The following is a 49,288-nucleotide window of genomic DNA, read 5'->3' as shown; positions in this document are numbered from 1 at the left end:
CCCGCGGAGCGGGTCCCACAGCGCTGCGCGCTGTGCCAACGAACCACCTCGCTTCGCTCGGTGGGCTCGGCTTCGCCGAGCCAGGGTCGGCCCTTTCGGGCCGGAGTCCTGCGCTGCGCTTCGGACTGTTCGGGTTCCGCTCCGCTACACCCGAAGGAGGGTCCGCTCCGCAGACCCAGATCTTCCCCTGCGGCGTAGGGAAAGTGACCCCGTTTCACGGGGTCAGGGCCTTCGGTCCGTTGGGGTGTCCGCTTCGCTCCCACCCCGGCCCTTCGGCTTCGCCTCCAGGCCAGCAGCAGCCGGGGCAGGTCACTCGCCAGGGTCCTTGGAACTGTCCATGGGGGTCCACGGTTCGGGCGGGTAGACATCCCGCGGCCTGGGATCCGTAGATGCCACGAGCTCAGCCATCCTGGAGAGCCGGTACCAGTACTCCGGACTGTCACCATCACCGAGCTCGGCAAGGACCTCGCCGAGCTGGGATCCACGCCAGTGCAAGACCCGGTAACGCCACTCATCCAGGGCGCCGGCATTGCTCAGCCAGGTATGCACACACCCCGCGATGTCCGCGTCAACCATGACAAGGTCGAAACCTGCCCGTTCCGCACCTGCCAGACCAGCTGGAAAGGGGGCAGGCCTATGTGCATCCCACAGCGAGCCCACAGCGGCTATGAGATCGGATTCGTGATTCATCCCCCCGATCATGACCGAACTCGCTGAAGAGCACCCGTCATTTATCTGGCCTCCTCTCCCCAGACCTACGACTCCGCCTCCAGGCTGGCCTGCCTGCGGGCGGCACAAGGAATCGCACGATCCCTGTCGGTTGGGTCTGGCTACACGCAGAACTGCTGGCTGCGCCAGCCCGGGACTCCAGCAGAGAGTGCACGGCGGCGGGGGCGGACCGAGAGTCCCGGGCCTGCCTGCTTCATTCTAATAGCCAGCTAGATACTGGATCCGGGCACCACTTCCAAACCCCGCGCGCTGATCGCGGCTCTGATGCTTCGAGCGATGTCGGCGAGGAAGGCGCACCGGGTGTGACAGCCGCTCAGGGCGCTATCGGTAGTGGGCAGTTCCACCGTAGGACTGCCCAGTGCCACGGTGAGCTGTTTGACGTCCGGGGCGCGTCCGGGTTGTCCGTCCTCGCCGGGCGGCCGACTCCGGCCGTCGCCGACCCGGTCGCGAGCGCCAGGGCGTTCCCATCCTGGCCGAACTCGCCTACCAAGGCGCCGGACCGTGGCTGACGACCGGCATCAAACGCAAGCCGCTCCAGGACCTCACTCCCACCGAAAAGACCCTCAACCGGGCACTGGCCGCAGCACGAGCGCCCGTTGAACGCGGTGTCGCGAGCCTGAAGTCCTGGCGGATCTTCCGCAGGTCCCGGTGCAGCCCCAACCGCATGACGCCAATCGTCAAGGCCATCCTCACGCTGGAGCGGCAGCGCTGAAGAAGCTCATTGAGCAGCACCGGGCAGACAGCAGGAAGTACCGGCGTGTCCACAACACCCTGCAGAACTTCATCATGATCGGCTCCGCAGCCACAACGACCGTGGCCGCACTGGACACCGGCGGCGGGCTGACCTGGCAGAACGTGACGATCGTCGCCATCGGCTTTGCCGTCACGCTGTCCGCCGCGTTCACCGGCCACTACAAATACCGCGAGCGCAGCTACTTCCTGTTGCAGACCGCCGACACCATTGAGGAGGAGGTCAACGCCTTCACCCTGGGTATCGGCCCCTACAGCGACTATGACAAGACCAACAGTCGCAGGCCCTAAAGCTGTTCACACAGTTTGTCGAGGACCGCCGCAACGAGCAGCGCCGCCGCCAACAGCAACTGGACCAGGCCGCCGACCCGGCCACACCTTCTGGCCAGCCGCCAGCGCCCCGACCCAGATCAACCACGCCACTGCTACCGACCCCCCTCCTTTGCGCTCGGACCGGGGAGCGCGTTCGCCGGGGGCGCCGTGCTGTTCGGCTTCGGCGCGGCCGGCTGGCCCGTGACCGCTTCGGCGTGCGCTTCCATCTCCAGGTGCAGCGGTGCCAGGGCCCATAGCGGGGGGGCAGGGTGCGGCGGGGTGAGGTTGCCGGTGCGCTCCCAGCGGCTCAGTGCCGGCTCGCCGACCTCGTCGTAGCCGAACCCGACCTGGACGCCCTCTCTTACTACCCGCATCTCCTGGCCTTCGAGCTCACAGTTGCGGCCGGCCAGCGCGCGGACGGTCTGTCGGCGCTCGCGCTCCCCGGGCGTACAGGAACCACGCACTGGCGGGGACGCTCAGCGCTCACGCGGCTCCGTCCTGCTGAACCGATGAACGAACCGGCCATGCACAGCCGCCAGTTCACCCGATGCACTTGGTCTATCACCTGGCGCGGGCCGCAGGAACGACGCGCGTCACTTCTCGTGCGCGGGCACCCCGAGGTGCCTTGGTGACGAGGAAGCGGACTGTTCGAGTCGGGGCTCGGTACGCACCGACATTTAGGACTATGTGGCGATTATTTGAATTCTACGCGCGTAAACTCAATTTAGCATGAAACGAAGATCATTGGCGAGATCGAGTGGGGTAGCATTACCTCTGTCGAGCGCGGCGGGATACTGCTGTCCAGCTTCCGGTTGGGTGTTGCTCCACCCTTCCCTGCCAAACTATGGGTGAGAGGTATTTCACATGCGCAGACGCGCGCTCAGTGCCGAGAGTCGGGCGATCCGCTTCAGCTGCTAAAACTCCGACATTCAATTTTACTCCATCCTCCTGGCCGGTCCATGAGCCGTTGGTCCTTCGGCATGCTCGCGGCTCTTTCCTGCCTGCGGGTCAGCTGATCAGGTACTTTGCGTCAGTCGTGTGGACGTACGCCTTCACTTATTGCTCTTGTTGCCATTTCCCGGTGTGGGTCGATTCTCCCGGCATCCGGATCATGAAAAGAACTTAGAATTCAGTGGACAATCAAGAAATGCGGCGCCTCGGCGCATATTTTGACGACATCGTGTCACAGTTTCCCGTGGAACATCCGACAGCCAGCCTTTTGGTAACACACTTGCTCCCGGAGCGCCCGGCTTTTGTTCAGGCGGTGGCCCGGATGTCGAATCTGCGGGCCGTACTTCCGAAACCGAAATCGATCTCCCCGGACGCCTTGGCGACCGTACAGCGCGCGACACCGTGCGATCCGCTGTCCCGGGAGGTCTTCGGTGATCCGGAGGCGGCCCTGACCTATCTGGAGACGCGGGCGGCGGGGATGCCGGTCGTCCTCCTCGACATCGGCGGATATTTCGCTCCTTCGCTCTCCGAGATCTGCAAGCGGTTTTCCGGACAGATCCTCGGAGTCGTCGAGGACACCGAGAACGGCCATCAGCGCTACGCCGAACTCGACAAGCTTCCTTGCCCGGTCATCACCGTGGCGCGTTCCCCGCTCAAGGATCCTGAGGACTTCCTCGTGGGCCAGTCGGTGGTGTTCTCCACCGAGGCCCTGCTGCGGACCCAGGGCGGCATCCTGGTGGGCCGCAAGGCCGCGGTCATCGGCTTCGGGAAGCTGGGCTCCAGCATCGCCCGCCTAATGCACGCCAAGGGTGTCCAGGTCACCGTCTACGACACCGACCCGGTGCGCAGCACACAGGCCCTGTCGCAGGGCTTCGCGGTGGCGGCGTCACTGGAGGCCGCCCTGAAGTCCGCCGATGTGACGATCTGCGCGACCGGTGCCAAGGCTCTCGGGCACGAGGATTTCGCGCTGCTGAAGGACGGCTCCTTCGTCGCCACCGTCACCAGCGCCGAGGACGAACTCGATCTCGCCCGGCTGCCGCAGACGCACACCCTGACGCCTGTGGGCGAGCACATCACCCGCTGCGCGTCGGATGACCGGCACTTCTACCTGTGCAACGAGGGCAACGCCGTGAACTTCCTGCACGGCGCCTCCGTCGGACCCTTCATCTTCCTTGTCCAGGCCGAGATCCTGGCTGGCCTGAGCGCGCTGTCCCGCGGAGACCTCGCACCCGGCCTGCACGAGGTGGCGGCGCGGGACCGTGCCGCCATCGCCGCGACCTGGCTCACCCACTTCAACAACCGGATGTCATGAGCGTCGATAAGCATCAGATACGGGCCCTGCTGGCCGCCCACCTCGACCGGCACCCCGAGGACCGACTCCCTCTCACCGGCCTGTGTGAGGTGCTCGAGACGCCCGACGCGGTCCCCACGTCGCGCAAGGAGTTCCGCGGCCATGTCACCGCCGGAGCGGTCCTGGCGAACGAGCAGGGCCTCGTCCTGTACATCCACCACCGAGCCCTGGACCGGTGGCTGCTCCCCGGCGGCCACATCGAGGAGAGCGACCCCTTCCTCGCCGACGCCGCGCTGAGGGAGCTGTGCGAGGAGACCGGGATCCCCGCCGCGTCTGTGGCGCTCGTGGACCAGGTGCCCGTGGACATCGACGCGCACACCATCCCGGAGAACCCGAAGAAGGCCGAACCCGAGCACACTCACTTCGACTTCCGCTTCGTCTTCCGCACGCGCGACACCGGACTGGCGCTGCAGACCGAGGAAGTGACCGACGCCCGGTGGCGCCCGGTCCAGGACATCCACGGCGAGCGGCTGCGGTCCCGCGTCCGTGCCTGTCTCGACCGCGCGGGCGCGCGCACCCTGCGATGAACCGGGCGCAGCGATCCATCCTCACGGTCACTATGATCGCCACTTTTCTAGCGGTCATGGACCAGTTCATCATCAACGTCGCACTGACCACCATCCACGACGACCTGCACGCCTCGGTGTCCCAGACGGAACTCGCCGTCAGCGGGTACGCCCTGGTCTACGGTGCTGTGCTGATCACCGGCGGCCGGCTGGGCGACCTGTACGGTTATCGGCGCCTCTTTGCCGTCGGGGTGGCGTTGTTCACTCTTGCCTCGCTGGGCTGCGGACTGGCCCCCTCGGCCGGTGTCCTCGTCGTCTTTCGGGTGGTGCAGGGAATCGGGGCGGCCCTGTTCTACCCGCAGGTCCTCTCCTTCCTGCAGACCGGCTTCGACGGGGCGGCCAAGGGCAGGGCGTTCGCGCTCTTCGGCTCCGCGGTCGGACTGGCCTCGATCAGCGGGCAGGTGCTGGGCGGACTGCTGGTCGGACTGGACCTGTTCGGTCTGTCCTGGCGCCCGATCTTCCTCATCAACGTGCCCCTCGGCCTGCTGGCCTTGGCCGGCGCCGCCGCACTGCCGGGGCATCGAGGGACCGAGCGCCCGCTCCTCGACCTGCCGGGCGTCCTGCAGCTGACGGCCGCACTCGTCCTGCTGACCCTGCCCTTGGTGGCCGGCCCGGGATGGGGCTGGCCCTGGTGGTCGTACGTCCTGCTCCTGCTGGCGGTTCCGACGGGTGTCGTGTTCGTGCTCTGGGAGCGGCGGCTGGCCCGCACAGGAGGGCTGCCGCTACTCGATACCCAGCTGTTCCGGGAGCGCGTCTTCGCCGTCGGTAACGGGCTGGCCCTCGCCTTCTTCGCCGGCAACGCGGGTCTGTTCTTCATCCTGACCCTCCACCTTCAGCAGCACCTCGGTTTCTCACCGCTGCGGAGCGGACTCGTCTTCGCGCCGCTCGCGGTGGCCTTCATCGTTGCTTCCCTTGCCGCACCCCGCATCCGACACCGGGCCGGGCTGCATGTCCTGACCCTCGCCTACGGCGTCAATGTGCTCGGCGTCCTCACCTTCCTCACCGTCCTTATGACGAACGGTCGGGCGGCGTGGGACGGTGTGCCCTGGGCGCCGCTGATAGCTCTGACCGTCATCGGTGTGGGGCAGGGCCTGGGAGTGAGCCCGCTGATGGCCGCCGTGCTGTCCGATGTGCCGCGCCGGCATGCCGGGGCTGCGTCGGGCTTGATGGAGAGCACCGCTCAGGTGGGCGCGGCCCTCGGAACGGTCGTCGTCGGCCTCGTGTTCCAGTCCCCCCTGGGGGAGGGCGCCCCGGCCTCGGCCTTCGCCCAGGCACTGACCGCCGACGCCCTCCTCGCCACGACCGCCCTGCTTCTCATGATCCCGCTTCTGCGGCCCCAGGCCCATACGGAGCGACAGCCGCCCTCGCGGCTGCCGACCGCAACCCCTCTGGTGTCTCGACATGATTGAACCAACAACGCACACCTACGACAAAGCCGTACTGTTCGATCTCGACGGAGTCCTCCTGGACAGCCGAGAGGCCATGCGCAGGGCGATCCTGGGCACCGCGACGGCGGCACTGGGCAGACGAATGGACGAGTCGCTGCTCGGGGCCGAGGCCGATCGCCTGCCGCACCACGAGGTGCTGGCCCGCCTCGGCGTGCACGACCAGGAGACCACCCTCGGAGCGGTCTGGGAAACGGCGTTCGCGGTCGCCGCGCAGGACACCGTGCCGTTCGACGGCGCCCTGGACGTGCTGCGGCACCTCCGGTCGCAGGATGTCGCCATCGGAGTCGTCACCATGCAGCCCCGCACCCGCCTGGCCTGGCTCCTCCCCGCGGAACTGGCGGATTTCTTCCAGGTCGTGATCGGCTGGGGCGACGCCGAACCCAAGCCCTCCGGCGCGGGCATCGCCCTGGCGCTCGAGCGGCTGGGCGTCCATCCGTCACGCGCGTGCTTCATCGGCGACAGCCCCAGCGACATCGCCGCCGCCAGAGCGGCCGGGGTCATCCCCATCGGGGCATCCTGGGGCTACACCGGGCCCGCCCTCGCCGAGCACCGTCCCGCCCGCCTGCTCGATGCGCTCTCCCAGGTACCGAAGGCCGTGGCGGACGTCCTGGCCTAACGCATCACGCGCAGCGGTCACCCCGCGCCGCTGCCTGAGGAAACGCTTCTCCGGCCCCCTGCCGGCCCCCTACCCCCCTCTCCCCCTACCCCCTACCCGAGGAGATGTCTGCCGTGCCCGACTCGATCGGTGAATCGCCACTCGTCCTGGTCAACGGCGAGGGTCAGTACTCGCTGTGGGCGAGCCACCTGGCCGTACCGCCAGGATGGCGCGTCGCGCACTCGGAGTCGAGCCACCAGGACTGCGTGGCCTTCATCGAGCAGACCTGGACCGACATCCGGCCCAGGAGCCTGGTCAGTGCCGCCGGCGGAACGGACCCCGCGGACACCGCGTCGGGTGTGCACACGCTCTTCGCCCAACAGGCGGCAAGGACGCCGGAGGCAGCCGCACTGGTCTGGCGGGACCAGGAGATCAGCTACCGCGAAGTCAACGAGAGGTCCGGCAAGCTGGCCCGTCTCCTGGCCGACCGGGGCATCGGCCACGGCGACTTCGTGGCCCTGTGTGCCGAGCGGTCGCCGCTGGCGATCATCTCACTGCTCGGCATCCTGAAGGCCGGCGCTGCATACGTGCCCCTCGACCCCGAGTACCCGGTGGAGCGGCTGCGGTATGTGCTGGCCGACACTGGTGCCCGCCTCCTGCTGACCCAGCAGACGTTGGGCCACCTCTTCGGCGACCACGAGGGGGAGATCCTCTGGCTGGACCGGGAGGAGACGCACATCGACGGCCTGCCCATCGCGCCGGACGCCGGCGCCACTGCGGGGGGCGCCGCGTACGTCATCCACACTTCCGGATCCACCGGAAAGCCCAAGGGGGTGCTGGTGACGCACCGGTCACTCGCCCACCACGCCTCCTCGGTGAACAGGATCTTCGGGCTCGCCCCGGGCGATCGGGTCCTGCAGTGCCGTTCGCTCAGTTTCGACGCCGCCGCCGAGGAGATCTTCCCGCCGCTCCTGCACGGCGCGACACTCGTCCTCGGCGAGGACCCGCTGCGCCAGACTTTCCGCGCCCTGACCCAGCAGGTCATCGACACCAAAACGACGTTCCTCAGCATCCCGACCGCGTTCTGGCACAGCTGGGTCCTGGAAGAGGACTGCCTGGCCCAGCTGGCTTCGCAATCGTCGCTCCGGGTCGTCATCGTCGCGGGGGAGAAGGCGGAGCGGCGCGCCCTGGACACCTGGAACAGGTGCGTGGGCGCCGGCATCCGCTGGTGCAACGTATACGGCCCTACCGAGGGCACCATCACCTCGACCCTCTTCGAGCCGGGGTCCGACTGGGACGGCGGCGATGCCTCTTCCGTGCCCATCGGACACCCCATCGAGAACGTGCAAGCCCATGTGCTGGACGACACCATGCGACCCGTCGCCGCAGGCACCGTCGGTGAGCTGTACATCGGCGGCGACGGCGTGGCCGTCGGCTATCTGAACAAGCCCGCGATGACTGCGGAGAAGTTCCTCGCTGACCCCTTCTCCGGCATCCCCGGTCAGCGTCTCTACCGCACGGGCGACCTGGTCCGGTCGGCGGCGGACGGCCGCCTCGAGTTCGTCGGCCGCCGCGACCACCAGATCAAACTCCGCGGCTACCGCATCGAACTCGGCGAGGTCGAACTCGCGGTGAGCGACCATCCGGACATCCGAGGCTGCGTCGCCCTCGTCGACGAGACCGACCCCGAGGACAAGAGGCTGGTGTGCCACGTCGTCACGCGTGACGGAGCCAGCGTGCCCGGCGGCGAGCTGATGGCCCACGTCCGGCGCCACCTGCCCTGGTACATGGTCCCCTCGGCCGTCCACGTCATCGACGCCTTCCCGATGACCCCCAACGGCAAGATCGACCGGACCGCCCTGGCCGCTCTTCGGCCGGGCGCAGCCCCGGAGAGCGGCCACATCGCGCCGCGCACATCAGTCGAGGCGGCCCTAGCAGCCGTCTGGGAGGAGGTTCTGGACCAGCGCGACATCAGTGTCGACGCCGACTTCTTCCAGGTCGGCGGGCACTCCCTGCTGGCGGCCACGCTCATCTCCCGGATGCGCTCCAAGCTCGGCGTGTCCGTCCCCGCCAGGGTCCTGTTCGCTTCCCCGACAATCGAAGGGCTGGCGGCTGCGGTCGTACAGCTTAAGTCCGAAGCGGTGACGCATGCCCAGTGACACGGCTGGCCGGCCCCCGCGCACCACGGATCCCCTGAGCCCGCGCCCGCACCCGGACAGCCGGTGGATCCGCAGGCTCCGCTCCGTACCGTCGGCACGCCTGCGGCTGGTGTGCCTGCCGCACGCCGGCGGCTCCGCCGGATTCTTCCGGGACTGGAGCAAGGGCCTGGCACCCGACGTCGACCTGTGGGCGATCCAGTATCCGGGGCGCGAGAACCGGATCAGCGAGCCGTTGATCGGCGAGATGCACGCACTGGCCCGCAGCATCGCGGACGAACTACGCCCGTACGCCGACACGCCGACCGTGCTCTTCGGACACAGCATGGGCGCGGCGCTCGGCTTCGAGGTCGCCCGGCGCCTCACAGCACCCGGGGAACGGCACCTCCTGCGCCACCTTGTGGCCTCGGGGTGCGCCGCCCCGCACCGCCTGCGCCCCTTCGCGGGACACGAGGGGGCCCACCTGCTGGACGATGACCGGCTCGTGGCCATGCTCGGACCTCTGGGTGCCGGTGGCACGCACCTGCTGAACGACCCGGACATGCGTGAGGTCCTGCTGCCGCCGGTCCGCAACGACTACCGGCTCATCCAGTCCTACACCGGACGTCGTGATCCGATTCTGCCGATCGGCATCACCGCCTTCACGGGACGCGATGACGAGGCTGTCGGCGCCGACGACCTGCATGCCTGGGCCGAAGTGACCGACGGCAGCTGGACAGTCCGGTCCTTCCCCGGCGGCCACTTCTACCTTGCGGAACACCGGGACAAGGTCCTCGGCGCGGTCAACGACGTGCTGAACGGCCTGGACTGACGACACCCCCCGCCGCTCCACTCGGAGCACCATGGAACACCGGAGCCCCCACATGTCCATCGATCTGTCCGATCCCCTCCTCTACCGGGACTTCGACCCGGAGCCACTCTGGGCACGGCTGCGCGCCGAGCATCCCGTGTACCGCAACGAGCGGCAGAATGGCGAGTACTTCTGGGCGGTGATGACCCACCGCCTGTGTACCGAGATGCTCACCGACCCCAAGGTGTTCAGCTCGGAGAACGGAATGCGGCTGGACTCCGATCCACGGGTCCTGGCCGCGGCCGCTGGCAAGATGCTGAACGTCACCGATCCACCCCGGCACGACAAGATCCGAAAGGTCGTCAGCTCGGCTTTCACCCCGAGGATGGTCGATCGGCTCGAGAGCAACATGCGCACGACCGCCACCCGCGCGATCGACGAGGCCATCGCCGACGGCGGCTGCGAATTCACACGGGTCGCGCAGAAGCTCCCGGTCTCCGTCATCTGCGACATGCTCGGAGTCCCGCCTGAAGACTGGGACTTCATGGTCGACCGCACCCGCTTCGCCTGGAGCTCCACGGCGCTCGACGAGGCGGACGAGACCAGGAAGGTACAGGCCCACACGGAGATCCTCTGCTACTTCCAGGAGCTGGCCGAGCTGCGGCGCGAGGAACCGCAGGACGATCTCATGAGCGCGCTCGTGCACGGCGAGATCGACGGCGTGCCTCTGACCGACGAGGAGATCTTCTACAACTGTGACGCCCTGGTGTCCGGCGGCAACGAGACGACGCGGCACGCGACCGTGGGCGGACTGCTGGCCCTGATCGAGAACCCGGAACAGTGGCACAGGCTGCGGACAGACCCGACCGTGATGCCGTCGGCGATCCAGGAGATCGTCCGCTACACCTCGCCGGTCATGCACGCCCTCCGCACGGCCCGGGAGGACGTCGAACTCGGCGGGCAGCATATCCGCGCCGGTGACCACGTCGTCGCGTGGCTGCCGTCGGCCAACCGCGACGAAGAGGTATTCACCGAGCCCGAGCGCTTCCTCATCGACCGCTCGCCGAACCGGCACCTGAGCTTCCTCCAGGGGAACCACTACTGCATCGGCTCCGCACTCGCCAAGCTCGAACTCACCGTGATGTTCGAGGAACTCGTGCGGCGGGTCGAGGTCGCAGAGAAGACCGGCCCCGTACGCAGACTGCGCTCGAACCTGCTGTGGGGCTTCGACTCGCTGCCCGTGAAGCTCGTCCCGCGGGCATGAGCATGCCGCAGCCGGCCCCGACACCCTGAAAGAAAGCCAGAGGCATATCCGATGAACACAGCTCGCCTCGTGGAGCGCGCCGAGCTCCTCCCGGACGCCGTACGCACGGTGGAACGCTACGAGGAGCAGTACGGCAGCCGCTTCCATCAGCTGGTCCACTTCGACCGGCAGGTGCTGAAGGACTTGCACGCCCCGGGAGCGTTGCCGGACACCGTGCGCATCGCGTCCGACACCCGCCTCGACGTGGTCGAGCGCATGGCCACGGTCACGTCCGTGGCCAACCTGCCCGAACAACGGCATGCCGACCGTGACCGATACCTTCGGGCACTGCTCGACATCTACGCCATGCTCCCTGTCCAGGCGGCCGACGCCGCGTCCGTCCCCGGGGCGACCGTGCTGGCACCGGAGCGCGAGGGACGCATCCTGGCCGAACTGCTCGGCGTCATGCCGGACGGCCGGTGCTGGGCGCCGCAGGCCAAGCGCATGCCCGTGGACGGCGGCCTCCTCGTCGGCGTGGACGAACAGCTCCCCGCCGCGGCCGACCGTCTGGTGATCGTCGACGGCGTCGTGGCCAGCGGGGTGACGCTCATGGCGATGATGCGGCTCGCAGCGGTTCCCGGAGCGGTGGTCGACGTCTTCACCTGCCACGCGACCGAGGAGGGAGCCCTCGCGCTGGCCCGGTGCGCGCAAGCGCTGGGCCTCTCGCTCACACTCCACGTCGGCCATGTCTCCGGCATGCTCAACGACAAGTACTACTCGGTGGATCCTGGCGCCCCGGCAACCCTGCTCCTCGGCGACATCGGCGACACCATCAGCCCGGTCGCGCAGGACATCCCGACCCAGGGGGCACTGGCATGAGCGGCCCCCTGGAAACCCCGGCGCACGAGGGATCCCGCCGCACAGCAGAGACGGCCGAGCCGGACGCCGAGCGGCCTCCGCTCGCCACCTCCCTGCCTCCGCAGCCCGGCACGACCCCCGACCGGCTGCGCCGGCAGATCGAGTTCGTCATGGAGGCGGACCTACTCAAGGACGTGTTCCGTCGCAGCCCGCTGCTGGCCGCGGACCGCAGGGAGAACGACGCCGAACATTCCTGGCACCTGGCCCTGCTGACCCTCGTCCTCGCCGAGTACGCCGACGAACCCCTCGACGTGGGCCGGGTGCTCGCCCTGGTCGTGGTCCACGACCTCGTGGAGATCTACGCCGGGGACACCTTCGTATACGACACGGAGGCCGTCGTGGACCAAGAGGTGAGGGAGCAGCGCGCCGCCGAAAGGCTATTTTCCCTACTTCCCGCAGACCAGAGCGCCCTCTTCCGGAGCCTCTGGGACGAGTTCGAGGCCCGGGTCACCCCCGAGGCACGGTTCGCCAAGGCCATGGACCGGCTCCAGCCGCTGCTGCTCAACTACGGCAACCGGGGCGGCACATGGCGTACCCCGGGAGTCACGGTGGACGAGGTCCTCGACCGCAAGTCCCTCATCAAGGACGCGTCAGGGGAGCTGTGGCGGTATGCACAATCCCTGATCCACGCGGGAGCCGCCCACGGCTGGGTCCCGCCGTCCGCCTCCGGCACCTGACCCACCTCTGAACAGAACGAGCCATGCGAGCCACCGTCATCCACGCACCCGGCGACATGACACCTACCGCCGGTAGATGAACCGCCAGCTCACCGTGCAGGAGTCGCGCCACAAGTTCGCTCGCGACGTGTGCCACGGCAAGCGCGGCACCATCCACCAGGCATAGGCACCCCGCACGTGAACCAGCACCCCACGCCACAGATCCTGCTCATCGGCGGAGGTGTCTGCGGCCTGGCACCCTTTCCGGTGACTCGGGCCCGGTGGCCAGGCTCCGCACCGTGGCGTTGACGGCCCAGAGGCGCAGCGGCAAAAACTGAGGGCCCCACCAGCTGGTGGGGCCCTCAAAGTCTGATCATCCAGGGGCCGCAGGGCAACCGCTCCTGCGGGGGCTCGGCGGTAGCGCCGCGCCGGTCTCAGCCCCGCGACCAGTGCGGACGGTGAGGACGGTGGGGCCGACGCCGGCCCGGTGAGGGGTCAGGAGCGGCCTCCGGTGTGTACTCGGGTGACAAGAACTGCGGGGTACCGATTCGCATGCCCGAAGGCGTCAGTCGCACGGCTTCATCCAAAACGCGGGCAATACCCCAGTCAGTGATCACGGCCCCGTACTCAGCGAGGAGCACGTTGTCGGGCTTGAGGTCGCGGTGTACCACTCCGAGGGCGTGCGCGTGGGCAAGCGCGCCGGCCAGGTCCGCGCCGACCGCGGCGACTCGAGTCCAGTCCAGGGGCCCGCGTCTGCGGCCACATCACCCAAGGTCGGCCCATGAACGAACTCCATGACGATCCAGGGAGCGTGCCCTTCCTGCACCACGTCGTACACGTCGATGATGTTCGGATGGTTGAGCCGAGCAGCAGCTTGCGCCTCCCGCATAGTGCGCGCGATCAGCCGATCGGTGCCACCCGCTAGAGGGCTCTGCGGTAGCGAGACCTCTTTCAGGGCTACCTCTCGGTCGAGGAGCTCATCGGGACCGCGCCACACACGGCCCATGCCGCCCTGACCAACCAGCTCGATCAGCCGGTATCGTCCGCCCACCTGGTGTCCGGACGCCCCTGTCATGAAAATCATCCTATTGTCACAGCTGGGACCAGGCAGCTTTTGCTGCTCCAGACGTCGGCGAGCATCAGAACCGAGCACCGTTTCGAGTGTGACGACCTCGGCGGCCGACTGGCGGCGGGACAGTCCGGCGGACGGGACAGTAGACGGCGAGACGGCGGCGGGACGGCGACTGCCAGGGACGGCGGGGCCGGTGCGCCTCCAGCTCGTGGGATACGCCGGTCATCCCCGTCGTGCTGGACAAGCGCGCTCCCCCGACCAGGGAGCGCCCCCTGGAGCAAGATGTCGGAGCGGCTTCCCCCTATGGGGCAATGGACCCGTTCTTCTTGTCCGGGTGTGCCGACAGGACATAGCGGGTGGCGGAGAGGTTGGACAGGCCGAAGAGCTTCATCAGCCGGACGGGGTCGGCGCTGTGACGTGCCTCGTCGACGATTCGGTCCACGCGCAGGCGGCCGGCAGGCAGGCCGACTCGCTGGAAGAAGACGCAGGGTGAAGGCGTCGAGGTAGATGACGTGGTCCATGCGTCCGGTCCGGCACAGGCGCAGTTGGCCCTTGCTGCGGTCGAGGTCGGTTCGCCGAAGGTGGGTGAGCTGTCCGGGGAGGAGGGCATAGATGGCGACGAGGGCGACCATGAGGCGGTCGCGCGGGTCGTCGAAGCGGTCCAGGAGACCGGCGATGCGGTCGGAGGGCAGCGCGGTCGGCACGGGTCGGCTGTCGGTTGGGCACGCATCCTCCGTCACCGGTGCTGCGGTTCCCGTACCGCTTTCGGTGGATCCCGGTAGGCACCTCGGGCGCGGGAGTCTGGAGGCCGCGGGCCGGCCGGTGAGCCGACCGGCTGCGTACTCGTCGGGGAGAGGTTGGTCGTCATGGACAGGGCGCTCAAGGCGTTGGGGGCCGCGCATGTGGGGGCGGTGGGGGTGCTGCTGGCTGACGGCAGTGAGCCCGGCCCGGTCTACTTCGATGTGGGCAGCGGTCCGAACATGCCGTCGTCGACCGAGTGGCACGCCTATGACGGCCGGCGTGGGCGCCCCCGGGGCGCGGTCCTGCGGGGCAGCTGCTCTTGTGGCTGGCGAGGTGCGGCTGAGTACCCGCTCGACTGGACCGCTCTCCCCGGCAACGAGCCGCTGTATGAGGCCGATGTCGACCTGTCCGGGCCAATCGCTGACTACGAGGCGCATCTGTCGGTGATCCGGGACGGCACCGTCCCCCTATCCGCGAAACTCACCGAGCTCCTCACCGACCTCGTGTGCCAACTCGACGGCCTGGCGATCAAGGAGCCGCTGGTGGCGTTGAAAGCCCTCGCCGACCTGCGGTACGTCATCGCCCAGACCGGCCAGGAGGCCGCGTACGAGCTCGGTGCCCGCGATGTGCCGCTCAAGGAGGTGGCGACCGCGCTCGGCACGAGCGATGTCGAGAACGCGGAGCAGGCCCAGGCGCTCACGGTTGTGCCACGCGAACTTGGCGACGGCGACCTTCGACGAGCGCTGCAGGGCCCTGCGCACCTTCGGCGGCGAGGTATGGGACGCGGGCAAGAAACGCGCTGGTCAGGACGAGGTCTCGATCTCCCACGCCGTCGGCCTGTTCATCGAGGCCTACGCAGCCGGTCTCCTTGACCTCGACGTCATCACCGCCCAGCTCGACGCGCTCGCGGCCAGCGAGGACCCTGCAGCCGTACCCGACGCGGGAACGCGGGCCGCCCCCTCCTCCGGCGCGACCCCGAGCTGGGAGAACGTGGACGTCCCGAACGCATTCGAGGCCCGCGCGAGGTGGGGGAGCACGGACGACGTCCCGAGGGCACTCGACATTCTGACGCCGAGGACCGGCCCTGACCTGCATGCGCGTACGCCCCGCCCGGGTGTCCGGGCGGGGCGTTGGTCGTTCACGAGCAGGCCCGTTGCAGGGCCGGTGGTACCCGGCAGATAGGGAGGGCCCCGCCCGATCTCATGATCGGGCGGGGCCCTCGCTCGTTCTTTCCTGGTGTCAGGAGGTGAAGTAGCCGTTCAGGTCGGCGATCACGTCGGTGGATCCGGAGTTGTTGTAGAACGTGACCCACCCGTCCACAACGGGGACGACCACCAGGTTGGCGACGGTCTTCCCGGGGGTGTAGTTGAGGTTCGACACGCCCGGACGCGCGACCCCGTGCGGGTGGACGATCAGGTGGCTCGCCTCGGTCGGGTTCGTGACCGTGACGTTGAGGACGATGGCGGTGACTCCTTGTGCGGGGACTCCCGCGGTGCCGGTCACCTGGAGGTGGACGACATCGCCCGGACCCACGGCTCCGGCGCGGGCGCCGGTGCCGTCGCGGGTGTCCAGGAGGCGGACCGGGCCGACCGCGGAGAAGGCGGAGCCGGTGGCCGCGTAGTAGCCGGTGACGTCGGCGATGAGGTCGACGGAGCCGGAGTTGTTGCGCAGGTCGACCTTGCCGTTGACCACCGGCACCGTGACCAGGTTGGGGACGATCTGCCCGGGCGTGAAGTTCAGGTTCGACACGCCAGGCGCCGCCTGCCCGTTCGGGTAGACGGTGACGTGTCCGGCCTCGGTCGGCTGGACCGCGGTCACGTTCATGACGACGGCGGTGACCCCGCTCGCCGGGATCCCCTTGACGCCGGCGACCTGAAGGGTGACGACCCCGCCCGGACCGACCCGCTGCTTCGTCGCACCCGTACCGTCACGGGTGTCGAGGAACCGCGCGGGCGTGATCGGGTTCAGCGCGGAGCCCGCCCCGGCCTGGTTGGTGTAGTAGCCGGTGACGTCGGCGATCAGGTCCACCGAACCGGCGTTGTTGCGCAGGTCGACCTTGCCGCTGACGACGGGCACGGTGACGAGGTTGGGGACGATCTGCCCGGGCGCGAAGTTGAGGTTCGACACCTTGGGCATAGCCTGCCCGTTCGGGTAGACCATCACATGGCCCGCCTCGGTGGGCTGGACGGCGGTCACGTTCATGACGACGGCCGTCACCCCGGTGGCCGGGATGCCCTTCACACCCGCGACCTGCAGGGTGACGACGCCGCCCGGTCCGACGCGCTGCTTCGTCGCGCCGGTGCCGTCACGCGTGTCGAGGAACCGCGACGGGCCGTGCGGCACGAACCGGCTGCCCTTCGGCGGCTGGGCCGTGACGGTGTAGGCCTTGGGCAGGTAGCCCCGGGACGGGACCCCGGGGGTGTACTCGACGCCGTCGAGCAGCAGGTCGTACTGCCCGGGTTCCAGCCCGTTCGTATCGACGGTGACGCGCAGCTGCTTTCCGTCGGCATTCGCCGTGATCGGCTCCAGCACCCGGTCTGGCGAGCCGTTGCGGATCAGCTTGAGCTTGGTGTCGAAGGTGAGCCCAGTACCGCTGACGACGGCTTCGGTACGCGTGCCCGCCGTGCTGGTCGACGGGCTGATGCCGGTCGGATCCGGCGTTGGCGCAACGCAGCCAGAGTCACAGATTCCCCTCAGGTGGAAGTCGACGGGGGTGCGGGCCCGACGGGGGCTCAACAGCAGGACCGCTTGGCCAGGTGCTGCGTCGGCGCTCGCACGGCAGCCGAAGAACAACCGGCTGTCGTCAAAGTTGGTGCACCCGTAACCGCTGGTCATGGAGGTCCATCCCGGGCTGCTCAGCAGGTCCAGGTCCGGCTTGGCGCCCCCCGTGTCGGAGGTGTTGCCGGAGACCGTGAATGACTGGCCAGGCCTCATGTCGATCACGGCGCAGTAGGCGGTGGAGGTTTCGGAAAGGGTCCCGCTCCGTTCGGGGAAATCATTGACCGAAACCTGGTTGGCGGTGCATTCCGGGGCCCAGCCCGAGGCCGTACCCACGCGCCAGGTGTCCAGTTTCACCGCGAGGGGGGCGTGGTCGGCAGCGTCAGATGTGATGACCGCTGTGTACGACGTCGAGCCGCTGGCACGGCATGGGGCGCGAGGCTCCGGGCACACGAAGTGGCCGTCGCTGTCGACAACGGTCAGCTGGGTGACGTCACCCCCCGGATTGCCGGGTGTCCGTGCGGCGATCCAGAGTTTGTCCGTGGTGGCGGCGTTCACGCGCACGCAGCGTGCATCCAGCGCGGACGTCAGGTCGAAGGCGATAGAGGGGCCGCCTGTCTTCGTCGAGGCCGGGGCGGGGCACTGCGCAGTTGCGGACACGTCACGGCGGACGAGCTTGTACGTGTCATATCCGCCCCGGCTGACGAGCAGCGCCGTATAGGGCACCCCGGAGGCGAGAGAGCATGTGGCGGCCGTGTCGGAGTAGCACTTCACGTCGCCCGCTGCGTCGACCAACTTGACCGTCGCGTTCGCGTCGTTCCAGGTGTTGGTGTAGTCGATCAACTCGGCGCTGGAGTGCGCGTCCCCTGGCACGCTCAGGCAGCCCCAGGTGTTGTCCGGGGACACCGACACCTCGGCCCCCCAGGCACCGTTGCCGTACGTGGAATGAGGCCACGGCGTGCAGCCGGCGGTCTCGCCGGTCCTGTGGAACACCAGTCCGTAGCTCGAGTTCGGCTGCCCGCTCAGGTATGCGCGGAAGGGAGCGGTGCCGGTCAGTTTGCAGATGGGCCCGGTGTCACACTGCAGGGTTCCGGACGCGTCGTACACCTTCACCCGGGCATGGTTGCCGCCGGTCGGCGGCCGGTTCAACGCGTAGATGCCCTTGCCGGTGGCGGTCGGCAGGGTCAGGCAGAACTGCTGCCCGGGCGCGCCGAACGCTCCGGTGACCGGACCGGCCACGAGACCGTTGTCGTGGGTCGTCGTGCATCCCCTGGTCTCCTTCGCGGAGACGAATGCGATGCCGAAGGTCGTGAAATTCCGGGCCCGGGGGTCTGCCGACCAGGTGTAGTCACCGGGGTCCAGGTCGCAGGTGCCGTCGTCGCAGCCGGGTATGACGTCGCCGGCCACGGAGACGAGCCTCGAAGGAAGCGGGACGATGCCGGAGGAAACCTCGGCGAAGGAGTGCTCGGCCGCCTGCGTGACCCGAAGGATGCGGCAGTGCTCCGTCGGGCTCAGATCCGGGGCGACTCCGAAGGCCTGGGGGACGACCAGCACGCAGCCCTCCGGCCTAGAGAGCCGGGCCACGGAGTAGTTGTAAGCGACCGCGTCACCCCAGGCCTGCAGCGCCGAGATACGAAACGGTGCGGTGCCCGTGAGCCTGCAGTCCATGGCGTACGCCCCGCGAAGGTAGGACGTGCAGATCTCCTGCCCGGAGGCGTCGTACACGCTGTGCAGGACTTCGGAACTGGAGCTGTAGGCGCGCAGGACATCACCCGCTGCCAGGTCCAGGGTGTAGCAATCGCCCGCCGAGCCGGTCGACAGCGCGCCGGGGAACACGGTCGGTCCGCCGAGCCTGCGGTCTCCGGCGCCGATGGCCTTGCACGCGGAGGACGAGAGCAGCGGAGCGTATGACACGGAGATACCGTTCGCCATGGCGCTCTTGTCCGTGACCTGCAGTGTGTATGTCCCGGCCTGACTGGTGGGGCACCGCCAGGTCCGGGTCGAGCCGTGGGCGAAGTCGCACGCGACGGCGGCGCCGCCGGGCGCGATCAGCTTGGTGATGGACCACTGGGTCGTGATGACCTGGAGCAGGACGAGGTCCTTCTGCTGCGGCAGGGCGAGCGAGAAGGACGCCGTCTTGGACGGGTCCACCGTGCAGGTGACGATCGTGTGCGGAGCGACGGCTGCCGGGCACGGCTCGGAGAGGTCGCTGTTCCGGAGCGTGCGTACGGCCGCCTGGTGGTCGGCCGTGGGATCAGGCGTCGGCGTGGCCTGCGGACCCGCGGTCTTCGGCGGGGCCGTGGCCGGGGCGGCCGTGGTGGTGATGGGTGCCGCGGGGGCCGCGGCGGCCGTGCCACTCTGGCCTGCGACTGAGGCCAGCAGCGCGAGCAGCAGCGTGCCCGATGCGGCGATCGCGCCACCTCGCCCCCGTCTGCTCCGCTTTCTTCTGCCGATCGGCAGCAAACTCATGAACCCCCCAGTTCAGATGGGCCCGACCCCCGTGACCTGCTCGGAAGCTCTGGGCAGCCGGAGTGTAGCGCCCGCCCCGGACAGCCCGAAGGGCGGGATGCGCCGTGCGCGACCGCCCCATGAGCAGATCAAATCTGCCGGAAGGGAACACGGGCATAGGTGTTTCCGGACCGTAGGACATGTCGACGGGTTCGCCTCCCTGGCATTGCGCCGCGATGAGTGCAGTCGGCGGGACCCCGCTCGTGGGCGTCGGCTGCTCGGGCGTGTGCTTCGCGGCCGCGCTCGGCATCGTCATGGGGATCGAGGAGAGGCTCGGACTCCTCTGACGCCCACGCACACCCACGCACCCAGCGGCCCTCGGGGCCCCGTCCGTACGGACGGGGCCCCGAGGGCCGCCGTGGATGTCTTTGGTGTCCGCGCCGGCGGCTGTCGGGTTACGGCTTGTGTGCTGTCCCGTACGTCAACGAGTTGTGCACGGCCGTCGAACTGTAGGACGTCCGGTCGCTGGCGGCCTGCTCTCTACGAGCCTGCTCGATCAGCGGACCCTCCGCGGTCTCCGGACGCCGCTTCCCCCGGCGCAGCAAAGTCCACACCATCCACAGCGCCGCCAGCCCCAGCACACCGAAGAACACACCTAGCTCGATCACGCCGCCCCGCCCTCGCCACAAGAAACCCGGGGGCGAGCCTAACCAAACGATCACCGCACAACGAAGCAATTACGCAGCGGCTGCGGCCACTTCTCAAGGTCGTTCGAAGGCCTGGAGTACGCCGCCGAGCGAGAAGCACAGCGCGCCTGTCAGCGTCCCCCAGTTGGCGATGTCGGTGTTGACCAGGCTTCCGGTGCCGGGCCGGGTGAACGCGGCCAGTGCCGAGATCATGAAGAGCACCGACCCGAGCTGGTTCACGGCGACGACCCACCAGCCGAGGCTGCGCGAGCGGACGCAGGGCCGGGAACGGTGGCAGATCTCGACGAACGCGAGATGCCCCGAAACGAGGAACAGTACGCATCCGACCACGTCGGGAGTCCAGATCAGCCGGTTGGTCTGCTGGACGGTGAGCCCCTGCAGGAAGGAGTCGAGGAGATTGACGCCGAACACGAGCGTCCCCGCGAACAGCGCGAACGCGCTCAGCCAGTCCAGGTGCATCGGCTCGTAACCCCACCACCTCCAGGCGGCCGTGACCAGTGGACCGCCCCCTGGAGAGTGGCGAGGCGCGTTCAGCACCTGCAAGAGCGAGGTGTAGCCCCCGGTGTTGAAGAACAGGCCGCCCGCGAAGTAGATCGAGGCACTCTCGAACGCGTCGCCCGAGCCGAACTGAGCTACGGCGGCGCCGAGTGCGAAGAGTGCTCCGCCGATGACGAACGCGCCCGAAGCGAGGGCGTTGAGCCTTCGAAGGCGGCCGAGGGCCTCGGCGTCGGAAGTCGGGGACATGGTGAGCGTGTCTCGCGGACCGCGAACGGACAGCGCCCCGCGCCTGCGCGCGAGCCGCGACTCCCACACCACCGTTTCCCCGTCGGGGCGGTGCCAGGTGAGCCGGGTGGTGAACGGACCCGCGCCTTCGGCGCGCTGCTCAGGCTCTCCCACGGCCCGAGCCTAGCCCCGTGTGCAGTGCCCGACGGACAGTGAAACGTACCTTTCCTCCCCCCGCACGGTCCTGCCGCCGACCTGCCGAGCGTGTCGAAAGGTGCTTCAACCTGGGGCGTGAATAGACTCAGAGAGGGACAGGCCACGAGTCGGCAGGCCTGACCGGGCGTCATCGCTGGCGTCGGCGTGCGCATCGCAGCCGTTCAGGTGTCGTCACCGTCAGTGTGCGGCGGGGTGGACCGGCCCAGGGTGTCGGGATGTCCGAGGGAGATGCACCACGGACATTCGTGGAGGTCGCTCGCTGCGCTCGCTTGATGCGGCACGGGCAAGGGGAAGCCTGCCCTGTATTCGTCCTGGAGTACCTGTATCGAATCTAATTTCGTTCGGGATGGGGTGACCGCGTCGGCCAGGCCTGCTTCGGCGACGCGGCGTGTCATCCGTATCAGCCCTGCCCGCGCGGTGCTCACCGCGCGTGCCACCGCCAGCCAGACACGCCGCCGGGCAGTCGGCCGTGGGCCGCGATCGGGTAGTTCACCGCAGGGGGCCATGTTCACGCATCCCTTCTGGACGAGGCGGAAGACCGGGGGCCTCAAAGGAAGAGGTGGATGATAATTTTTTTATTTTGGACACTTCTCATAATTTCCTCCACGCTTAGCACGGAGGTGCGTCGAACGGGAATTAGGCGGGCTGCCGCCGGTTTAACACGGTCCGCTATGGCAGCGAGATCCGGCAATGTACAGATTGCCGGGGTTTTTACCGACCGGCAATGAATGGATTGCCGGGGTTTTTAAGGGATTCAGTGATATCGGCCGCACTTCTGGTCGGGCGCAATTGATCATGAATGCCGACCCGGCGAGCGATCTAATCGTATGTGGAATTGCCGGATATTCCGGCCGCGTGCATCGCACGCCTTGCCGCGGAGCCCGGGGACGAGGCGTCAGAGCCGCACGGTCGTTCAGGGAGTGGAGTCGGCCGGCGGTGTGAAGGGGTAGAGGTCTCGCGTGAAGGGTGGCCAACACGGCTCATGGACGACCCGGAGTGGGTCCGCACCCGGGCAGGCCGAGACGTCGGCGGGTTTCTCCACCCGTGCCGCGGCTTGCTGGCGAGACAGCCTGAGGGCGTCGACATGGCAGGACAGGACGTGCTTGAAGCGTTGCTGGCGCCTCAGTTCGAGGGCGTCCACGTGCCACAGACGACCGGTCCCTGATGACGTCAACGCAGTGCAACCTGTGCCCAGTGCGGCGGAGATCAGCACGATCCACAGGAGGAGGTCTCCCACAGCTGGTCCTTTCGAAGGCCGATGTTCGAGGGGGCGCGCACGACCGAAGCCCCGGCGATTCACCGGCATAACGCAGAGGCATATGCAGAGTTGCGCCCTCTCTTCTGATTGCAGCCATGCGCAGCAATCCACCGGTCTTGGCATCTCAGTCTTTTAACGGATGATCAGTCGACGCGTCGGGGACCGAGCCGGCGATCGGCGTGCTCATGTGGGGTGGTGTGGCGACATGCGCAGACGCGTCCCGCCGTGCATGTGGACGCCGTCAGACGGGGCGCGCGGGGCGCGCGGCAGAGCCATTGCGTCGAAGTGTGCGCAGGGCCGTACGGGTATCAGGGGTAAAGAGTTGGTCGCGCAGAACCCACAAGGGACAGGGTCAACACTTATCCATCCGCCACCATCACCCGGATGGCGCATACCCTGACCAACATCGACAGCGTTTATGGAATATGACAACAGCAAAGCCCCCCTCCTTCTTCCGCAGGACTCCAGAAGAAGACGGGCGGGGAGGTGGTTTTCACACCGGGGCTACTCGGATCGGAAAGTGGACTTTCACTCCACGCTCAACCAGCTGTAGCGAGATCAGGAACGCAACGCTGGAACACGAGAGCCTGGAAATCGATCTGAGTTACTCGTCCTCGGTGTTTGAGGACTTCCTCCACACGATGAGCATGATCCAGGTCGAGTTCGACCGGAGGTCGGGGAGCACCGCACGGTCCGCGACGACACCTGTCGACGAGCGCGCGGGCGGCAGCTCCCGTGTATGAGGCGTACGGATACCCAGACATCCACGGCCCCCAGCCGGACACCACCATGTTCTGGCGCCGGCCGGACCACGTACCCGGGGAAACGCTCGGCGTGCCCGATGATGTGCATCAGCCGTGGGATCCGGCGGAGGAACTCGCGAGCCTTCTCCAGGAGAGCCCCGCACCCGGGCAGCCGGAGCCGTTCGCCCGCGTCGGCTACGACGACGCCGGTGACGGTGTCAGCGCCATCGGCCTCGTCGCAGGGCTGAAGCACACCACCGCCGAGCGGCCGCGCAAGCAGAACTCCAGCGGGCATCGGCGGAACGGGTCGAGGCCGGTGGCGACGCTGCTGCAGACGGGCAGTCTGTTCACCGCCATGCTGGTGGCCATCATCGCCGCCGTGGTGAGCATCCTCAGCGGGCTGGCCATCTGCGACGCCCTGCGCCACAGCGCCGGAGTCCACACGGCCCGCGAAGTGGTGGACTGGTGGCCCCTGCTGATCTACGGCCCTTGGATGGTCGCCTCCCTGTCCATCCTCAGATCCGCGCTGCACCAGCGCCGCGCGCTTCATTCCTGGTCGATCGTGCTGCTGTTCTCCAGCCTGGCGACGCTCCTGTGCGTAGCCCAGGCGCCCAGAACGCTCGCCGCCGGGACGTCGTCCGCGCTTCCCGCCGTCGCGGCGCTGGCCTGCTTCCAGCAGCTGGTCCGCCAGATCACGCTCACGCGGCCGCCCCGCCAAGCCGCTCCACGACACCGGAACCCGCAGCCCTCTCCGCTCGGATCCGGTCAGACGGCCGCGGCCCGGCGCAGTCCGGACGGTGTCCGTCCCGGCTACTCCGTGGCAGACAAGGGGATCGTCCGCCCGCCGTCGAACGGTCGCCGATTCGGGTACGGCGCATGACGGTCGTGCGCGGCATTCTTCAGTTGTCCGCTCTGCAGGAGCCGGTGAGCTCCCGCGGGAGGGCCGGGCGCTCAAGTCCGTACCGTCAGTGGAGTCCGACGGGCGGGCGGGTCATGCGGGCGATGCAGTGGGATTCCTGAGCGATCGCCCAGGCGGGTACGGCGCTGCGGGACCACGGTGTAGGAGGGCCGAGCGTCCCGTGAGCGGCGACCGCGAAGGGCGAGTGCGGTGACAGCCGCTAACTTCCTGGACAACCCGGTCCTTCCCACGCGTCAAAAGGGTGCTCGCCTGCACCTTTGAAACGAAGATCGAAACCGATAGTCACGGGCCGTGGGCATACTCCACCCGACGGTCTACGCCCTTGTCCCGTCGCACCCCCAGAGCTGGACCCGCGCGCTGGGCCGCAGCTCAGGCCGTACTTCGCCGCGTCGGCATGCGGCTCCGCGGCACATCCGAGTGACGCACCACGTTCGGCATGCCCATGCCCAGCAGGCGAACGTGCCGGGCGAAGTGATCAACGCTGCGGCGCCATACCGAACGAACCACGACGGGCCTCAACCCCCACGCCTACCCGAAAGGTCAAGAAGCATGGTGTACGAAATGACCCACGCCGAGCGAGTCCAGTACAAGCGGCACCAGGATGCCGCCTATCAGGCGGGCGAAGACGCCGTCACCAACCTTAAGACGGCGCTCGCGCTCGCCGGCATGACCCTTCCCTCGCTGTGCAACGACGGTCCGGTGGCCGGCCACGGTTTCGTCCGGCTCGGAGGATGCAACGCGTCCTTCGCCAACCGGCTCGCCGAGGTCATCGCCGCGGGGGCTGACGCTCTGCAGTTTCAACGGTGAACAGGGGGAGGGGAGTTGTCGTCGGAGGGTCTCCCCGTGTCGTACCGGGGAGTTGCATGCGCGCCTGCACCGCCTACCGGGACCCGGTCGGGCCGCACTCGGTGCTGAGCAGGTCATCGCTGGTGAGCAGGTGCTTGCCGTCGCGGGACCCCCCTGTGTACGTCCATGAGCCGTAGGTCTCGCCCGCGTTGCCCCTGGCCGTAGCGGACGGTCCGGGGAACTCGGGGGCCCTGGCCGGAGCGGCGGCGGCGCGCCTGGCGGTGACGACCGTTCCTGCGGTGGTCGCCGCCGTGAGCAGCAGCACCGCGGCGAGGGCGAGGAGGGTGGCGTTGTCCGGGTGGATCAGGGACTGGCCGCGCAGCGCCTGCCAGGTCACCACCGCAACCAGCCCGGTGTAGCCGAGGGCGGCGCTGCCGACCAGTCGGGCGCGCACCTTCTCGTCGCGCAGCCAGACGTGCTCGGCGGCCAGGGCGGCCAGTACCGCAGTGATCAGGAGGAGTACCTGGATGCCGTGCAGGGCGAAGAAGTGGGGTACGCGGAAGTCGCCGCCGGTCACGCTCCAGTTGGTGAGGGGCATGCCGTGGCCGTCGGGGTCGCCGATGCCGTGGCCCTGGTACATCTGCACGGCGTGGCCGTTGGCGTCGGTCACCGTACGGGAGTGGATCTCGGTGACCATCCAGTAGACCGGCACGACCATGCCGAAGGTGGCCAGCGCGAGTCCGGCGCGGATGGCCCGGTTCAGTGCCGCCCCGCCGGTGCGCTGGATCAGCACGACGACCGCCAGGATCAGCTGCGCGATGACGATGACCATGACGCCGAAGGTGAGGAGGGGGACCAGGGCCAGGGTGACGGGGTCGGCCTGGTCGGCGTTGAAGTGACTGAAGGTGCCGCGTGCCGCCTGGGCGGTGATGGCGCCCACCTCGACGGTTGCGGCCACCGCGAAGACGGTGCCCAGCCACCGTCCCAGCCGCCTGCCCTTGGTGAGCTTGGTCAGCAGCCACGCGAGCGTGCCGGCGTAGAGGGCGAAGGCGAAGCCGAACTTGAGCGGCTTCACCCACACCGACTCGTCCAGCAGCGTCCGGCTGTCCACCACGAGCCCCACGCCGGAGACGAGCACCAGGCCGAGCATGAGGACCGAGCAGACGACGAGCGGCCGGTGCCAGGTGCGCAACGGGGTGAGGAAGGACGTCATGGAGGGCTCCGATCACGGCGACGAGCGGCCCTCGTCCGGGCCGGCCCAGTTCGCATCGCTCGTTCGCGAATGACTGAAAGCTAAATTGCTTTCAGTCATTCGTCAATTGGAAAAGTGGAGTGGATTGCGAAATTGCAGGCCAGTGAGGTGGCGAGTTGCAATGAGAATGGAGGTGAATGCAAAATCGACCTCAGGTTGTTTGCAATGGGCTGGCCTTGAACGCAATACTGGGCACAGGTGAAGACACGACACGGAGGTAAGGCCGATGCCCGGAGGCAGACTGACCCACCAGGAGCGCCGGGAGATCGCCGAGGGGTTGGGGGACGGACTCACCTTCACCGAGATCGCCGGCCGTCTGGACCGGCCCGTCTCCACCGTCACCCGGGAAGTGGCCCGCAACGGCGGCGCCGGTGCCTACCGGGCCGACGCGGCGCAGCGGTCGACCGCCGGGCGGGCACGGCGCCGCAAGCAGGCCCCGGGTCCGGCTGATTCGGCTGCTTCGGCCGATCGGGCCGTGGGCGGCGCACACGGGCGCGACCCCGAGGCCGTCCACGAACTGGAGGAACAGTTCACCGCGTTGATGGTCGGCACGGGCCTGCCGCGGATGACGGCCCGGGTACTGACCTGCTTGTACGTCACCGACGACGGCAGCCTGACCGCCACCGAGCTCGCCCAGCGGCTGAAGGTCAGCCCCGCCTCCGTCTCCAAGGCCGTCGGGGAACTCGAACAGCAGGAGCTCATCAGGCGCGAGCGCGAGCCCGGCCGGCGGCGCGACCGGTACGTCATCGACGCCGACGCCTGGTTCCGCGGCTGGATGGCCAGTGCCCGCCAGAACACCGTGCTGGCCGACTTCGCCCGACAGAGCGCCCGGACCCTCGGTGCGGCCACACCTGCCGGTACCCGCATGGAGGACATCGGCGACTTCTTCGAGCACGTCGGGCAGACCATGGTGCGGGCGGCCGAGGAATGGCGGCTGGCCCGGCTCCGGTGAGCGGCGCGGGCGCGTACGGCGAAGCTCCTGGCAGGCGGGGGCGCGTTGCCAGGAGCTCCGGTCGTCGTGGGGTCACCCGGTCAGGAGGCGGCTTCGGCGGGGCCGGGGAGGCCGTCGAGGCCTGACGGGGCGTGGGCGAGGCCGGTGGGTGTCAGCCAGTCGAAGGCGCGGTAGACCGCCGGGCCCAGGCCCATGCCCTCGGCCACCTGTTCGCGCAGCCGGTTGGTGGCGAACGCGCCGATCACGTTCATCTGGGCGTCCCTGTAGTGGCGCTCCACTTCGTGGCCCTGGGTCACGCCGGCCGCGCCGTGGATCTGCACGGCGCGCGCGGTGACCTCGACGGCCATCTCGGTGGCGTAGATCTTGAGCATGCCGATCAGGTCCTTGGCCGACCGGCCCGCGGCGCGTTCGCGTGCCGCCCGGTGGGCGAGCAGCCTGGCCGCGTCGATCTGGGCGCGGGACTCGGCGAGCTGGGCCTGTACGCCTTCCATGTGCGCGAGGGGCCGCCCGAAGGAGACCCTTTCCCGGGCGTGGCGCACCGAGGCGGACAGCGCGGACTCGGCGGTGGCGATGGCCGCGATCGACACCAGCAGCCACCCCCACGTCATGCCCTCGGCCAGCTCCGTGAAGGGCACGGGCACCACGTCGTCCTCGGCGACGTGGGCGTCGGTGAAGACGATGCCGCCCCAGGGCATGCCGCGCAGCCCCATGTGCGGGGTCTCGTACCGGCGTACGCCCGGCCCGTGCAGGTCCACGAAGGCCAGGCACCAGTCGGGGCCGTCGTCGCCGGCGGGCTTCTCCCGCCGGGCGAGGGTCACGGCCAGGTCGGCGTTGGGCGCGTTGGTGATGCGGGCCTTCTCGCCGTTGATGACGAAGCCGCCGCCGGGCGGCCCGGCCGGGCGCACCGTGGTGCGGTAGGTGCCGGCGTCGCTGCCCGCGGCGGGCTCGACGATGGCGAAGGCTGCCAGCCGTTCCCCGGTGAGCAGGGGGTCGAGCAGGCGCCGGTGTCCGTCCGGATCGCCGTAGGTGGAGATCAGCTTGCCGCACAGCAGCGCGGACACGGTCGCCGACCAGTAGGTGCCCGAGCAGGCCCGGGCCAGGGCCTCCATGGCCTCGGTCTGGGCGGGACCGTCGGCGCCGGTGCCGCCGAACTCAGGCGGATGGAACAGCCGCAGGTAGCCGCTGTCGACGATGTCCTTCCAGTTCTGGGGCGGTATGTCGCCCGTGGCGTCGGTCTCGGTGGCCCGGGCGGCGATGCCCGGGAAGCTCGGCGCGGTGTCGGTGCCGCGTTGGTCGCCGTTCATGTGTGAAGTCCTTAACTCAGCCGAGTCCTAGCAGGGACGCCGCGATGACCGGCCGCAGCACCTCGGTGCCGCCGCCGGTCCCGGCGAAGAACAGCGCGTCGCGGTGGGCCCGTTCGACCAGGTGGTCGCCGGCGGGGGCGAGCGGCCCGGACAGGCTCGCCGCCCCCTCGGTGACCGCCCGCAGGGCGCGGGCCACGAAGAGCCGGGCGGCGGCCGCGTCCTGGTGCGAGGGCCGGCCGCCGGCGTCGAACTGCCCGGCGGCCCGCAGCAGCAGCCCGGAGGCCAGCTCGTAGCGCGTGCCCAGGTCCGCGAGGGTGAACCGGGCGGACTGGCCGTGGGCCAGGGGCCGGCCGAAGAGGCGGCGCTCGCGGGCGTCGTCGACGGCGTCCCGGGTCAGTGCGCGGATGACACCGAGCCAGGGCGCGCTGGAGAACACCCAGTCCAGCGCCGCGAGCAGCGGCTCCACCTCGGTCGCGGCGCCGCCGACCGTGCCCAGTACGGCGTGGTCCGCGGCCGGGCAGGCGTCCAGGACCAGCCGGCCCCACGGGCAGGTGCCCATGGCCGCCGGGCCGCCCTCGGTGATCAGCAGTCCGGGGGTGTCGCGGTCCAGGACGAACGCCGTCCGGCCGCCGTCGTCGTGCGCGGCGATGACGAGGAAGTGGTGGGCCACGGGGCCGCACGCGACCAGGTCCAGTTCGCCGCGGAGCTCCCAGCCGCCCGCCGCGACCGGGGCCGGCCGGGCCGTGAGGGCGGGGGCGTGGGCGGCGCCCTGCGTCTGGCGCAGCGACACGGCGCCCATCCAGTCGCCCGCGGCCATGCGCGGCAGGTAGCGCTCGCGCTGCCAGCGGCTGCCGAACGCCCGCAGCGGCACGGTGGCGAGGACCGCGTGCACGGCGACGGCGAGGGCGAGGCCCGGGTCGCGGGCGCCCTCGCCGAGCCCTTCGAGGAGGGCGCAGGTCTGTGTGGCGGACAGGCCGCCGCCGCCCAGGGCGCGCGGGACGAGCGGCCCGGCGAGGCCGGGCCCGGTGCGGGCGTCGGCGAGTTCGGCGAAGAGCGCGGGATCCCACCGCCGGTCGCGGTCGCGGTCGGCGGCGGTCGGCCGCGCCACTCGGGCGGCGAGCTCCCGGGCCCGCTCAGCGAGCATCGGCTCGGCACCGCCGGCGCCGGCGCCGACGGGGGAATGCACAAGCGCCATCGGATTCCCTTTCTCTCTCCTTGGAACGGGGTCCGGTCTCAGACCGCCGACAAGTGGTGGTTCGGGGACGTCTCATCGGCGTCGGAGCGCTCGAAGAGATTTCGAAACTTCGGAACAATTTCTCCACCCCCGCTGTCGAAAATGGACCCGAACAACATATCCGGCATTCTGTTCCATTCGGCTGGTCCGGGCGAAGATTTGGCATCCGGCCTGCACGGACTTCGCACAGCTGACCTGCCACGACGTTCCATCACAGTCCTTGACAAAGCTCTGACATGGGAGCCGTTGTGCCTGCACGGCCGGATCGGCCAACCTGTTCATCGGCGCGCTCCACATCGCCCTGTTCTTGGCCTTATCCGTTCGCCCGCACCACGCCGCGAGAATTCACTGCAGAGCCGGTCACACATCAGGAATCCGGTTCTGGAAAAGGAGGGAACGCAATGGCAACAGCAGAGAACGAGGGAAGTCTTCCGAAGGGACTGCCCCGTCTTTCCGACGCGACCCTGCGGGACTCCGCGCACATGGCGGGCGTCGAGTTCGGCCCCAAGGACGCCGCGGTCATCGCGGGCCTGCTGGTGAAGACCGGCATCGACCTGGTCGAGGTGGGCATGGTCTCCGGCCCGGACTCGAAGGACGCCGACCTCGTCCTCGCCACGCACGAGGCCATCGGTCCCGAGCGCAGCATGACGCTCGTGGTGGTGCAGGACCGCCAGCAGGTCGCGAAGGCCCTCGACGAGGCCGAGCGGCTGGGCGTGCGCCACATCATGTACTCCATACCGACCTCCGAGCAGCACGCCAGGCTGAAGCTCGGCTCGGCCAGCGCGAAGTTCCTTCACGTCCTGGCCCGGTCGGCGATCTCACAGGCCAAGGAGCGCGGCTTCCACGTCACCTTCAGCGGCGAGGACGGCGCCCGTACCCCCAGGGAGCGGCTCGTCCCCTACGTCACGGCGGGCTTCGAGGCCGGGGCCGACCGGTTCCGCCTCGCGGAGACCGTCGCCTTCCTGTCGCCGTGGCAGATGGAGGAGGTGATCGCCGACCTCGCCGCGATCGACGGCTCCGAGATCGAGATCCACTCGCACAACATGCTGGGCATGGCCGTCGCCAACTCCCTCGCCGCGATCCGCGCGGGCGCGCAGTGGATCTCGGCGACCGTCGGCGGGATCGGTGAGCGCGGCGGCAACGCCCCGCTGGCCGAGCTCCTCACCTCCCTGCGCGTCATCCACGGTGACACGCGCTTCGACCTGAGCCACCTCACGGAGCTGTCCCGGGTCGCGCTCAGGGGCGCCGGCCTCGGCACCGCCTTCCAGTCGGGGCCGACGACACCGCACGCCTTCGCCTACGAGCTGCCGGGTCAGCTGAGCAACCCGGAGGCGTACGAGACGCTGCCCGCCGAGCTGGTCGGCAACAGCCGCGAGCTGTGTGTGCGCACGCGCCTCACCCCTGCCCTCGTCACGTGGGCGCTCGCCGAGTCGGGCGTCTTCGTCGACGTCGAGGCCTTCACCCCGTGGCTCGTCGAACGGCAGGAGCGGGGCGGCCGTCCGCTGCTCGACCGGGACGCGATCCGCAAGGCCGCGATCGACTTCCAGGCCGCCTGAACCACGCCCCCGCCCACCGGGGCCCGCCCGGTCCCTCTTCACGTCCACACCACCTACGGCAAACGGAGTTGCTCCATGTCCACCGCCACCCTCACCGGCGTCTGCCCCGAGTGCGAGACCGACCTGACCGTGCCGCCGATCGTCCAGGGCGAGACCTTCGCCTGCCCCGAGTGCATGCTCACCCTGCGCGTCGAGGACATCGAGGACGGTGTGCTGAGCCTGCAGATGGTCGAAGTACAGCTCCGCGACTGGGGCCAGTGAGATGGGCAGCAGAGTCGCCATCGTCGCCGACCGGGTCGGCTGGGAAGAACGCCAGCTCATGCGGTCGGCACCGGACTTCGGCCTGCACATCGACTGGATCAACGACGAGTCGCTGTGCCTGGGGGACCCGAAAGCCCCGTCGCTGGAGGGCTACGACGCCCTGCTGGTCCGCAGCCGCAGCTACACACGCGGCGGGCTGCTCGCCACGCTGGCCGAGTCGACCGGCGTGACCGCCCTCAACTCGGCCGCCGCCATCCACGCCTGCGAGAACAAGCTGGTGCTGCGCGCCGTGCTGTCCGCCGCCGGCGTGCCCGTGCCGGACTACCGGCTCGCCCTCTCCCGCAAGGACTTCGAGAAGGCGCTCGACGAGCTGGGCCTGCCGGTGGTGCTCAAGCCGATCTACGGCGGCATGGGCAAGCGCGTCACGCTGATCCGCGACCCCGACCTGGCGCACTGCGTGTACGACTACGTCGAGGACCTCGGCCACGCCTTCGAGCAGGCCTGCCTGGTGGAGCCGTACCTCGGCGGTGGCTCGATCCGCTGCCTGGTCGTCGGCCGGGAGATCGTCGCCGCCGCCGAGTTCGAGAGCGCGGGGGCCGACTGGCGCAGCAATGCCGCGCTCGGCAACCAGAGCCGGGCCCTGGCCCACGACCCAGAGGTGCAGAAGGTCGTGGACGGCGTCGTGGACCGGCTCGGCGCCGGCATCTACGGGGTCGATCTCTTCAAGACGCCTTCGGGCTACCTCGTCAACGAGGTCAACCACGCCCCCGCCTGGCGGGGGGTGGCGTCGACCACGGGAGTGGACATCCCGTCGGCCGTCGTCCGTCACGTGCAGGAGATACTCGCATGATCCGCGTGGGAATCGTCGGCGCCTCCGGGTTCACCGGCGGTGAACTGATCAGGCTGGTGAACCAGCATCCCGAATTCGAGCTGACCTTCCTCGGCGGCAACGCCAGCGCCGGCAAGCGCCCGGCCCAGCTGCACCCGGGACTCCGCCTCGACCTGGGCCTGACGATCGAGCCCGTCGACGCCGATGTCGTCGCCGAGCGGTGCGACGTGGTGTTCCTCGCCACGCCCGCACCCGTCTCGGCCCAGCTCGCCGCGCTCCTGGCCGACCGCGTCGCCTGCGTGATCGACCTGAGCGGGGCCTTCCGTATCCGCACCCCCGAGCTGCACGAGCGCTGGTACCCCAAGGCCGAGCGGGCCACCGCACTGGCCGACCGTTTCGTCTACGGGGTGCCGGAGCTGGTTGGGGACCAGCTGGCGGGCGCGCCGCTGATCTCGGTCCCCGGCTGCTACGCCACCGCGATCACGCTGGGGCTCGCCCCGTTGGCCCTCGGCCTCGGCCTGGACCTGAAGACCGTGGTCATCGACGGCAAGAGCGGCTCCAGCGGTGGCGGCGTACAGCTGCGCGTTCCGGACCTGCACCCGCTGCGCAACGGCGCCATCGCGCCCTACGCGCCCACCGGGCACCGGCACGCCGCGGAGGTCGGCGACTTCCTGGAGCGCAGCAAGCCCGGCAGTGTCGGCAGGCTGACGATGTCGGCGTACGGGGTGTCGCACGTGCGCGGGCTGCTCGCCAGCGCCTACGTGTTCACCGACGACGAGGTGGACGGGCGCGAGCTGCAACGGGCGTACCTGCGCTTCTACAAGGAGCACCGCTTCGTCCGGGTGCGGCGCAACACCGAGACGCTGATCCCGGTGCCCGACCCGCAGGCCGTCCTGGGTTCCAACTACTGCGACGTGACCGTCCTGCACGACGAGGAGGGCGGCCGCATCGTCGTCCTCGCCGCCCTCGACAACCTCGTCAAGGGAGCCGCGGGCCAGGCCGTTCAGGCCGCGAACATGCGATTCGAACTGCCCGAGGAGACGGGCCTGACCATGCAGCCGGTGATGCCCGCATGAGCGGCACCCGGACGGACCACAGGAGGAGGCATCCGGCCCCGACCGTGGTGAAGCTCGGCGGCAGCTGCCTCGACGACCTCGACGGCGCCTGGTGGGACGACCTGGCCGAGCACGGCAAGGACCGGCCCCTGATCCTGGTGCACGGCTGGTCCAAGCCGCTGAAGCGGCTGAGTCCCCGCTACAGCGAGCCGTCGGCGATCCTGCGCGACCGCTACGGCAACCAGAGCCGCTGGACCACGCCCGAGGTCATCGAGGACATCAAGACCGTCAGCGGCGAGCTGAGCGGGCAGGTCTTCGGGCGGCTGGAGTCCCGCGGCATCACCGCGGAGCGGCTGCTCGGCAGTGACGGCCTGGTCAGCGCGGGCGAGGGCGAGCGCTGGTGGTGGCAGGGCAAGCAGCTGGTCGAGCTGGAGAACCTGGTCGGGCCGATCACCGGTGTGGACCCGGCGCCGCTGAAGAAGCTCCGGGCGGGCCAGGCCTGCCTGGTCACGCCGCTGGCCCGGAACGCGAGCGGCCAGGAGGTCAACACGGACGCCGACCGGGCGGCCGCCGCCATCGCCGGCGCGCTGGGCGCCACCGACCTGGTCCTCGTCACCGACGTCGCGCACCTGCTGGTCGACGGGGAACCGGTGCGCAGCATCACCGCGCAGGCCGCGGCCAGGTTCCGCGACAAGGGCGCCACCGGCGGCATGCGCAAGAAGCTGCGGGCCGCGGGCGAGGCCCTGGAGCGGGGTGCGGAGCGGGTCGTCATCGGCAGCGCGCCCGTCACGGATCTGCTCGCGGCCCGCACCGGCACCGTCATCACGCGAACGTGAGGAGCAAGAACGTGGCGCAGTCCCGTGTACTGGTCGTCAACAACGGAACGCTGTCCCTGAAACAACTCCGCCAGACCTTCGAGGAGTTGGGCTCGGATACCGAGGTGGTCGACGCGGCGTCCGTGCCCGCCCGGCTGGACGGCCGCCACCGGGCGATCGTCCTGAGCGGCACCAAGGTGCGGGCGTACGACCGTGACTTCTACAAGCCCCTCATCGACCTCGTCATGGGCGCCGACGTCCCCGTCTTCGGGATCTGCGGCGGCATGCAGATCCTGGCGGTCGCGGCCGGCGGCCGGCTCGCCGAGGGGCCGCAGCGGGTCGGCGGCTACGAGGTGCAGGTCGACAAGGAGGAGCCGCTCTTCACGTACGTGAAGCCGACGGTGACGGTCTTCCACCGCCACACCCTGTACCTCCAGGAGGCTCCGGAGGGCTTCCGCTCGATCGGTCGCTCCGAGCACGCGCCGGTGGAGTTCCTGCGCTCCGAGGACGGCCGGATCTTCGGCTCGCAGGCCCACCTGGAATTCCGCAGCGACGGCCTGGAGATCCTGCGCGGTTTCGCGCAGCTGTACCGGTGACCGTCGTCGCCGGGCGCCCGGGCGCCCGCAGTCCCCTGACCTCTTCTACGCATGCGAGGACTTGGCAATGAGTGTTCTTGAAAACCCGCAGGACCCCGCGTTCACGGTCCACCTGAACGGCAGCGGCGGCGCGGTCAAGGGCTGGGTCGTCGTCGACTCGCTCCACGACGGTCTGGCCATGGGCGGCACGCGGATGACCACGGGGGTCACCGAGGCCGAGGTGGCCGGCCTGGCCCGCGACATGACGCACAAGTTCACGCTTGCCGGTTTGCCCATCGGCGGTGCCAAGGCCGGCATCGTCTCCGACGGCAGCGACCGCGAGGAGACCTTCCGCACCTTCGGCCGGACCGTCAAGCCGCTGCTGCACGGCGGCATCCACCTCGGCATCGACATGGGCGTCACACCCGCCGACCGGGCGGTCTTCTTCGCCGAGGCCGGCTACGACCCGCGCTACCGGCTGGGCGCGCCCGACATGCCGATCGACTGGCGCACGTACTACGAGCCGCTGATCGACTGCACCGGGCACGGCGTGGGGGTGGCGGCCGTCACCGCCCTGGAGGCGAGCGGCCGCACCGGGCCGGCCCGGGTCGTCGTGCAGGGCTTCGGGGCGGTGGGCCGGGCGGTCGCCCGGTTCCTGGAGGACCGCGGGCACGTGATCGTGGGCGTCGCCGACGTCGAGGGCACCATCAGCGCGGACCGGCTGCCGGTGGCCGACCTCGTCGCGGTCACCGACGAGTTCGGGCGGATCGACCGCTCCCGGCTTCCGCAGCACGCCACCGTCTCAGGCGAACCCGACGCCTGGCTCGACGTCGACGCCGACCTGCTGATCCTCGCGGCGCAGAAGTACGCGCTGAACGCCGAGAACGCGCACCGGCTGCGCGCCGGCCTGGTGGTCGAGGGCGGCAACCTCAGCTCCAGCGCCGAGGGGAAGGAGAAGGCACGGGCCTCGGGCGCCGTCCTGGTACCGGGCGTGATCGCCAACATCGGCGGGGCCGCCTCGGCCGCCCTGGCCGTCACCCGGGTGGTCCCCTTCGGTCTGGAGGCCGGGGCCCGCAAGGCGTGGGTCTTCGACTGGGTCGGCGACCGCGTGCGCCGCAACACCCGCGACCTGCTGGAGATCGCCGCGGCCGGTGCGGGCGACCCGCTGCCCGAACTGCTCGCCGCCCGCCGCGAGGAACGCCGATGACCTCGACCACGTCCGCCATCCTGGCCGCGGCGTCGGCCGCGGACCGCATGGCCGAGTACCGTCGGCGCGGCTGGTGGCGGGACGGGACCTTCCTCGACGACCTGCGCCGGCAGGCCCGCGAGCGGCCGCGCAAGCTGGCCGTCGCCGGGCGCCGCCTCGACGAGGCCCGCACCGACACCCTCGACTACGCCGAGCTGACGAGGCTGACCGACCGGTTCGCCGGGGCCCTGCTCGAACTGGGTGTGCAGCGCGGCGACGTCGTGGCCGTGCAGCTCCCCAACCGGTGGGAGATGGTGCCGCTGATGTTCGCCTGCATGGCGGTCGGCGCGGTCATCTGTCCGATCGCCCCGGTTTGCCAGGAGGACGAGCTGCGCCACCGCCTCGCGCTGACCGAGGCCAGGGTGTGCGTCACCGTGCCGGAGTGGGAGGGTTTCCCGCTCGCCGACACCATCGGGGCGCTGCGGTCCGAGCTTCCCCTGGAGCACGTGGTGGTGGTCGGCGGCCGCGCCCGCGAGGACGTGGTCGACTTCCACGACCACTTCGTCGCCGTGCACTGGGAGAAGCAGCGGTCGAGCGATCTGGAAGGACGTCAGCTCAGGCCCGACGAGCCGTTCGTGGTGCTGTTCACGTCCGGCACCACCGGCTTCTCCAAGGGAGTGGTGCACAGCCAGAACACCGTGCACTCGGGCGTCCGCGGCTACGTGGACACCTTCCTGCTCCGCGACGACCTGGTCATCGCGGTCACCACTCCGCTGGTGCACTACTCCGGCTTCGGCCAGGGCGTCCTGGCCGGGGTGATGCTCGGCGGGACGATCGTCTTCCAGGACGGCGAGGACCACACCGGCCTGCTGGATCTGGTCGAGCGCTACCGCGCCACCCTGCTGTACGGGCCGCCGCCCACGCTCTCCGGGGTGGCGCGGGCCCAGCAGATCGATCCGCACGACGTGTCCAGCCTGCGCCACACGGTCACGGGTGCGGCTCCGGTGCTGCAGCAGTTGGTGGACGAGCTGCGCGACACGTTCGGTGCCCGCACGTACTCGGTGTGGGGGATGTCCGAGTTCGGTCCCGTCACCATCAGCCGTCTCGACTACAACCAGGACTGGGCGGCGCACAGCCACGGGCGGCCGATCGACTCGATGGAGATCCGTATCGACGTGTGCCACGACCCGGGCAAGCGGGCCACGGTGGGCCGGTTGCGGGCGCGCGGCGCGTCGCAGGCGCTCGGCTACTACAAGCAGCAGGACGCCTTCGACTCCGAGCTCACCGCCGACGGCTGGTTCGACACCGGTGACGTGGCGCGCGAGGACGGGCGCGGCGGCATCCGCATCCTCGGGCGCTCCAGGGACACCGTCCTGCGCGACGGGATCGTCGTCCCGATGGCCGAGCTCGAGGCGATCATCTCCCGGCACCCCAAGGTGGTCGAGGCCACCCTCCTCGGTCCCAACGGCCTGGTCGACGACCCGATCCTGGCCGTGGCCGTCCCCCGCGGCCGCAACCACCCCACGCTGGCCGAACTCCGCGACCACCTGCGCGACGCCGGCCAGGACCCCCGGTTCTTCCCGGAGCGCCTAGAGGTCGTGGAGGCCCTGCCCAAGACCCTCACGGGCAAGGTCCGCAAGGTCGAGCTGCGGGAGCTGTACGCCGGGGGGTGATCCGCCCTTCCGGCAGCGATGCCCCGGGGGGTGGCCCCGTCCCCCGTTCACCCTCCGGTACCCCTTCCGGGGGGTGGCCCGCCCCCGCGTCACCCCCCGGATCCCCTCCTTTCCCACCCGCCGTAAGACCGATCAGTTGGAGGTACGCCATGCCCGCACCCGCGCCGGTGACCATGTCGGCGACCCTGGCCGCCGACGAGGAGCTGGAGCGCCGGCGCCGCGGCGGAGAGCGGGTCCTGTCGCTGGCCAGCGGCGAGATCGGCCTCCCGGTCCTGCCGGCACTGCGGGAGCGGCTCGCCGCGGCGGCGGACCGGGGCGCCTACGGGCCCGTCGCCGGAAGCGCGGCGCTGCGCACCGCTGCCGCCGGCTACTGGGGCCGTCGGGGTCTTCCCACCGACCCCGGCCTGGTGGTCTGCGGGCCGGGGAGCAAGCCGCTCCTGTTCGCCCTGATGCTGGCCGTCGGCGGCGACGTGGTGGTGCCGGTGCCGAGCTGGGTCAGTTACGCGGCGCAGGCCCAACTGGCCGGGGTCCGGCCGGTCCCCGTTCCCACCCTGCCGGGCGAGGGCGGGGTGCCCGACCCCGCGGCGCTGCGGGAGGCGGTGGCCCTGGCCCGTGCCACCGGGCGCGAGGTGCGGTGCGTGGTGGTGACCCTGCCCGACAACCCGACCGGCACGATCGCCGCGCCGAAGACCCTGCGGGGTCTGGCCCGGGCGGCGCGCGACCTCGACCTGGTCATCGTCTCCGACGAGATCTACTGCGACCTGGTCTTCGACTCCGCCCACCGGGCCCTGTCGCCCGCCTCGTTCGCGCCCGAGCGGACCGTGGTCACCACCGGCCTGACCAAGAACCTGGCGCTCGGCGGCTGGCGGACGGGGGTCGCCCGGCTGCCCGACAGCCCGCTCGGGCGCGAACTGCACACCCGGCTGGTCGGCGTCGCCAGCCAGATCTGGTCGAGCACCGCGGCTCCCGTGCAGGCCGCCGCGGCGTACGCCTTCGAGGAGCCGCCCGAGGTGGTCGCGCACGTCGCCGCCTGCCTGCGGCTGCACGAGGTGGTGGTCCGCGCGGTGGCCCGCCGGTTCGCCGCCGCCGGCGCCGAACTGACGCCGGTACGGGCGACCTCCTACCTGTACCCCGACTTCGAGCCGCTGCGCGGCGAACTCGCCCGCGTCCACGGGGTGCACGGCGGCGGGGAACTCGCCGCCCTGTTCGCGGAGCGGTACGGGGTCGGGCTGCTGCCGGGCACCGCCTTCGGAGAGCCCGCGCACTGCTTGCGGATCCGGGCCGCCACGAGCCGGCTGTACGGCGAGACCGACTCCGAGCGCGCCGCCGCCCTGACCGCCGCGGACCCGCTGCGACTTCCCTGGATCAGCGCGTCCTTGGACCGCATCGGCGAGGTCCTGACCGACCTCACCGAACCGTCCGCCGCCCGGCACCCGAAGGCCGGCCGACCGTGACCACTCACCACCGCCACGCGCAGGGGACCGCCCCGGCGCGGGTCATCCCACGACTCAGGAGGTCCCTGACCACCATGACCACCATCCTCTTCGAATGCGAGTACCAGGGCCTGCGGTACGCGGGCCTCGGCAAGGCGGTCGCCGGCGAGAGCCAGACCCTGTACCGGGTGACCGACGGGCAGCTGCGGGCCGCGTTCCTCGCGGGCGGTGGCCCGCAGGCGGTTGCCGCCGCGGTCACCGAGGGGGCCGAGACGGTCACGGTGACCGCCGGCGACCCGGAGGTCCGCTTCCTCCCGCCGCTGCTGCCCAGGACGTCCGGTGACGCGCTGCTGACCGGTTTCATGGGGACCCACCGGTCCAAGTACGCCGACGACCCGGACCCGGACGAGGAGTTCACGCCGCCGAACTGGCTGATCAAGGGCTTCGGTTCCTGGGTGCGCATGCCGGACGAGCCGCTTGCCGCCGCCGCGTCGACCGTGGCCCTGCTGGAGGAGCCGGAGGTCGCCCTCGTCTACGTCAACGACGAGGACGGCGCCCCGCGCTACGCCGGTTACACCTTCGCCAACGACCTGAACGACATCGGCTACCACCTGAAGAACCCGTGGGGCTGGACCCCGTACTCCAAGCTCTGCGAGACCTCCATGACGCCGTGGCTGTTCCTCGGCGAGCCGCCCCGTACGGTGACCGGCCGGATCACCATCGAACGCGACGGCGCGACGGCCTGGAAGGGCGACTTCTCGTGCGGTGCGGACGCCCTGTACCACCGGGTGGAGGACATGGTGGACCACCTGTTCTCGTATCCGGTGATGCGCCGGCCGGGACTGGTGAGCTACGTACTGCTCGGGGCCGACAAGGCCAGCTATCACGACGGGTTCCGGATCGCCGACGGCGACCGGGTGACCATCGACGTGGCCAGCCACGGCGTCGTGCTGTCCAACGTCATCGAGTACGCCCGCCGGGCCGAGGCCGCCTGATGGGCGGGGCGGCCGGGGCCGGCCCGAGCGGCGTGCGCCGGCGCCGGTCAGGCCGTCACGGCCGCCTGGCCGGGCGCCGTCTCGTCGGCGGCGCTGCGCACGGCCGCGACGTAGCGGGAGATGGCGTCCCTGTTGCGTTCCAGGCACCGGATGCGCTCGGTCATCCGGTCGCGCTCGAGTTCGAGCGCGGCGATGGTCTCCGGGGTGGCGCCGGAGACGTGGATGGCCCGGGGCGTGTCGATGCACGGGAGGACGTGCTTGATGACCCGGGTCGGCAACCCGGCGGCGAGCAGTCCTCTGATCTGCAGGACCCGGTCCACGCAGTCCTCGTCGTACTCCCGGTACCCGTTCAGGGAGCGGCCTGAGGAGATCAGCCCCTGCTCCTCGTAGTAGCGCAGAAGCCGGCGGGAGGCGCCGGTGCGCTCCGACAACTGCCCGATCAGCATGTGACCCACCTCACATCAGATCATCTTGACCTTCACATCTATGTAAGGGTTTGAGGATACAAGTCATGACGACTTCCCACACTGAGTCACAGTCACTGAACGTCTCTCCACCTGCACCTGACACCCGGAAACTTCCCATGTCGCCGCTGCTGGCGCTGGGTACGGCCGCTTTCATGGGGATCCTGACCGAGGCGCTGCCGGCGGGCGTGCTGCCCGAGATGGCCCGCGACCTCTCGGTGAGCGAGTCGGCGGCGGGGCAGTCGCTGACGATCTACGCGCTGGCCACGGGCCTGTCGGCCATTCCCGTGTCCGTGGCCACGGCGGGGTGGCGGCGCAAGAAGCTGCTGCTGCTCTCCGTGATGGTGTTCGCCGTCGCCAACCTGGTCACGGCCGTCTCGTCCAGCTACGCCCTGACCATGGCGTTCCGCCTGGTGGCCGGCGTCGCGGCGGCCGTGGTGTGGGCCGAACTGGTCGGGTACGCCCGCCGCCTGGCACCCCCTCACCTCCAGGGCAGGGCCATCGCGATCACCATGGCCGGCATCCCGCTGGCCCTGTCACTGGGCATTCCCGTCGGCACGTTCCTCGGCGGACTGTTCGGCTGGCGGCTGACCTTCGGCCTGGTGACCGTGGTCTCCGTCCTCCTGGTGGTGTGGATCCTCGCGTCGGTGCCGGACTCCCCGGGGCAGCGGCGGGAGAGCCGGGAGCCGATCCTGAAGGCCCTGCGCCTTCCCGGCGTGGCGGCGGTCCTGTTCGTGGTCGCGGCCTACGTGCTGGCCCACAACATCCTCTACACGTACATCGCCACGTTCCTCGACGAGTACGACATGGGCGCCTCGCGCGACGTCGTGCTGCTGGTCTTCGGCATCGCCTCCATGGTGAGCATCTTCATCACCGGAGCCCTGGTCGACCGCCGGCTGCGCGCCCTGACCATCGGCAGCACCGCCCTGTTCATCGTCGCTTCCGTCCTGCTGGCACTGCTGGCGAGCAGCCCCGTCGTGGTCTACGCGGCCATGGTGCTGTGGGGGCTCGGCTGGGGAGGCGTCGCCACGCTCCTGCAGACCGCGGTCACCGACGCGGGCGGCGACCGCGGGCAGGCCCTGCTGGTCACCACGTGGAACTCGTTCATGGCCGGCGGCGGAGCCGTCGGCGGCATCCTGCTCGACTCGCTCAGCCCGACGTCCTTCCCGTGGAGCGTCCTGGTGCTCCTCGTGCCGGTGCTGCTCGTCGTGGTCGCCGCCCGCGCGCACGGCTTCCCCGCCGAGCGGCCGGACTCGCACTGACGTACCGGCGGACAGCGCGGCAGGCGGCCCCTGCGTGACCAAGGCGTCCGAAGCCTTGATCACGCAGGGGCCGCGTCCGTGTGCCCGGATTCCGCGGGGCGGCCGCGGGGCGGCTGCGGAGGCCGACTGCGGGTGGTCGGCTGCGGGTCAGCCGCGGCCCATGCGGTAGCCGACACCGCGGACGGTGATGATCCACCTGCTGGCGCCGAGTTTCGCGCGCAGGCTGCTGACGTGCGTGTCGATGGTGCGGCTGGAATCCGCCCAGTTGGTGTCCCACACCCGGGCCATCAGCTCCCTGCGGGAGATGACGCTCTCGGGGTTCGCGGCAAGGACGTGCAGCAGCTCGAACTCCTTGCCGGTGAGGTTGACCGGCTCGCCGTGCAGGCGGGCCTCACGGGTCCCGACGTCGATGTGGAGCGGATCGAGGGAGATGCTGCGGGTCGGCTCCGGCCGCGGCCCGGAGCGCCGCAGTACCGCCTCGATGCGCGCCGTCATCTCGCGTACGCCGCAGGAGGTGACGACGCAGTCGTCTGCGCCGGCCTGCAGGGCGAGGACCCGGTCCAGTTCGGTGTCGCGGGCGGTGACGGAGATGATGGGCTTGTCGCCCGCCTCGCGGATCAGCCGGCAGACTTCCAGGCCGTCGATGTCGGGCAGGTCGAGGTCGAGCAGGACCAGGTCGGAGTGCTGATGCGTCCTCAGCGCCTCCGCCCCGGTGTCGACGCTGCTCGCGTTGTACCCCTGCCGGCGCAGGTCGCGCACCCTCGTCTCGGCTTCGGCCGCGTCGTCCTCGACCACGAGCACCCGGGTGAGGGGCGCGTCGGTCTTCTTCGGGTGGAAGCGTGAGGCCGGCGGTGCGCCTGCCCGCCGGCCGGCGGGCGCGGTCCGCGGCCGGCCGGCCTGCTCGGTCCACAAGGTGACTCCCTGAGTCATGACTCCCCCTCATAACCGGCTGGGGCGAGGGTGCGCCGCCGGCCGGACCGTGACGAGTGACCGGACAACGCTTCGGCGAAGGAGGAGACCGGCCCGTCCCGATCCGGCCCCGGCGCGCGAGGTGCCCGGTGTTTCGCCATGCTGCACTCCCCCTGGCGTGACTGCTCGCCATATCATAACGAACGTTCTCTTTTTTTTGAGCGGCGATATCCACTCGGTCCTCGACCGGCCCCGGCCTGCCGCTCGCGGGCCCCTCGCCACCGACCGCCGCGGGTTTCGCCGGGCCGCCGTCGCCGCACGGCGTGGTCGGGAACCCGCCAGTTCCGGTCCGATCAGTGGCAGTCCGGGAAGGCGAAGGCCCTCTCACCAGTTGACCTTGTGCCGGAACGACCGGCACAACTGACCGAGCGGAACCGAACGCGTCGGCACCGGAGGTGACATGTGGCCGCTCCCGCGCGTCCGGCGCAGGGCCCGCGTGCGCCCCTGGCGAGAAATCGCCGGTCCCAGGCCCCCCATGCCGCCGCCGGCCCACCACCGGCCGAAGAGACACACGCGCGCACCGGCCCCACCCACGGTGCGCCTGCTCAGCAACCGTGCGGCCCCGCCGGTCCGGCCATCGACCCGGGTGGGTGGAAACCGGAGACAGCCCATGGTGAAACAGGAGAGGGCCGCCCGTACCCGGGAGGCCCTGGTGCAGGCCGCCGCGGCGGCGTTCGACTGCACGGGATACGAGGCCACCACGCTGGCCCGGATCAGCAAGACGGTCGGCATCTCCACCGGGGCCCTGACCTTTCACTTCCCGTCGAAGGAGGACCTGGCGGACGCCGTCCTCGCACGCGGCGCATCCGCCGTGCGGGCCGCTGCGGAGCGTACGGCCGCGCGCCGGGAACCGCCCCTGCGGTCCGTGGTCGCCCTGAGCCTGGAGATCGCGAGGCTGCTGGAGACGGACGCCACCGTGCGCGCCGCGGCACGGCTCGCACGTGAGCGTGTGGACGGCCCGGCCCTGTGGCCCTCCCTGTGGCTGCCCACCCTCGACTGCCTCCTCACGCAGGCGGCGGAGGGCGAGCTGCGCCAGGGCGCGGACCACAAGGCGGTCCTCGCCCTGGTGGCCTACCTCGTCACGGGCGCCGAGGCGCACGCCCGCAGCCGCGCCAAGTCCCCCGGCGCCCGGGGCGACAGCGCCGAGCAGCAGCTCACCCGGATCTGGGACGTGGTCCTGCCGGGCATCTCGGACGGCGACCGGGCGCCCTGACCCGGCACCGGCCCCGGTGTCCTGTCCGTGACGCACGGTGCGAAGCGGGCGTCGGGCCTCGGTCCTGGGCGAACGCCGGCGCCACGAGAACGCCGACGGGGCGGCGCACTCCGACGCGGTGTCGGAGTGCGCCGCCCCCGGGCGGGACGAGTTGCGGGAGGCGGCCCGCGCTCAGCCGAACAGCTCGCCGAGCAGCTCGGGGCCGATGGCGATGGGGGCGGGGCGGTAGGCGGGGGGCTGCGTGCCCGTCAGCTCGCGCACCAGGAAGTCCCAGCTGCGCTTGCGGACGTAGGCCAGGCAGTCGAGGAGCGTGTGCTCGGCCCCGGGGACGATGAGCAGCTCGAAGTCCTTGTCGGCGGCGATGAGCCGGTCGGCCAGCCGCAGCGTGTGGTCCGGGTGGACCTGGTCGTCCATTTCGCCGTGGATGAGCAGCAGCTTGCCCGCCAGCCGGTCCGCGAGGTCCACGTTGGAGGAACGGGCCCAGGCCTCGGGGTTGTCCGCGCCGTCGTAGGTCTCCACGAAGCCCAGGTTGAAGTAGCGGGCGTCGTGGGAGCCGGAGAGGGCGACGCCGGCCTTGTACACCTCGGGGAAGTCCAGCATCGCCCGGGCTGCGGCGAACCCGCCGCCGGAGTGGCCGAACGTGCCCACCCGGTCCAGGTCCATCCACGGCCGGGTCAGGGCCAGCTGCCGCAGCGCCGCGACGTGGTCGGCCAGGCAGCCCGCGTCGGCCAGGTGGCCGTAGGAGGCGTCGTGGAAGGACTTGCTCCGCCCCGGGGTGCCTCGCCCGTCCAGCGCCACCACCACGAAGCCGAGCGCCGCGAGGGGTTCCGCGTCGAGGCCCAACCCGCCGGGGTCGAAGGAGGGGGCGACCCGGTTGACCTGCGGGCCGGGGTAGACGTTGTCCACCACCGGGTAGCGCTGGGCGGGGTCGAACCCGCGCGGCCGGTACAGCACTCCGTAAAGGTCCGTCTCCCCGTCGGCGGCCTTGACGCAGAACCGTTCCGGCGCCGTCCATCCGGTGGCGGTGAGCTTGCTGATGTCGGCGCTCTCCAGCTCGACCAGCACCCGGCCGGCCCAGTCACGGACGCGGGACACCGGCGGGGTGTCGACGGTGGACGCGGAGTCGATGAAGTACTCCTGGTTCTCCGACAAGGTGACGACGTGGTCCAGCTCGTCGTCCGTGACCTTGGCGAAGCCGGAGCCGTCCAGACCGACGCGGCAGACCGTGCGCCGGTACGGATCCTCGTCGACCAGCCCGGAGGCGGTGAAGTACACCACCCGCTCGGCCTCGTCGACGCGCAGGATCTGCCGCACCGCCCACTGCCCGGAGGTGACCTGTCCGAGCAGTGCGCCGGTGCGCAGGTCGTACCGGTACAGGTGGCCCCAGCCGTCGGCTTGCGAGTACCACAGCACCTCGTCGGCCAGCACGCGCACGATCGGCGGCTCGTACATCCACTGGTTGGGCTCCACACGGGTGGTCCCGGTCTCGCTGAGCACGGTGGTGACCTCGCCGGTGGCCGGGTCCAGCCGGTGCAGGGTGAGCGTGCGCAGGTCGCGGGGCCGGCCGAGGTAGTACACCGCCGAGCCGTCCGGAGCCCACCACGCCCACTTGGTCGCGATCGGCGACAACTGCGGCATGAGCAGCGGCTCGGCCTGCGCGCGGACCACCGTGCCCTCGGCGACGTCCAGCACGACAAGCTCGGCCAGCGGCATGTTCTCGTCCCCGGCGTAGGCGTACCGCTGGGTGTGCGCGAGGGGCGCGCCGCCGTCGGCCGGCCTGGCCTCCACGAGGTGGGTCTGCCGGACGCTGCGCTCATCGGTCCGATGCGCCAGCACCTTCGTCGAGTCGGGCGACCAGGCCACCGCGGGCGGCAGGTGCGGCAGGCCGATCTTGCGCAGCAGGGTGGAGTTGCTCGTGCAGTCCGGGCCGGAGCCGTACCGGTGGTCGGTCTCGCCGTCGGTGGTCAGCGCCCACTCGCGGCCGTCGGACAGCGAGCGCGCCCACAGGTCGTGCCCCCGCTGGGACACGGCGACCTTCCCGTCGGGTGACGGCACGTCCAGGGGGCTGCCCGGCGGCGTGAACTCGGCCCGCTCGCAGGTGTAGCTGTCGAGGTGGCAGCGCCAGTACTCACCGAGCGCGGCGAACCCCACTGAGTTCTCGGCCAGTTCGATGGCTATGAACGGCAAGGCCTCGGGGTCGACCTGTTGCCCGGAGGCGGCGGACAGCGCGGCGGCGAGCAGGGTGTGGTCGAAGGCCGGCTCGCGGGTGCCCGCCGCCGGGTCGACCAGTACGAACCGTCTGCCGACGCCATTGCTCACCGCGTACCAGAATCGGGCGCCCCCAACGATCCACTGCGGCCTGACCTTGTCGCCGACGACGAGCTCGCCGGGGCGGGTGGGGCGGCGGAAGAGCAGTTCTGCGGCCTGGTAGTCCTGAGTGGTGGTCATTCTTGTTGTCCTACCTCGGGGTTGGTCCTGGGCATAGTGATCTTCACGAAGGCGCCATCATGACAGTGATGATCATGGAATGGGGGGCTTGAGCGAGGGCGCCGGCGAGGTGGGCACGGTCGGTGCCGCGTCGGGGCCAGGCTTTTCAGAGGCTGCGGGCAGTGATGTCGCCGTAGGCGGTGGTCGCGTGGATGTTCAGGCCGGCGGCGGCGCCGTCGGTGTTGTTGAGCGCGTTGTGGATGCGGCCGTAAGAGGTGCCCGCGTCCAGCGAGGCGGAGACTCCGCGGGCGACGCCGACCGAGATGTCACCGGCCTCGGTGCGCAGTTCGACCGTGCCGCGCACGGCCTCGGTGATGCGCAGGTCGCCCTTCTGGGTGCTGATCTGAGCGGGGCCGCCCAGGCGGCCGACCGAGACGTCACCGGCCTGCAGGGTGAGGTGGGCGCTGTCGGTCTCGTCGAGCTTGACGGTGGCCTGTGCGGCCTCGAAGGCGACGTCGCCGAGACGTCCGACGCCGCGCAGTTCGCCGAGGGCCGCCTTCGCCTCGACGCGGGAGCCGGCCGGCAGCTGGACCGTCACCTCGACGGAACCGGAGTTGCCGAGGATCCGGTTCTTCGCGGCCGGGGCCCCGATCCGCAGGACGCCGTCGGCGTATCCGACCTCGATCTGCTCCGCCGCCTTCACGTCACGGCCCTTGGAGGCATCCGCGGGCAGGACCTCGACCGTGGTGTCGGCCCGGTCGGCGGCGATGAACCGGATACGTCCCGCGGGGATGTCCAGGACGGCGGCGATCGGCGCGGCGGTGTCGAACTTCTGCAAGGCGTTCTCCTTCATCAGTAGCGGGCGCTCCGTCGGCCCGCTCTTTCCGATGAGGGAAAAGCTACGTTGCGTTCAAAGACTGGGCAACACACTCGTTGCGCAAAATTGCCATCATTGCAGGTCAAGGTCAGGAAATCGTTGCACCGACCTAAAGCCTAACGCAACAAACCCCACCCTGTTCGTTGCAATGAATTGAAAGTGAACGCCACAGTGGAGACACCCCGCCAGCCCGGACCGCCGACAGGGCCACGCCCGCCGCACGCCCGTCGCGCTGCCGGCTTCAGCCGGATCGGTAGCCGAGGTGTCCGTCGAGCAGGCTCCGCAGGCGCCTGCGCCCGCGGTGCAGACGGGAGTTGACGGTGCCGTACGGAATGCCGACCCGCTCGGCGATCTCCTCGTACGGCAGGCCCTCGACATCGGCGAGGTAGACGACCGTCCGGAAGTCGCCCGGTATCGCCCGGAACGCCTCGACGATCACGGGGTCGGGGATCCGGTCCATGACCTGGGACTCCGGCGTGGGCAGACCCACGGATGTGTGGGAGGCGGCGCCGGCGAGCTGCCAGTCCTCGATGTCCGAGGTGTGCGCGATGCGCGGCTCCACCTGCTGCTTCCGGTAGGCCGTGAGGAAGGCGTTGGTGAGGATCCGCAGCAGCCAGGCCCGCAGGTTGGTGCCGGGGCGGAACTGGTGGAAGCTGCGGTACGCCCTGGCGTACGTCTCCTGGACCAGATCCTCCGCGTCCGCGAAGTTGCAGGTCAGGCGGACGGCGTGGGCGTTCAGCAGGGTTCGGTGGCAGGCGGCGTCCCGCTCGAAGCGGGCCGAGCGCTGCTCGTCCGTCTCCGTGGCGAGCAGGACCGCAGTCGTGTCCGTCATGAGTGTTTCCGCGCTCCTGTACCGCCCGCCGCACCTCGGATGGCCCGTCAGATCTGGGGGACGACTGTGGGGTTACGTCCCCGGCAAGATTACATAGCTAGCGTTCGTTTTTCTTCTGAGGGCAAAAAAGAGGCAGCCGGGCGCCGCCCTGGTGGGCGTCCGGCTGCCTTGTGGAGCCTCGCGGTTACCTGGCGGTCCAGCCGCCGTCGACGGGCACCGCGGCGCCCGTGAGGAAAGACGACCGGCCGCTGAGGAGCCAGGCCGCGGCCTGCGCGATCTCCACGGGCCGCGCCATCCGCTTCTGCGCGGAACGGGAGACGAAGGGCTCCTCCAATGCGGGGGTGTCGTGGAGCACCTGCTGCATGAGTTCGGTGAGCGTGCTCCCCACGACCAGCGAGTTCACACGGATGCCCTGATCGCCGTATTCGTCGGCGGCGGCCTTCGTCAGACCGACCACCCCGTGCTTGGCCGCGATGTAGGAGGCGGTGGCTCCCGTCGCGAGCACTCCCGCCACACTGGCCGTGTTCACGATGGAGCCGCCGGAGCCGGCGGCGAGCATGGCGCGTATCTGATGCTTGAGGCAGTTCCAGACCCCGCGCAGGTTCACGTCGATGACACGGTCGAACACCTCGTCGTCGGTCTCGTGCAGCGCGGTCCCCGCCGTGGCCCAGCCCGCGTTGTTGAACGCTCCGTCCAGACGGCCGTACGCCTGGACCGTGGCGGCCACGGCACGCTCGACGTCCCCGGGGTCGGTGACATCGCCGACGACCGCCGTCGCCCGTCTTCCCCCCTCCACGATCTCCTTTGCCAATAAGGTCAGTTGGTCTTCCCGGCGCGCCATCAGGACGACGTCGGCGCCCTCTTGCGCGAACAGTCGGGCCGCAGCGGCCCCGATCCCGCTCGACGCTCCTGTGATCATGACGGCCTTGCCCTGGAGCAACCCCTCGTATCGCATGGCCCTCATTCAACCCCGGCTGGGGTTGCCGAACCCGGTGATCCTCCTCACGACGTGACGGGCCGCCGGAAGTCGGCCACGTGGGTCGCCGCCCACTGCCCGAACGTGCGCGTCGGGCGGGAGATCAGGCGCTCCAGGTCATGGGCGACCTGGAGTTTGGCACCGGCCGCCTGCCGGGCGGCGCTCTCGGTCAGGGCCTGCACCATCTGCTCACAGAAGCGTCGTCTCCATGCCTCGCGCGCCTGGTCGAGCGTCAGTTCCACGAAGCGCAGGGGCAGCTCCAGCGCGGATGCCAGCCGATCGGTCTGATCCCGTGCGGAGAGTGCCTCCGGGCCGGTCAGGGCGTAGGCGCCCCGGTGGTGTCCGGGTCCGG

The 49,288-nt window shown here is 70.1% G+C and carries 42 protein-coding genes and 3 pseudogenes (1 of these 45 only partly in view); 28 read left to right on the top strand and 17 right to left on the bottom strand.

Features of this window, described 5'->3' with window-relative positions:
* Positions 1–1,177: 1,177 nt before the first annotated feature.
* Both ACFYOB_RS30730 and ACFYOB_RS30725 read left to right on the top strand, forming a co-directional pair.
* Positions 1,178–1,441, top strand: a pseudogene (locus ACFYOB_RS30730) (transposase family protein); the annotation flags it as partial.
* Entirely contained in the window at positions 1,378–1,770 is a 393-nt protein-coding gene (locus ACFYOB_RS30725; RefSeq protein WP_388565262.1) for a DUF4231 domain-containing protein, read from the top strand. The pseudogene ACFYOB_RS30730 and the gene ACFYOB_RS30725, both read left to right, overlap by 64 nt.
* 134 nt (positions 1,771–1,904) lie before the next feature.
* Here the strand turns inward: ACFYOB_RS30725 and ACFYOB_RS30720 are convergent, their stop codons facing one another.
* A complete protein-coding gene (locus tag ACFYOB_RS30720; RefSeq protein WP_388565259.1) occupies positions 1,905–2,255 on the bottom strand; it encodes a hypothetical protein in 351 nt (116 codons plus the stop codon).
* Positions 2,256–2,923: 668 nt separating this feature from the next.
* Between ACFYOB_RS30720 and ACFYOB_RS30715 the strand changes: the two genes are divergently transcribed.
* The 10 genes and pseudogenes from ACFYOB_RS30715 to ACFYOB_RS30670 all read left to right on the top strand — a co-directional run.
* The gene (locus tag ACFYOB_RS30715) at positions 2,924–4,054 is read left to right on the top strand and encodes an adenosylhomocysteinase (RefSeq protein ID WP_388565256.1); all 1,131 of its coding nucleotides are present in this window, start codon (positions 2,924–2,926) and stop codon (positions 4,052–4,054) included.
* On the top strand, positions 4,051–4,620 hold the full coding sequence (locus tag ACFYOB_RS30710) for an NUDIX hydrolase (protein ID WP_388565253.1): 570 nt from the start codon (positions 4,051–4,053) through the stop codon (positions 4,618–4,620). The genes ACFYOB_RS30715 and ACFYOB_RS30710 overlap by 4 nt, the downstream gene beginning before the upstream one ends.
* Positions 4,617–6,068, top strand: a complete 1,452-nt coding sequence (locus ACFYOB_RS30705) for an MFS transporter (protein ID WP_388565251.1) — start codon at positions 4,617–4,619, stop codon at positions 6,066–6,068. Before ACFYOB_RS30710 ends, ACFYOB_RS30705 begins: the two co-directional genes overlap by 4 nt.
* Positions 6,061–6,723 (top strand): HAD family hydrolase, encoded by a 663-nt coding sequence (locus ACFYOB_RS30700; protein WP_388565249.1) that lies wholly within the window; start codon positions 6,061–6,063, stop codon positions 6,721–6,723. Before ACFYOB_RS30705 ends, ACFYOB_RS30700 begins: the two co-directional genes overlap by 8 nt.
* 104 nt (positions 6,724–6,827) lie before the next feature.
* Complete coding sequence (locus tag ACFYOB_RS30695; RefSeq protein ID WP_388565246.1) at positions 6,828–8,861, top strand: amino acid adenylation domain-containing protein; 2,034 nt, start codon at positions 6,828–6,830, stop codon at positions 8,859–8,861.
* Complete coding sequence (locus ACFYOB_RS30690; RefSeq protein WP_388565243.1) at positions 8,851–9,669, top strand: thioesterase II family protein; 819 nt, start codon at positions 8,851–8,853, stop codon at positions 9,667–9,669. Before ACFYOB_RS30695 ends, ACFYOB_RS30690 begins: the two co-directional genes overlap by 11 nt.
* Positions 9,670–9,721: 52 nt before the next feature.
* Positions 9,722–10,912 (top strand): cytochrome P450, encoded by a 1,191-nt coding sequence (locus ACFYOB_RS30685; protein ID WP_388565240.1) that lies wholly within the window; start codon positions 9,722–9,724, stop codon positions 10,910–10,912.
* A 51-nt stretch (positions 10,913–10,963) separates the two neighbouring features.
* Complete coding sequence (locus ACFYOB_RS30680; RefSeq protein ID WP_388565237.1) at positions 10,964–11,770, top strand: hypothetical protein; 807 nt, start codon at positions 10,964–10,966, stop codon at positions 11,768–11,770.
* Positions 11,767–12,486: an HD family hydrolase gene (locus ACFYOB_RS30675; protein WP_388565235.1), complete on the top strand. Its 720-nt coding sequence runs from the start codon at positions 11,767–11,769 to the stop codon at positions 12,484–12,486. The genes ACFYOB_RS30680 and ACFYOB_RS30675 overlap by 4 nt, the downstream gene beginning before the upstream one ends.
* 58 nt (positions 12,487–12,544) lie before the next feature.
* Positions 12,545–12,646: pseudogene (locus tag ACFYOB_RS30670) on the top strand (Tn3 family transposase); the annotation flags it as partial.
* A gap of 253 nt (positions 12,647–12,899) precedes the next feature.
* Here the strand turns inward: ACFYOB_RS30670 and ACFYOB_RS30665 are convergent.
* The 3 genes and pseudogenes from ACFYOB_RS30665 to ACFYOB_RS30655 form a co-directional block, all read right to left on the bottom strand.
* Positions 12,900–13,208: a protein kinase gene (locus ACFYOB_RS30665; RefSeq protein WP_388565281.1), complete on the bottom strand. Its 309-nt coding sequence runs from the start codon at positions 13,206–13,208 to the stop codon at positions 12,900–12,902.
* Between the two features lie 23 nt (positions 13,209–13,231).
* Positions 13,232–13,540, bottom strand: a pseudogene (locus ACFYOB_RS30660) (protein kinase); the annotation flags it as partial.
* Between the two features lie 298 nt (positions 13,541–13,838).
* Positions 13,839–13,979, bottom strand: a complete 141-nt coding sequence (locus tag ACFYOB_RS30655; RefSeq protein WP_388565233.1) for a hypothetical protein — start codon at positions 13,977–13,979, stop codon at positions 13,839–13,841.
* Between the two features lie 424 nt (positions 13,980–14,403).
* On the opposite strand from ACFYOB_RS30655, the gene ACFYOB_RS30650 reads away from it, so the two are divergent.
* Positions 14,404–15,150 carry a hypothetical protein gene (locus tag ACFYOB_RS30650; protein ID WP_388565284.1) on the top strand — a complete coding sequence of 249 codons (747 nt, stop codon included), beginning with the start codon at positions 14,404–14,406 and terminating at the stop codon, positions 15,148–15,150.
* Positions 15,151–15,517: 367 nt separating this feature from the next.
* On the opposite strand, the gene ACFYOB_RS30645 is transcribed toward ACFYOB_RS30650, so the two are convergent.
* The 3 genes from ACFYOB_RS30645 to ACFYOB_RS30635 all read right to left on the bottom strand — a co-directional run bounded on the left by ACFYOB_RS30645 (position 15,518) and on the right by ACFYOB_RS30635 (position 21,048).
* A complete protein-coding gene (locus tag ACFYOB_RS30645) occupies positions 15,518–19,465 on the bottom strand; it encodes a hypothetical protein (RefSeq protein ID WP_388565230.1) in 3,948 nt (1,315 codons plus the stop codon).
* 434 nt (positions 19,466–19,899) lie between these two features.
* Positions 19,900–20,112, bottom strand: a complete 213-nt coding sequence (locus ACFYOB_RS30640) for a hypothetical protein (RefSeq protein ID WP_388565228.1) — start codon at positions 20,110–20,112, stop codon at positions 19,900–19,902.
* 93 nt (positions 20,113–20,205) lie between these two features.
* Entirely contained in the window at positions 20,206–21,048 is an 843-nt protein-coding gene (locus ACFYOB_RS30635) for a hypothetical protein (RefSeq protein WP_388565225.1), read from the bottom strand.
* A gap of 2,134 nt (positions 21,049–23,182) precedes the next feature.
* Between ACFYOB_RS30635 and ACFYOB_RS30630 the strand changes: the two genes are divergently transcribed.
* Positions 23,183–23,971, top strand: coding sequence for a hypothetical protein (locus tag ACFYOB_RS30630; RefSeq protein ID WP_388565222.1), 789 nt, complete (start codon positions 23,183–23,185; stop codon positions 23,969–23,971).
* A 600-nt stretch (positions 23,972–24,571) separates the two neighbouring features.
* Complete coding sequence (locus tag ACFYOB_RS30625) at positions 24,572–24,817, top strand: hypothetical protein (RefSeq protein ID WP_388565220.1); 246 nt, start codon at positions 24,572–24,574, stop codon at positions 24,815–24,817.
* Between the two features lie 73 nt (positions 24,818–24,890).
* On the opposite strand, the gene ACFYOB_RS30620 is transcribed toward ACFYOB_RS30625, so the two are convergent.
* Entirely contained in the window at positions 24,891–26,009 is a 1,119-nt protein-coding gene (locus tag ACFYOB_RS30620; protein WP_388565218.1) for a hypothetical protein, read from the bottom strand.
* 265 nt (positions 26,010–26,274) lie between these two features.
* On the opposite strand from ACFYOB_RS30620, the gene ACFYOB_RS30615 reads away from it, so the two are divergent.
* Positions 26,275–27,000, top strand: a complete 726-nt coding sequence (locus ACFYOB_RS30615; RefSeq protein WP_388565216.1) for a MarR family transcriptional regulator — start codon at positions 26,275–26,277, stop codon at positions 26,998–27,000.
* Positions 27,001–27,080: 80 nt separating this feature from the next.
* On the opposite strand, the gene ACFYOB_RS30610 is transcribed toward ACFYOB_RS30615, so the two are convergent.
* On the bottom strand, positions 27,081–28,304 hold the full coding sequence (locus tag ACFYOB_RS30610; protein ID WP_388565213.1) for an acyl-CoA dehydrogenase family protein: 1,224 nt from the start codon (positions 28,302–28,304) through the stop codon (positions 27,081–27,083).
* A gap of 16 nt (positions 28,305–28,320) precedes the next feature.
* A complete protein-coding gene (locus ACFYOB_RS30605; protein ID WP_388565211.1) occupies positions 28,321–29,499 on the bottom strand; it encodes an acyl-CoA dehydrogenase family protein in 1,179 nt (392 codons plus the stop codon).
* Between the two features lie 440 nt (positions 29,500–29,939).
* Here ACFYOB_RS30605 and ACFYOB_RS30600 point away from each other — a divergent pair, with 440 nt between their 5' ends.
* From ACFYOB_RS30600 to ACFYOB_RS30555, 10 genes are all read left to right on the top strand, one after another.
* Positions 29,940–31,094: an isopropylmalate synthase gene (locus ACFYOB_RS30600; protein ID WP_388565208.1), complete on the top strand. Its 1,155-nt coding sequence runs from the start codon at positions 29,940–29,942 to the stop codon at positions 31,092–31,094.
* 75 nt (positions 31,095–31,169) lie between these two features.
* Positions 31,170–31,355, top strand: a complete 186-nt coding sequence (locus ACFYOB_RS30595; RefSeq protein ID WP_388565205.1) for a lysine biosynthesis protein LysW — start codon at positions 31,170–31,172, stop codon at positions 31,353–31,355.
* A gap of 1 nt (position 31,356) precedes the next feature.
* On the top strand, positions 31,357–32,205 hold the full coding sequence (locus tag ACFYOB_RS30590) for a RimK family alpha-L-glutamate ligase (RefSeq protein ID WP_388565203.1): 849 nt from the start codon (positions 31,357–31,359) through the stop codon (positions 32,203–32,205).
* Positions 32,202–33,260, top strand: coding sequence for an N-acetyl-gamma-glutamyl-phosphate reductase (argC, locus tag ACFYOB_RS30585; protein ID WP_388565201.1), 1,059 nt, complete (start codon positions 32,202–32,204; stop codon positions 33,258–33,260). Before ACFYOB_RS30590 ends, argC begins: the two co-directional genes overlap by 4 nt.
* On the top strand, positions 33,257–34,075 hold the full coding sequence (locus ACFYOB_RS30580) for an acetylglutamate kinase (RefSeq protein WP_388565199.1): 819 nt from the start codon (positions 33,257–33,259) through the stop codon (positions 34,073–34,075). The genes argC and ACFYOB_RS30580 overlap by 4 nt, the downstream gene beginning before the upstream one ends.
* 11 nt (positions 34,076–34,086) lie before the next feature.
* Complete coding sequence (locus ACFYOB_RS30575; RefSeq protein WP_388565197.1) at positions 34,087–34,650, top strand: type 1 glutamine amidotransferase; 564 nt, start codon at positions 34,087–34,089, stop codon at positions 34,648–34,650.
* A gap of 67 nt (positions 34,651–34,717) precedes the next feature.
* On the top strand, positions 34,718–35,836 hold the full coding sequence (locus tag ACFYOB_RS30570; protein WP_388565195.1) for a Glu/Leu/Phe/Val dehydrogenase dimerization domain-containing protein: 1,119 nt from the start codon (positions 34,718–34,720) through the stop codon (positions 35,834–35,836).
* Entirely contained in the window at positions 35,833–37,488 is a 1,656-nt protein-coding gene (locus ACFYOB_RS30565) for an AMP-binding protein (protein ID WP_388565193.1), read from the top strand. Before ACFYOB_RS30570 ends, ACFYOB_RS30565 begins: the two co-directional genes overlap by 4 nt.
* A gap of 149 nt (positions 37,489–37,637) precedes the next feature.
* Positions 37,638–38,942: an aminotransferase class I/II-fold pyridoxal phosphate-dependent enzyme gene (locus ACFYOB_RS30560; protein WP_388565190.1), complete on the top strand. Its 1,305-nt coding sequence runs from the start codon at positions 37,638–37,640 to the stop codon at positions 38,940–38,942.
* Between the two features lie 74 nt (positions 38,943–39,016).
* Complete coding sequence (locus ACFYOB_RS30555) at positions 39,017–39,916, top strand: fumarylacetoacetate (FAA) hydrolase (protein ID WP_388565188.1); 900 nt, start codon at positions 39,017–39,019, stop codon at positions 39,914–39,916.
* Between the two features lie 47 nt (positions 39,917–39,963).
* Here ACFYOB_RS30555 and ACFYOB_RS30550 read toward each other — a convergent pair whose 3' ends face one another.
* The gene (locus tag ACFYOB_RS30550; RefSeq protein WP_388565186.1) at positions 39,964–40,362 is read right to left on the bottom strand and encodes a MerR family transcriptional regulator; all 399 of its coding nucleotides are present in this window, start codon (positions 40,360–40,362) and stop codon (positions 39,964–39,966) included.
* Between the two features lie 65 nt (positions 40,363–40,427).
* On the opposite strand from ACFYOB_RS30550, the gene ACFYOB_RS30545 reads away from it, so the two are divergent.
* On the top strand, positions 40,428–41,642 hold the full coding sequence (locus tag ACFYOB_RS30545) for an MFS transporter (RefSeq protein WP_388565184.1): 1,215 nt from the start codon (positions 40,428–40,430) through the stop codon (positions 41,640–41,642).
* Positions 41,643–41,789: 147 nt separating this feature from the next.
* Here ACFYOB_RS30545 and ACFYOB_RS30540 read toward each other — a convergent pair whose 3' ends face one another.
* Positions 41,790–42,572, bottom strand: coding sequence for a response regulator transcription factor (locus tag ACFYOB_RS30540; RefSeq protein WP_388565182.1), 783 nt, complete (start codon positions 42,570–42,572; stop codon positions 41,790–41,792).
* Between the two features lie 649 nt (positions 42,573–43,221).
* Between ACFYOB_RS30540 and ACFYOB_RS30535 the strand changes: the two genes are divergently transcribed.
* Positions 43,222–43,824, top strand: coding sequence for a TetR family transcriptional regulator (locus tag ACFYOB_RS30535; RefSeq protein WP_388565179.1), 603 nt, complete (start codon positions 43,222–43,224; stop codon positions 43,822–43,824).
* A 171-nt stretch (positions 43,825–43,995) separates the two neighbouring features.
* Here the strand turns inward: ACFYOB_RS30535 and ACFYOB_RS30530 are convergent, their stop codons facing one another.
* The 5 genes from ACFYOB_RS30530 to ACFYOB_RS30510 form a co-directional block, all read right to left on the bottom strand.
* Complete coding sequence (locus tag ACFYOB_RS30530) at positions 43,996–46,272, bottom strand: DPP IV N-terminal domain-containing protein (protein ID WP_388565176.1); 2,277 nt, start codon at positions 46,270–46,272, stop codon at positions 43,996–43,998.
* A gap of 145 nt (positions 46,273–46,417) precedes the next feature.
* Positions 46,418–47,089, bottom strand: coding sequence for a DUF4097 family beta strand repeat-containing protein (locus ACFYOB_RS30525; protein ID WP_388565278.1), 672 nt, complete (start codon positions 47,087–47,089; stop codon positions 46,418–46,420).
* A 280-nt stretch (positions 47,090–47,369) separates the two neighbouring features.
* A complete protein-coding gene (locus tag ACFYOB_RS30520; RefSeq protein WP_388565174.1) occupies positions 47,370–47,960 on the bottom strand; it encodes a sigma-70 family RNA polymerase sigma factor in 591 nt (196 codons plus the stop codon).
* Positions 47,961–48,144: 184 nt separating this feature from the next.
* Complete coding sequence (locus tag ACFYOB_RS30515; protein ID WP_388565171.1) at positions 48,145–48,915, bottom strand: SDR family NAD(P)-dependent oxidoreductase; 771 nt, start codon at positions 48,913–48,915, stop codon at positions 48,145–48,147.
* A 47-nt stretch (positions 48,916–48,962) separates the two neighbouring features.
* A protein-coding gene (locus ACFYOB_RS30510) for an NAD(P)H-binding protein (protein ID WP_388565168.1) crosses the window boundary here: on the bottom strand, positions 48,963–49,288 show its end. Its footprint extends 577 nt past the window's final position; only the last 326 of its 903 coding nucleotides appear in the window; its start codon lies beyond the right edge, outside the window — the gene reads right to left on this strand; its stop codon occupies positions 48,963–48,965.

Origin of the sequence: Streptomyces sp. NPDC006463 (assembly GCF_042870715.1) — a bacterium.
In the GTDB taxonomy this organism is placed as follows: domain Bacteria; phylum Actinomycetota; class Actinomycetes; order Streptomycetales; family Streptomycetaceae; genus Streptomyces.
The sequence above is the reverse complement of the archived record's forward strand: the minus strand, read 5'-3'. Positions and strand labels throughout refer to the sequence as shown.

Bases quoted from the DNA above. Each gene is read 5' to 3' on its own strand.
- ACFYOB_RS30590 (WP_388565203.1), top strand. From the start codon at position 31,357: ATGGGCAGCAGAGTCGCCATCGTCGCCGACCGGGTCGGCTGGGAAGAA.
- argC (WP_388565201.1), top strand. From the start codon at position 32,202: ATGATCCGCGTGGGAATCGTCGGCGCCTCCGGGTTCACCGGCGGTGAA.
- ACFYOB_RS30610 (WP_388565213.1), bottom strand. From the start codon at position 28,304: ATGAACGGCGACCAACGCGGCACCGACACCGCGCCGAGCTTCCCGGGC.
- ACFYOB_RS30600 (WP_388565208.1), top strand. From the start codon at position 29,940: ATGGCAACAGCAGAGAACGAGGGAAGTCTTCCGAAGGGACTGCCCCGT.
- ACFYOB_RS30645 (WP_388565230.1), bottom strand. From the start codon at position 19,465: ATGAGTTTGCTGCCGATCGGCAGAAGAAAGCGGAGCAGACGGGGGCGA.
- ACFYOB_RS30695 (WP_388565246.1), top strand. From the start codon at position 6,828: ATGTCTGCCGTGCCCGACTCGATCGGTGAATCGCCACTCGTCCTGGTC.
- ACFYOB_RS30700 (WP_388565249.1), top strand. From the start codon at position 6,061: ATGATTGAACCAACAACGCACACCTACGACAAAGCCGTACTGTTCGAT.
- ACFYOB_RS30625 (WP_388565220.1), top strand. From the start codon at position 24,572: ATGACCCACGCCGAGCGAGTCCAGTACAAGCGGCACCAGGATGCCGCC.
- ACFYOB_RS30555 (WP_388565188.1), top strand. From the start codon at position 39,017: ATGACCACCATCCTCTTCGAATGCGAGTACCAGGGCCTGCGGTACGCG.
- ACFYOB_RS30515 (WP_388565171.1), bottom strand. From the start codon at position 48,915: ATGCGATACGAGGGGTTGCTCCAGGGCAAGGCCGTCATGATCACAGGA.
- ACFYOB_RS30595 (WP_388565205.1), top strand. From the start codon at position 31,170: ATGTCCACCGCCACCCTCACCGGCGTCTGCCCCGAGTGCGAGACCGAC.
- ACFYOB_RS30685 (WP_388565240.1), top strand. From the start codon at position 9,722: ATGTCCATCGATCTGTCCGATCCCCTCCTCTACCGGGACTTCGACCCG.
- ACFYOB_RS30550 (WP_388565186.1), bottom strand. From the start codon at position 40,362: ATGCTGATCGGGCAGTTGTCGGAGCGCACCGGCGCCTCCCGCCGGCTT.
- ACFYOB_RS30650 (WP_388565284.1), top strand. From the start codon at position 14,404: ATGGACAGGGCGCTCAAGGCGTTGGGGGCCGCGCATGTGGGGGCGGTG.
- ACFYOB_RS30690 (WP_388565243.1), top strand. From the start codon at position 8,851: ATGCCCAGTGACACGGCTGGCCGGCCCCCGCGCACCACGGATCCCCTG.
- ACFYOB_RS30565 (WP_388565193.1), top strand. From the start codon at position 35,833: ATGACCTCGACCACGTCCGCCATCCTGGCCGCGGCGTCGGCCGCGGAC.
- ACFYOB_RS30580 (WP_388565199.1), top strand. From the start codon at position 33,257: ATGAGCGGCACCCGGACGGACCACAGGAGGAGGCATCCGGCCCCGACC.
- ACFYOB_RS30620 (WP_388565218.1), bottom strand. From the start codon at position 26,009: ATGACGTCCTTCCTCACCCCGTTGCGCACCTGGCACCGGCCGCTCGTC.
- ACFYOB_RS30675 (WP_388565235.1), top strand. From the start codon at position 11,767: ATGAGCGGCCCCCTGGAAACCCCGGCGCACGAGGGATCCCGCCGCACA.
- ACFYOB_RS30540 (WP_388565182.1), bottom strand. From the start codon at position 42,572: ATGACTCAGGGAGTCACCTTGTGGACCGAGCAGGCCGGCCGGCCGCGG.
- ACFYOB_RS30710 (WP_388565253.1), top strand. From the start codon at position 4,051: ATGAGCGTCGATAAGCATCAGATACGGGCCCTGCTGGCCGCCCACCTC.
- ACFYOB_RS30545 (WP_388565184.1), top strand. From the start codon at position 40,428: ATGACGACTTCCCACACTGAGTCACAGTCACTGAACGTCTCTCCACCT.
- ACFYOB_RS30535 (WP_388565179.1), top strand. From the start codon at position 43,222: ATGGTGAAACAGGAGAGGGCCGCCCGTACCCGGGAGGCCCTGGTGCAG.
- ACFYOB_RS30520 (WP_388565174.1), bottom strand. From the start codon at position 47,960: ATGACGGACACGACTGCGGTCCTGCTCGCCACGGAGACGGACGAGCAG.
- ACFYOB_RS30570 (WP_388565195.1), top strand. From the start codon at position 34,718: ATGAGTGTTCTTGAAAACCCGCAGGACCCCGCGTTCACGGTCCACCTG.
- ACFYOB_RS30530 (WP_388565176.1), bottom strand. From the start codon at position 46,272: ATGACCACCACTCAGGACTACCAGGCCGCAGAACTGCTCTTCCGCCGC.
- ACFYOB_RS30605 (WP_388565211.1), bottom strand. From the start codon at position 29,499: ATGGCGCTTGTGCATTCCCCCGTCGGCGCCGGCGCCGGCGGTGCCGAG.
- ACFYOB_RS30560 (WP_388565190.1), top strand. From the start codon at position 37,638: ATGCCCGCACCCGCGCCGGTGACCATGTCGGCGACCCTGGCCGCCGAC.
- ACFYOB_RS30680 (WP_388565237.1), top strand. From the start codon at position 10,964: ATGAACACAGCTCGCCTCGTGGAGCGCGCCGAGCTCCTCCCGGACGCC.
- ACFYOB_RS30705 (WP_388565251.1), top strand. From the start codon at position 4,617: ATGAACCGGGCGCAGCGATCCATCCTCACGGTCACTATGATCGCCACT.
- ACFYOB_RS30615 (WP_388565216.1), top strand. From the start codon at position 26,275: ATGCCCGGAGGCAGACTGACCCACCAGGAGCGCCGGGAGATCGCCGAG.